Below are 57,671 nucleotides of genomic sequence, written 5' to 3' on the forward strand. Positions count from 1 at the left end.
TATTTTAACCGCTTGAAACAGTATCGCCGGGTAGCAACTCGCTACGAAAAAACAGCCAGCAGCTTCTTGGCGATGGTTCATCTGGCTTCAAGTATGATTTTGTTGCTCTGATTGTCCACACACTCTAGATCACTGGTTTTTAGTGATTTGGGTTAGATATTCCCCGTTTTGCCGCACGGCCTGGCGCATGATTACGTAACCGACATGGATTCATTCGCCTGCTTAGGTTCGGTACGGAGAGTGTGGGTTGCAGTTGCGTATGGTACATCAATCATAACGAGGGTTCCGCCCAAACTGACTTCGCGCCAGAGTTGAGCACCAATGTATTCGGCTCGTAACTGGCTACTGGTGAGGCCCAGGCCGGGCTTATTCCCCTCATTAGCGACGGCCCGGCTCCCCAATCCGTCATCCTCGACCATAATAGTCAGGTGGTCGTTATGATAAAGCAGCTGGACAGCAGTCCGGGCGGCCTGCGCATGCTTGTTTATATTTTGAATTAGCTCTGAGACGATCCGGTAGAGGTTCAGTTCGACATCGGTAGCCAGTCGGTACTCTGATCCGGCTACCACAAACGAAAACCGGGTCGGTTGGCTAGGCTGACTCTGTACGAGTTGCTCCAGGGCGGCCCGTAGGCCAATCCGGGCAAATTCGGGCGGCATCAGGTTATGGGCAATACGCCGGAGGTCGTGACTGCTTTGCCGAATGAGGGGTTCAAGGGCGTCGAGTTCGTGGGCTGCCTGCGGGTCGCGCAGATGCTGGCGGATGTCGGTCAGGCGTCGGCGTATAGTGGCCAGGGTTCCGCCGAGGTCGTCGTGGAGGTCGGCGGCAATGCGCTGGCGTTCGCTTTCCTGAGCCTGAATAATGGCTTCGTTGGTGCGGGTCTGTTCGTGCGCCAGCGAGAGTTGTAAAGTAAAGTACTGTTGGCGGAAGCGATTGTACCGCACCGTAAGGCCAAACGCCAGGATTGTTTCTTCCCACAAAAAACTGGGAATCAGCCAGTCCGTTGTGTAGGATCCGGCGTTGATAACATTCAGCAGGGTTAGCGTGTACACCACCGAACTGATGAGCATGAAGCTAAGGGCGGCCACGTAAATATAAGCGGCCTGGTTTCGCTTGCCTACTTGCTCCACAAACACGCTAACCAGTACAATGGCGTTGGCTATAATCCAGATCAGAAGCAGAGAAAGGCCCAACTTGAGTATATAAGCCGGTACCGATGCGGGCCGGAGCAGCGATAGAGAGCACCCTACGATGGACACAATCAGAATATACCAGGCCAGCCAGTGGACCACCCGGTAGAAACGACTGCTGGTGGCTGTCAGATTGAGGTATTTCTTGATCAAGAACAGGTTGGTACTGGCCCAAATGCCCGATACCATCGTCATAATCAGTGAATTGCTGTAGGTGAAAGTAGGCCAGAGAAACTCAAAACCATACCCTAAATTGATGAGTACGAACGATACAATAGCCACCTGATGAGCCATAAATAACAGATGGACGGAATCGTCGAGTGAGAACCACAGAAAGAAATTAAACAGAAAAATAAAGGCCGCTATACCCAGAAAGAAAGCGACCACAGCTGAATCGGTCCGCACTTTCTGCAAAAATTGACTGGCTGAATACAGGCCAATGTTGCCCGAAATGTATTCGTTCTTTTTCTCCAGTAAGATCAGGATGTCGGCTTCTTCGTGGGCTGCCATTTTGACGGGTATGGCAAAATAATTGAGCCGAACCGGGCGACTGCTAAACGGCAGTGCATCACCGGTCAGCGCGAGGGTGTCGATAGCCCTGCCCCGTTGACGAAACGCCTGAACATAGTGAATGTCGATTCGGTCGAGGGTAAACAAGACCGTTTTAGCGGCTCCCTCGTTGGCTAGCCGGAAGTAAAGCCAGACGTAGCCAGCCTGGAGGCCAAGATTGATGTGTTCCTGTTTGATAGCGGCCAACCGCACCTGCCGGATCGATGCAAACGCTTGTTGGGGCGATAACTTCTGAGGGGTTGTGTACAAATAAGCCGATTGGCTCAATGACCACTCGGTTTGGTTACCGATTCGGATGGGTTGAACCGGGCCGGCCCAGGCCGCGCAGATCACGAAGCAAACCACGCCGAGGGTCAGGGCTATCTTCATAGGGAAGCGTATTTAGCCAAAGGTAGCCGAAGCGTCAGGTACGAAAAATACCCCTTTCGGGGGATTGTCGGAGAGAGTTGGAAACGGGAGTTTTGTTGTTAGGTGTACTGCCTGTTTTTACTCAAAGCCGTTAATATCCATTCCATGCCTACCTCATATATCCCTCAGACGCAAGCGTTGCAGTTGCCTTTTTTCAATTGCAGGCAGTGGGTCTCGTGTTCCGATATTGTCCGTTTCGAAGGAGTAGGGAACTACACGCGGTGCTACTTCCGGGATGGTTCGAAAATTCTGGTGGCTCGCTCGCTCAAGGTATTGTCTGGCCGTTTGCCCGATGGCGCTTTTGTTCGTGTCCATCGGAAACACTTGCTCAATGTGCAGTTTATCCGCAGCCTCTCTGTTGCCTTTTGTCAGGTCATCATGAGCAATGGCGAACAAATTCCGGTAGCCCGCCGTCGGGTGGCCGAGTGCCGGGCGTACTGGGCCAGCCTGAACTGAACCTACTTTCTTGTTCTTAAAACATACATTACAGACTATCGTATGAAGCTGCACAATTACTTTCGCCCAACGGGCAATCTCTCGCTGTTTGGGGCTTTTTTGTTTATGGTTTACGGAGCCTCTTATCGGCCTCAATCTACTGTTGCTGGCATAGTTGATCACTATAAGGTAGGCGATGTGGTTCATTCAATTCTAGCCCCTGCTGATTTTTACAGAATGCACGGAGGTATGGACCCTTATGGAGAACCTAAATGGCGACTGATGACAGGTCAACTACTTTCCGCTAATACCGACCTTCGTAAGCTTTTCTCTTCTCAATTGATTAACGGTACAAACCTGCCTGATGCTCGGGGTGTATTCTTGCGGGGCATGAATGAGGACAGATCCACAGGTTCGGGAGATGCTGCTGGAAACAGAGGTATTGGTACATATCAGTCAGATGAATTCAAAGCCCATAACCACCGCACAGATATTTTAGTGAAGTGGGGAAACTGGTCGTATGGTGGTAATAACTGGGCAACCCAATGGGGAGATGGTCAGGTAACTGGCAATACGGGTGGGGCTGAAACGCCGTAAGCCCCCGGAATGATTGGCGGTTAGCTTCAGTAACTGGCAATACGGGTGGGGCTGAAACCCGTCCACGCAACATTGCGCTGTACGTATACATCAAAGTCAGCGAATAACCCTCCTGCACTCATGAAACAATTTCTACTTTGGGGATTACTGTTGCTGGCAACTTCTGCCTGGGCTCAGTCTTTCTCTGCCGAGTATCAGAATAGCATGCGGACGCAAAAGATGCTCGCAGGGTCGTCTATTGCGTATGGGAATAACCTGCCCGGTGAGTTGGCTATTCTACAGCAGAAACGGGCTAACCTGCCTAAAGATGGCTCTGGCAACGCAAAGTTTAACCAGGAGGTGCAGAACTTCATTGTTCGTATTGAAGATGAGCGTATTCGAACCGACCGGAACCTAACCATCGCCAGTACTCTGGTGGAGGGATCACAGGCTGTCTACAAAGTTGCCAAGTTTGCAGAAAAAATGGGCTTTAAACACCCGTGGGTGGTGGGTATCGCCAAAACAGGCGATGTAATGCAGTCAGGGTATGATGCTATACCAAACCGGTACAAACCAGAAATTACGTTTGGCCCGGCCCGGCTTCAGCAGGAAGCAACAAAGTTCTATGACGGTAAATTACAGGAAGCGTTAGATCTGCTCAAGTTTAAAGGCACGCCAGATCAGAAATCGGCGTTTGTGAGCCGATTACAAAATCCATATTATAAGGATAAGGCTACCAAATACTTCAATGATGGCAAACCAGCTGTTGCAGGATCTACTATGACAGTGGAGGAGGCAACGGCTGCTGGTCTTGATGCAGATACTAAAACAGAGGAGATCATTGACGCTCAAGTTGATTTCATGGCGAAAACCACGGCTATTCTGGAGCGGAGTTACATTACAGCTCTGGAAACCAAGAAGGAAATAGCGAATATTAAGGCTAGTATAAAAGTAATAAATCAGGAGCTAAGGGCCACGAATCTGACTCAGCAGCAAATACTTCAGAAACAACAGCAGCTAACAGAGTTTACCCGACAGTTTGCCGTCAACGTAGATCTAGCCTTTAAAGCTACGAGTCAACGACTTACTAATATTGAAGGGAAGTTAACTGATTTGAGCGATCCAGTTTTACAGTCCATTCTGCGAGAGAATGTCGGAATTGACGATAAGATTAGCCTAATCCAAAAAGCTCAGCAGGCCGCTAATGCAGGCCAAAATACTGTTTTTGGTCCTCCAACGACTGAGATGAAAGGAAAGATCAATGACATGCTAAAGCATTATGAGAATGAAAAAGAACGCCTAAAAATTGAGCAATACACGCAGATTGCCGATAAAGCAGTAGCCTATGGCCAGTTAGGTTTAGCCGCTATGGACCGCTTCAATATCGGGTCTGAGAAAGATCGGAAGTTTATTAAAAATGCAATTTTTGCGGTTCGGGTTGGAGCGGCAGCTGCGAGAGCTTATGGGGGCGACCCCAGTGCATTGATTCAGATTGGTTTTGAATTATTGAGTAAGCCTAAGCCTAGCCCTGAAATGATGATGCTTCAGCGTATTGACCAGCGGTTAGAGCAGTTGGAGCAAACCGTTTTCCAGGGGTTTGAGAGTGTACACCAGCAAATCGAAGCATCTCACCAGGATTTAGCTGATCGCATCAATTTTGTGAATCAGCAAGTGGGTAATCTCCGCCAGCAAATGGCCAATGAACACATTGAAACAATGGTAACGCTGGAAGATATTCAGAATAGGCTGAATTTTGTTGTAATGCAGAATTTTCTGCTGGATGCAAAGCTCACCCAATTGCTCAATACGGACACCGATGCCTGTTTTGAGCCTTATAATACCTATACCAATTTTGTTGAAATAGACCCAGTATTCTTGAAGGCTGACTCTCAGTTAGATTACCTGAATTCATTCATCAGCGGACAGCGCTGTGAATCATGTCTGGACGGTATGCTAAAGTTACTGAATAAGGACTTCTTAGGGACTAACAGCGCGGCATGGGACTATACGGTTGATCAAACGGAATTGAGTCGCTATGTAGACAATACAAATAACTTGTTTATCCAGCCTCAATTGTACGACAAATTGCTGTCTTATTGGAAAGTACGTTTTCTGAACAACCCAGTTGCTGTACAACGTGACTTAGCAACTGTAGCAATGTTGTATCCGGCTATAAATGCTTCAGCGCTCACTGCCCCTATGAACCATTTCATTAGCCAGAACCCTACACCAACCCTACGTTTTACTGAGACGCTCGATAGTCGGAAGTATATCAATTACAAGAAGGTTGTTCAGTTAGCCAACTATGTGTACAAGTTCTATCCAATGCTGGAACTTTACAGTGGTGATGCCAATTCAGGTCGGTTGTTCGCAAACTATACACAGCTTCGGCAAGCAGGCAGTTTCTCAACATTTCGGACTCAATTGTTGCAAACAGGCTTGCAGAAAGTATTAACGCTTATTGAGCGGAGTATGGTCCATGAGTCACTGATGTCCGGAAATCTGGTTTTGGATCAAATGCAAGCGATTCTGCGGACTAAGCACCATCCTGAAACCGCTAACTTGTTTACGATACTTCGGTCGAACCCGATTATAGCCCAGAATTTTGCTTCTTATCTGATGGCTACCACCATCAAAACGAATGAGGTGTTTGATGCTAATTTGAAGCAATTTGACAACCGGCAGAACCAGTACATTGACCTTGAAACATTGATTGAAGATCAGGATGCAGCTTATTTTTTCTTAAAGAATTCGTCAACGGGTCTATCGCTGGGTATTCAAAAACAATACCTTGAGAAAAATAGTCTCGGACAGGATCAGCTTACAGAAGATTGGGTAGAACTGCCACTCATTCAGGATATTCAGAGTACAACTGACCCGGTTTCTGGTACTACCAATGTTAAAGAGCTCTATGTCATTGATCGTTTGACTATGACTAATGCTTTCCATGAACTGCTTGATGCTCGTGAGAAAATCATGTCTCTTATCACCGAGCGCCAGATCATGAGCGGTATTGTAGCAGTTGATGTGCCGGATAAATTAAGTCCCAAAAAGATTGATTATATTCTCTTCAATGAGCAAGTATTAGATGATGTTTATTCAAATATCCGAGTTGCTGCTTGCCAAAGTTTACAATCTGGTCCCTGGAGCACAACAGGTACATGGTCATGTGGGCGTATTCCTACACTCGCAGACATAGTGATGATAAATGCGGGGCACGCAGTAACCATCTCGGATAATACAGCTCAGGCGAAATCACTCTTATATGCAGGGGGGACGTTGACGTACAATTCGGCGGGCCGGCTGCGGTTGGCATTCACGCCCCCGAACTCCCTCAATCTGTCGGGTAATCTGGAGTTTGGTCAGACCGCCGTTGGGCAAACTACGAGCCGGACGCTTGTGATTCAGAATACCGGTGAACCCGTTACGCTCACAGGGCTCACACTACCTGCCGGTTTTTCAGGGGTTATTAGCGGAACATTAGCAACAGGAGCGTCGCGCTCGGTGGTTATCACGTTTACGCCTACCTACGCGGGTGGTTTCAACGGCCCTATCACGATTAATACGAGTCCGTCAGCTACTAATAACAGCACGAATCTATTTGCGTCGGCCAACATCAATACGCTTGTGAACGGACTGGCGATGCACCTGCCTTTTTCCGGCAATGCCAACGACGCGAGCGGCAACGGGAACAATGGAACCGTGAGCGGAGCTACACTCACAACCGACCGTTTTGGGGCGGCTAATCAGGCATACTCATTCGCACGGGCGGGAAGTCAGTTTGTCCGCGTCCCTAACAGCACAAGTATAAATCTGACCAGTACGGCCGTGACTCTCTGTGCCTGGGTACGGCCAGACTGGCAGGGAAGCACCACAAACATGGCTATCCTGTCAAAAGCTCAAAGTCTAAGCAGTTCAGGAAGGCAGTATGGTATAAGCACCAATGGGCCATCATTCTTAAACGTTGATCTGAATACAGGCATAGGCACCCCTGTTCAGAGTTGGAGTTGCTCAAGTTGTACGCTACAGCCAAACGTCTGGCAATTCATCACCATAGTGTACGATGGGACAACCCTAAAATGGTACAAAGATGGCGTTCCTCTGTTCCAGATACCTAAAACAGGCAACATCATCGGTACAACGAGCGACTTGATTATCGGAGCTTTTGCCGACCGGACGCAGTCGTTATTCAACGGAGCCATTGACGATGTGCGGATTTATAACCGAGCGTTGAGTATTACTGAAATTTGGGATTTGGTGCAACTGTAAAATGTCCACCGTGCATGTTGAGTAATAATGATAATTGGCAGTTCAGATAAGCTAATTGTTTCAACGGTTCAGTAGACCTATTCTCAATTCAGCGGGTCTTCTAAAAACGAAGCACTTAACCCTTGCCAAACGGTTGACTTTTTGCTATCTTTGCACCCTCATTTTCAAGTTATACAAATCATGTACGCAATCGTAGAGATCGCAGGACAGCAGTTTAAGATCCAGAAAGGCCGCTCAATCTATACCCATCGGTTGGCGGGCGACGTGGACGCTGTACTTGCATCCGACCAGATCAAAGTTCTGCTCGTTGATAACGAAGGAACCATCTCGGTTGGCGCACCCGTTGTTGAAGGTGCTGCCGTTTCGGCCAAAATCGTTGAACACCTGAAAGGCGAAAAAGTAATCGTCTTCAAGAAGAAACGTCGGAAAGGCTACAAGAAGAAAAACGGTCACCGTCAGTATCTGACCAAAGTACAAATCGAAGACATTACTCTTTAACGTTTACAGTATTCGGTTTACAGTTTGCAGTTCTTATCGGCTGTTTCTTCAACTGAAAACTGAGGACTGAAAACCGAAAACTTTTTAAGAAAATGGCACACAAGAAAGGTGTAGGTAGTTCCAAGAACGGCCGCGACTCGATCAGCAAGCGATTGGGTGTAAAACTCTTCGGCGGCCAGAAGGCCATTGCCGGTAACATCATCGTTCGTCAGCGGGGTACGGTTCACCACCCCGGCAAAAACGTAGGCTTGGGTAAAGACCATACCCTGTTTGCGTTGGTCGACGGTACGGTACAGTTCCGCCCGGGCCGCGCCCGTCGTTCATACGTTGACATCGTTCCGGCTGCGGAAGCGACGGTGGCTTAATTGCCCCATCAACTGTATGGCTCAAAACCCGCTTTGCTTCGGCAGGGCGGGTTTTGTTTGTTGGGCGCAACTAAAAAAAACAGAGCGCTGTTTCTGAGAAGGCTGTACTGGCCTGGGTAAATACTCGGGCGGGTATGCAGTATCAAACAAAAGGTTATTCACAAAGGCGGGTTAAATACCGCCTGTTTCGCAATCATAAAGGTATGAACTCACTCCTTCGTCGTCCGATTTCCATTTTTGCCCAGCAGAACCCCAACCCGAACTCGATGAAGTTCGTGCTCAATGTCGAATTGGCCCCCGATGGTCTTTCGTTCGACTATGCCGAACCCGGCGAAGCCCTGCTCGACGGGAAAGCGTCGCCCCTGGTGGTGGCTCTGTTTGGTTTTGAGTTTGTGACACGGGTGTTTATTGCGAGCAACTTCGTGACCATCACCAAAGACGACGCGACCGACTGGGACGAGGTGATGTTCGAGCTGAAGCAGTTCCTGAAAGAATATTTCGAAGATCAGAAGCCGGTATTTGCCCCTCGTACCATGGAGGCCAATACGGTGCGTGTAGAGGCCGATTCGGAAACGGTGCAGAAGATCAAAGCCGTACTGGAGCAGTACGTGCGGCCAGCCGTTGAATCCGATGGGGGCGCTATTAACTTCCACTCGTTCGATGAGCAGACTGGCACCGTAAAAGTCTTGTTGCAGGGCTCTTGCAGCGGTTGCCCCTCGTCGACGCTGACGCTCAAAGCTGGTATCGAAAACCTGATGACGCGTCTGGTGCCCGACGTGAAACTTGTGGAGGCTGAGGGCGTATAACCGGGTTCCGGTACCTCACTGGTGTTTCCTTTTCCTCGAAAATTTGGGCTTTGTTGGGGCGTGGTGCGTTATTTGAACGATCAATGCCCCTGAACATGATATATACAAAATGGTTAGGGCCGGTCTGCCTGTTGCTGAGCGCAACAGTAAGTCCGGCTCAAAATTTTCTGGGAATCTCAACCAGTCCCAATACCGGTACGCACCGCACGTACCTCAACCCGGCCCTGGCCGCCGAAACGCCCCATCGGCTGTTTCTGCACGCCGGTTCGGCTAACCTGCACGTCAACAATAACTTCGTGCGGTATCAGGCTCCGTTTTCGTTACTGAAACTGTTTACGGGCAATGTCCCCGACGTGTACCGGCAAGCCAACGGCAATGTTCGCTTTGAGTCGGACTATACCACCGAAATTCTCGACGGGAAGCCGAAAAACGCCACCGTTTGGGGCGAATTGCGCGGGCCTGCCATTCAGATGCGCCTGGGTCCAACGGCCGGGGTACTCACCTTCTCGACTCGCTTGCGCGGTATCGGGCAGGTTAATGGGGCTTCAGAACAGCTACTGTCAGCCCTACGGGCCAGCCTGAACACCTCCAGCTTGTACAGTATTCCCAGCAGCGATAACCGATTTGGCGTCAACACGAATGCGTATGCCGAATTGGCCCTTTCGTACGCCAACACGATTGTGGATGCCGACGGGTTCCGGGTGTCGGGTGGTCTTACGGTAAAACGGCTGCGGGGTTACTCGGCCGGTTCGTTTGTCAACCGAGGACTCGATTATCAGCTCGAAGCCGGCACCGGCCCCAATGCCGACCCGGCCCTGGTGGTGTCGCGCGTGAATGCTGATTTGGCTTATACAACCTTTCTGGAAAACCGACGGCTCACCCCGTCGACACTTTTCTCGGCCAATGCACCCGGCCGGGGCTGGGGCTTTGACCTGGGTTTGTCGGTGCTGTTGCAGTCTGACGATGATCGACTGCTGCAACTCGGCCTCGGCCTGACTGATTTGGGCGGTATGAAGTACACGGGCGAGGTGTACGACGTGAATCAGCGGAATGTGCGGTTCGAGGCCGACGATTTCAACTCGACCAACGTGGGAAGTTTTGAGCAGGTAGCTACCGTTATCCGTAACCGATTAGGGATTCTGGAAGATGCCGACCCGTCGCCGTTTCGGGTGGGACTGCCCACGTCGCTGAATTTCACCGCCGACTATCAGCTGTCGGCCCACACGGGTATAAGTGCCGTTTGGCTACAAAATGTGCGGGCAGCCGACGACCCGTCTGTACGGCAGCCGTCGCTGGTGAGCATTGCCCCCCGTTTCGAGACAGGTGTGGTGGGGTTGTCGTTACCGATTACGTACATCAACCGGGGGGTCGCGCTGGGGCTGACGATCAAGGCGGGGCCCGTGCGCGTGGGGTCCGATAATCTGCTGGGTCTTTTAGGTAGTGGGCAGAATGGTCTCCGGCCACGCGGTACCGACATTTACGCCGGGGTTATGCTGGGCATCAAAAGCCGCGACGAGGAGTAGCAGACCTGAGGCTGCTGCTATCTTTGTAGCATGATTCTCGCCCTTATTCTGACCTTTGTGGTTGGGTACACGCTCATTACGCTCGAACATCCGCTTCGAATCAATAAAACGGCTACGGCCCTCATTACAGGCGTGGTATGTTGGGCGGTGTATGCCCTTGCGGCTACCGAAAGTCATGAGGTGGGCGAGCAGTTGACCGAGCACCTGGGGCATACGGCCGAAATCCTGTTTTTTCTGCTGGGGGCCATGACCGTGGTCGAGCTGATTGATGCGCACGATGGTTTTACGCTCATCACCGACCGGATTGCCAGCCGTAATACCCGCACGCTGTTCTGGATCGTGGGCGGGCTGACCTTCTTTCTGTCGGCCCTGCTCGATAACCTCACTACGGCTATTGTGATGGTTTCGGTAGCCCGTAAGCTGGTGCGCGACAACGAACAACGGCGCTTGATGGCCGGGTTGATTATTATTGCGGCTAATGCAGGTGGGGCCTGGTCGCCCATTGGTGATGTGACTACCACCATGCTCTGGATTGGGGGGCAAATCACTACCGTCAACATCATTACGACCGTGTTTTTGCCCAGCCTGGTGGCTCTTCTGGTTCCCTTGTTGGTACTTACGCTCCGAACACCGACGGGAGCCACAGCTTTTGTGGCCTCGCCCGATGAAGCGGGTGTCAGCCGCCCGTACGTAGACGCCACGGCCCGGCGCGACCGGCGACTCATGCTTGCTATCGGGCTGGGTGGTATGTTGTTTGTTCCGATTTTTAAGGCATTCACCGGTCTGCCGCCGTACATGGGTATGATGCTCGTACTGGGTGTTATCTGGGTTGCGTCGGAGTTGATTCACAGCGACAAGGACGACGCCGACAAAGAGCCGTTTACCCCGGCTTACGCGCTGAGCAAGATAGACGCGCCCAGTATTCTGTTTTTTCTGGGTATTCTGCTGGCGGTTGGCTCGCTGGAGGCAACGGGTGTGCTACGGAGTCTGGCCGAGTCGCTCGACGCGGCCGTGGGCAATCTGGACCTGATTGTAGTTCTCATCGGGCTGGTGTCGGCCGTTGTTGATAACGTACCGATTGTGGCTGCGGCTATGGGTATGTACGAGCTGTCGACGTTTCCGGCCGATGCCAAACTGTGGGCATTTCTGGCGTACTGTGCGGGTACAGGGGGGAGTATTCTGGTGATTGGGTCGGCGGCTGGGGTGGCCGTCATGGGCATGGAGAATCTCGATTTCGGCTGGTATTTCCGCAAAATCAGCGGATTAGCCTTGCTTGGCTATCTGGCCGGTGCCCTGACGTATCTGGCCATTTTTGCCTTGCTGCATTAAGCTGTTTTTGCCCGAAATTTTCGTTATTTGAGCCCATTATCAAGACGACCAAAAAACAGAACCATCATGAAAAAAGCATTGGTAGCTTTCCTGTTAGCTCCCTTCCTCTACGGGCAGGCTGTAGCGCAAAACTTACCCTCGGCACAGGAAGTAATGGACAAGTACGTAGCGGCTGTTGGCGGCAAAGCCATGCTGGCTGGTATTCAGGATATGCGGGTCGAAATGTCGACGGAATTCAACGGCAACCCTGTGCTGATCACCCGTAAAATGAAAGCGCCCAACAAATTCGTGCAGATTATCAACGCCAACGGGATGGAGGTAATGCGTATGACGGGCGACGGTAGCAAAGTAAGCATGGGCGGTATGCAGGGCAGCCGCACGATGGAGGGCAAAGATGCACAGGGCATGATTCTGATGAACACGCTCTTTGGTGAACTGCGCTATGCTGAGATGGGCGTGAAAAGCACCGTTGCTGGCGTTGAAGCAGTGAACGGCAAAGATGCCTACAAGGTTGACCATGCCTCGGCCGATGGCGCGGTGACGTGGTCTGATTTTTACGATAAGGAGACGGGCCTGAAAGTGCAAAGCGTGGCTACGCAGAACACCCCCCGTGGTCCTATGACGCAAACTACCACCTTTGCCGACTACAAAGACTTTAAAGGGCTGAAATACCCTACGACGATGGCGCAAACCGGTGGCCGGGCCATGCAGATGAGCGTGGACAAAGTAAAAGTCAACGACGGGGCTAAAGACGCTGATTTTGAAGTGAAATAACTCAACCCTGTATGGGAAATTGAAGCCGCCGGGCCCCGCCCGGCGGCTTTTTGTTTGTGGGTAAGCCCCGTTTGAGAAACGGTTGAAAATGAATCGGTAAGACGGCGGCTTGGTGGTCTTTTTGTTTAAACAACGTGAATTATGCATACTGGCTGACGCAAGGGCCTTCGACAGGCTCAGGCTGACTGGGGGCTCTCAAGACGAATGTCAGCCCGGACCGCGTGCGGTTGAGCCTGTCGAAGGCCTTTGCGTAGCAACTACTTGTAGGACAGGGGTTGTACAGTGCGCATTATTCATAACTCACGTTTAAACGCTATCCGGATGTACGCTTTCCGATTTCTTCCTTTCCTATGGCTGCTGGGGCCGTGGGCCGCTTTAGCCCAGTCGGCCGCATCGACCGCTAACGATGCCATGCGCGAGGCCGCCCGGCAGTTCGCCCAAACATTGTCGGCTGAGCAGAAGCAGCTGGCAATCTTTACCTTCGACCACGACGAACGATTTGTGTGGCATTACACGCCCGTTAGTCGCAAAGGATTGTCGATGAAGGGGATGACGGAGCCGCAACGCCGGGCGGCTTTGGCCCTGTTGCGTACTGGCCTCAGCGACGAAGGCTACCGGAAGGCGCTCGACATTATGGATACCGAAAATGTGTTGCGGGTAGTTGAGAACCGGCCGCCCAATGATACGTACCGCGACCCTGACAACTACTTTCTGACCCTCTTTGGCGATCCCGAAGGCACCCAACCCTGGGGCTGGCGTTTCGAGGGGCACCACTTATCGGTACAGTTTTCGTCGCTCACGGGCCAGATTATGGGGGCTACTCCCTTGTTTTTGGGCAGTAATCCGGGTGAGGTTCGGGCCGAGGTGCCGCAGAAGGGACGGCAGATTCTCCGGCGCGAAACCGAGCTGGCGTTTGCGCTGCTCGAAACCCTCACGCCCGAACAGCGGCAACAGGCGGTGCTGGCCACCCGTGCGTACAACGACCTCGTGACCGGCAACCGTCGCCGTGCGTCGCTCGACCGGATGGATGGGCTTCCGCTGGCTCAAATGACCGATCGCCAACGCACGCTATTTCTTCAATTACTCCAGACCTACCTGGCTAATTATCGGGTTACGCTGGCCAAACAGCAACTGGAAAAACTCGAAAAAGCCAATCTTGATTCGCTCCGGTTTGCCTGGGCGGGTGGGCTACAGCCGCAACTGGGCACCGGCGAAAACGGCTGGTACTACCGTATTCACGGCCCAACCATTCTGATCGAGTACGACAATACCCAAAACAACGCCAACCACATTCATACCGTGGTGCGCGACCTCACCAACGATTTTGGCGAAGACATGCTCCGAACCCACTACGAGCAGAGGAAGCATTGAGGGAATGGAAAATGGTACGTATAGCCTATCCAATCGTGTACTCCGTCCAGAGGGGCCACGCGGCACCGGGGCGGTTGCTGGGGCTATGTCGCAGAGCCTTCAAAAATGCCTGCTGCTCGGTGGCATCGGTTACTGAGGGGTAACGCGGGTCGGGCAGGGGCGGGGTGTGCCCATCGGCCTGAATCACGCGCCCCCGTGTTTTCTCGACCAACCGTTTGTACAGGCCCCCAAAAGGCATATCCCACTTTTTTTTCTGCCGGGCAAACGTTTCATCGACCGGAATCATAGCTACCAGGTCGGGGTGGGTCATGCGTTCGAGGCCCTGCTCGCGGAGGGTAGCGTTGTGGCTGCCGTGATGCCCCACCTTGTAAAATACCGTTTTGGCTAACAGTTGCTGCGTAGTTAGGTTCGGGAAATCCGTCCACTTACAGCTATCCCACGACAGCCAGTTGCCCACCTGTGCATCGCCCGGAAAGAGCAGCACCCGCCCCGAATCGACCAGCTCGATAGCCAGCGCAAGGCTTGTGTTGTTGGTGTCGCCGTCGAGTTGCAGGGCCAGGTCGCCCACGGCGTAGAGCCAATCGTTGTCGATTCGGCGGTATCGTTGGTCCGTGCCGGCCGGGTCGGTATCGTTCCAGTACCGGTTGCAGAAAAACGGGTCGTTCTGGGCATCGGTAATGCTCATCTGGTACGAGGAGTCGAACGGAATGGCGTCTTGTCGGTCGGGGTCGGTGTTGGTTTTGTCGGTGGCCGGAATCAGCAGGGCATAATTGCTCCGTTCCCCACCCGCAAAGTGGTACACCTCGGGTCGGCTGCGCGTAGGGTCGCTTTTGCGGAGTAGTTCAGACCGGGGCGGCCCCAGCACAAAAAAGCGGACGTTGGGCAGAGCGGCCACCGGTGCCATTGACCCCGGTTCCACGTACAAGACCGGCTGCTCAGGGTCGGTGGGGGCCTCTTTCAGAAACCGTAATGCTTTCTGGTTGATGCTCAGCCGGTCGTTGGCGGCTAAGGGTTCACCAAACCCGGCAAACTCCAGCACCGATTCAACGGCCGCGAGGGTATCGGGACTGATGCCCCGCCGAGGGTCGTGCCGGAGTTGGGTCATCGTTTGCTCCAATTGCTCAGCAAACCCGTTCATGGTGGCTTTAAGGGCATTGGCCATCGGGTCGGCGGGGTTTTCGGTCCAGGCAAGCCAAACCTGCCCAATCTGAATTTGCGCCCGAAACGACTCTTGCGCGTACCAAAACCCCGACAGGTGGTCCTGGTGCTCGTGTGTGGCAACGACCACATCGAGCCGACCGTGGGTAGTCTGGGCAATGTCGTCGACAACGGCGTTGAGCGTTTCACGTTCGGCAGGCGACCCTCTGAACAGTCCGCAGTCGATAAGCATAAACCACGGCTTGGCTTTGCCCTCGAACCGGAGCAGAAAGCAGTCGCCAAGACCTACGTTGTACATTCGGATAGTTACCATTATCAGAAAAAGGTCAGGGTTAGCGGTGCAAAAAGGCAAAGGGTTCGCGGTTGGCCAGCCCGAAGTACATGGCCCGGTTACTGGGGGCATTGCGTTGCCCGGTCACGTAGGCAAGCTGTTCGGTCAGTCGGCGTTCATCCCGGAAGTTTTTTCGGATGCAATAGCGCAATTTCAGCCCGGTGAGGTCGAAAATAAGCGTGCATCCGCCCCGAAACCGGATGGTAGAGCCATCGTCGGCCGTCACATCGCGCCGTTGGGTGAGCACCACAATGGCCTGACTGACGGTGTCACCGTCAGGCGTAACCCGCTGGGCCTGCCGTACCGAATGGACCTCAAAAACAGGTTTCTGGTCGTTCCAGACGGGGTCATTCGACAGGCAAAGCCCCGTTAGTTCATCGAACTTTTGGGTATCGGTCATCTTGCTGATTTTATTGTGGATGAGCCCTTTTACGCCCTTGAAAAAGTTGTACGAATCTTCGCGGGTTTTCACATCCGAAACCTTAAAGAGTTTGTCTTTCAGGATTTTGGTAAGCGTTCGGAAAATCTTGCCTTCTTCAAATTCTTTCAGTTTCTCGTCGGTTACGACCTCCCAGCGCAGGCTCTCGGGTGAGAGTGTCTTGATGCCTTTCGGGTAGATGCCGCGCTTCCGAAATGCGCCGATAATAGCCAGCCGGTAGTTGTGGGTATCGTCGGAAACAAGGTCGTAGTCGGCCGTAATCAGGGCGCGGAGGTAATCGCCGAAATTCAGGTCGACGGGCGGGCAGTAGTCGAGCGCCCGGATGCACATACTGAGCAGATGCCGGGCTGTTTTGGCGGCTTCGCCCGCGAGCCGCCTGACCAAATCGGGGTGCAGGTCGCCTTGTGGCAGAATCCCGGTGCCGTTGGTGGCAATTCGGAGCAGGTCTTCGCTCCGGCTTTTGTACAGAATCAGAAAACTCTCGAACAGGGCAGCCAGGAGAATATTACCCCGTGCGTGGGCTTCGGTGGTGGTTTCGTACTCCGACGGTTTAGGCGTTTTTACCTGCCACTGCCCCGTTTCGGGGTTTATTTCGCCGATTGCGTCGCGGAGTGAGTTACGCTTACCCCGCGCCAGCCCAAATTGCTGGCCAAGCTTACTCAAATAGCTTTGCGCCGATAAATCGCCCCGGGTATCGGCAATTTGTTGGTAGAGCACTTCGGGGAAGGTGAAGTGCTGAAAGAGCGCAACGATGTCGGAAAAAGCCTCGTGAAAGGCCAACGCGTCGGGGTTGGTGTTTTCTACGTAACGTCGGTGCATCCCGTCGAGCACGGCATGGGTCATTTCGTGGGCAATAATGTCGTGCGAGAGGCAGGTAAACACCAGCCCGCCCGGTAGTTGGCCGGTGGTGTTATCGTTGAGGGCCGGAAAATAGCCGAACAGAATGGCCTTTTTGTCGGGGCTGTAATACGCGTTGGCCTCGCGCAGGGCGTGTGGGTACAAGCGCAACCGACGCACAAACGCGTGCCGCCCCTGCACTTTGCCGGAATCGTCGGTCGTTTCGTGGTAATCGTTCCAGAATACCCATCGGCCCAGTGCCCGCTCCATATTCTGAATGGTGGTCATGGCCACAGCGTACACCATCTGCTGATGAAACTGCGGGTTCCCTTCCGAGGGGGCAAGGCCGTCCTGAGCCAGCATATAGGGGTCGCTCAGGTCAACGGGGTGGTAAAATACCCCACTTGCGGGGTCGTAATCCACCACTTCGAGGTACTCGCCCACCGGCCCTTTTGAGAGGGTACCACCCGTATCGGTTTCTTCCTCTTCCCAACGCACTTTATAAACTACCTCATTGATGGTAGCCGTGGCTATTTCGAGCGACAGACTGGGGTCGAACGCGTAGCCCCGCAGTTTGCGGTAAGGAGGCACCGGGCAGGTAGTGGGTGGGCTTTTGCGCTCGGTCTGGAGCCGTGATTCCTGGGGCGAATATTCGAGCATGAGCAGCGTAAAAAAGGCTAAAGAGGGTCAGAAATGCCTACTGAGAAGGTTGTATGAGGTCGATTGTCTATACTTAAAGATACGCAAAAATGGGCGTTTTTTCAAGGGGGATTTTCCCGTTTTTAGGCGTTGGTAAGCGGCTGAAGACAGAGGGGCGGGGTTCGCTCAGGAGACTTATTGAGCTTTCGGAAACGGACGGTGCAGTATGGCGGTTGTACAAGAAGAGGATTTCGTTTCTATTGGATAAATCACCATTTCTATGAGCCAAACCAAAGTGTATATCAAAGACACTGTATTAATTATTGCGGGTATTTTCTCGGTAGCCATGGGCCTGAAAGGGTTCCTGCTGTCGAGTCATTTTATTGATGGGGGCGTTACGGGAATCTCGATGCTCATTGCTAACCTGACGGGCTGGTCGCTCTCGGTTATGTTGCCCTTGTTTAACCTGCCGTTTCTCATTTTAGGATACTACCAGATTGGCCGGTCGTTTGCCATTAAAAGCGCCCTGGGGATTACCGGATTAGCCCTTTGTATTGCCGTGGTGCCATTTCCCGATGTGACGCCCGACTTGCTGCTGACCGCCATTTTTGGGGGGGTGTTTATCGGCGCGGGAATCGGGTTGGCCATGCGGGGCGGGGCCGTACTCGATGGCACCGAGGCTGCGGCCCTGTTGTTGAGCCGCCGGTCGAGTCTGTTGCGCGTGGGGGATATTATTCTGGTAATCAACGTATTTATTTTCGGCGCGGCTGCGTTTAGCCTGGGCGTTGATGTGGCCTTATACTCTATGATTACCTATTTCGGGGCTTCTAAAGCGATTGATTTTCTGGTACACGGTATTGAGGAGCACACGGCCGTGCTGATTGTTTCGGATCATGCCGAAACGGTGCGCCTGATGCTAACTGAAGAGCTCGGCAAGGGGGTAACGGTGCTGAAAGGGCAGAAGGGCTACGGTAAGCGCGGCCATCACCGCGAAGCTACCGATGTCCTGTATACGGTGGTGACCCGGCTGGAACTGAGCCGCCTGCGCGACGCCGTCGAACTCATCGACCCCAACGTGTTTATGATTCAGCACGGAATCGACGATGCCCGCGGGGGATTGGTGAAAGGAAGGCCGCTGCATTAATGAGTGATTGAGCGAATGAGTGATTGAGTGAAAAGTACCCTACTTCGCTCAATCACTCATTCGCTCAATCACTCATTACATTTCCTTTACCCGGATGTTACGATACCAAACGGTGTCGCCGTGGCCTTGCAGGGCAATTTTGCCTTTGCCGTGCGGGTTGGCGTAGGGCATCTTGGCAAATTTGCTCTTGGCAACCATACCTTTCCAGGTGTCAGAGCCGTATTCGTACTCCACTACTTTTTTGCCATTGAGCCAGTGCTCTACGTGGTTGTTATTGACCAGAATCCGGCCTTTATTCCACTCGCCCGCGGGTTTCGAAACATTAAGGTCGCCGGGGGGGATCATGTCGTAGTTGGCGGCCGTTAGCTGATTGTTATTCAGCTTCATGAGCTTGCCGTCTTTGTCGCGCCACTCGTAGCCTTTATCGTCGATTACCTGATACTCCGGCCCCGAAACGTAGGTCTGGTTATACTGGGCGTCTTCCAGAACTTTGTAAATAACCCCGCTATTGCCTTTGGGCTGCACTTTAAATTCAAACTCCAGGTCGAAGTTTTCAAACTCTTTGTCCGACACCAGGTCGCCCTGCTTGCCATCGGTGGTGAGGGCACCGCTTTCGACCTTCCAGCCATTGGTGTCGGTTTTGAGGTACCGATGCCAGCCCGTGGTGGTTTTACCGTCGAAGAGCGAGGTCCACTTGGTTTTTTTGGGGGGTGGGGTGGCTGCTGTCAACGTGGCAGCCAACAGACCCAGCATAAAAAGGGAACGTTTCATAGAGTCAGTAAGCTAAGATATCTTCTCTGCAACCGAGGTGGTCGGGGGCAGCTTCTTTTCTTACTAAAAGCCCCGAATCGGCGGAATTACTGCTGTAAAGTTTATACAAGCCCCGATTGTGCGCCAATGTGTCTGAGGATGAATCAGCTCAGCACCTCGCGCAGTACCGGCAGCGACTTGATTTCGCCCAGCGAGTCGACGTGAATTCGGTAGTAGGCCACCACCGCGTCGAGCAGTTCGTTGCGCGCGGTTCGGCTGAGGGGAGCGGGCGTGCCGTAGGGGTACCTAATGAGCCCATTCAGGGCCAATTCGGTCTCACTGTCGGGTAAAAACGGGTACGAATGTTCGCGCAGCTGATTTTCGAACTCGCGGGCTCCCTCGGGGCTGAAACCCAGAAACGACGTGAGTTTCAGCAAAAAGGCAAGGTGAAAGTTCTCGTAATGCGCCTGAGCCTCCTCCAGAAACAGCACCGACTCGACTAGAAATCGAAATAGTACCGGGCTCCCCGTTTCTTCTTTCAGGGTTTTGGTGAGCATCTCGGTCACAAAAAGCCCCATACTTGTTTTGGCCACTTCGAACGGCAGGCTCTGAAAAGGGTAGCTTGTTTTTACCTCCGAAAGCCGGTGTAAATCCCGGTCCTCCTTGTAATACACCACCATGTCGAGCAACGTGAGCGGCTGGAACAAGGCAATTTTGTTGTTCTTATTTTTGGCCGAGCGTACGCCGTTGACTAAGTAGCTTTGCAGCCCAAAATCTTCCGTGTACACTCGGGCAATGATGGAAGTTTCCCGGTATCGAATATAGTTGAGCGCTACTCCTTTGGTCTTCTGTAACATACGGGTAAATCGGCGAGTGAGGGCTTGTGGCTGGCTCTAAAGGTAGAAACAAGCGCTCGATAAGTTTGCTTTTTTAATGCGTGAGTGTACGTAGGAAAAGTGTAGTATTGAAATTATATACATGTCAGGATTTTCATGAAAAGGCTATCCTGAACCCTCTTTATCATTAACACAAATCGGTATGAAAAAATCTACGCGTTTATTTCGTTTTCTTGCCTTACTACTGATGCTCATGGCCCCTCTGTTTGCCGAGGCTCAGGTGCGTACCCGTCGGTTGGCGGCTGGTAGCGATCTGCGTTCGCAGGGGCTCATGGGCAATCGGCAGTTAGTACCTACCCTCAGCTTGCCTGCGGTTGATGCCGCCCCGCTGCTGGCCGAAGACGCCCGCGACGACAAAGCTGGCCGACCGATGCGATTTGGGGTGCCTCGTTTGGTGGATGTAGATATTCTGGGAACGGCATCCAAAGCCAATATGGCCGGTTTTCGGGTGTATCAGTACCGGATTGATGCCGCCGGGGCTTTGTCGATCAATCTTATTTTCAGTCGCTTGCAGTTGAAGCCCGGTGCCCGAATGTACCTCTACAACGGTGACGGTTCCATGCTGATTGGGCCTATTACCGACGCCCAGAACACCGGCAACCGCGAGTACTGGACCGATGTGCTACAAGGCTCCAACCTGACTATTGAGGTGCAGGAACCCCTTGCGGGCGAGGGCGCCAGTCAGGTACACCTACGCTCGGTGGTGCATGGGTACAAAGCCGTTTCGAAACTGTTCGGGCAGGCGGGCAGCTGCCATCCCAACATGGCCTGCTACCCCGACTACCAGCCGCAGGGCGATGGGGTGGCAATGATTCTGTTGGCCGATGGCTCGCGGTTATGCACGGGGTCGATGCTCAATTCGATGCGGCAGTCGTTTCGGTCATTTTTTCAGTCGGCGTTCCATTGTGCCGACCTAGACGATACTGGCGTGCTGGAAGACTACGAACTGAACGACGTGCAGAACTGGCTCGTGCGGTTCAACTACCAAAGCCCCACCTGTTCGCCTTCGCAGGAAGACCTTGACGTGATTACGCTGAACGGCACTACGTTCCGGGCGGGCTACCCGAACAGTGATGTGCTGCTGGTTGAGCTGACGCAGCAGATTCCGGCCGAGGTAAACACAACCTACAACGGTTGGAACCGGGGGGCGGCTACCACGAGCAATAATTTCGGGATTCACCACCCGCGCGGAGACGTCAAGAAAATATCGTTTACCAATGCCGACACACAGGTTAGTGGCTATGGAGGATTCGGTGGAGATACCCACGTAATTGCTTTCTGGGGTGGTTTGGGAACCACCGATCCAGGCTCGTCGGGCTCGCCCCTGTTCGATGGCAACCGGCGCGTTGTGGGCCAGTTGCACGGTGGACCGTCGTTTTGTGGCGCTACCGGATTCAGCCTGCGCGATTACTACGGCCGCTTCTTTACGTCGTGGACGGGGGGCGGTTCGCCCGCAACCCGCCTGAGCGACTGGCTCGACCCTGACAACACAACTAATCTGACTACCGACGGAGTGAAACCGTTGGTCAGCGGCCCGGCGGCTTTGTCGTCAGTGGGGACGTTTGCCCTCAATACCCTCAATGCCTCGGTGGTGTCGTGGTCGGTGACGGGCGCGGCCGGGGCGGTGTCGCCCATGTCGGGCGCAGGCAATAGCGCCAGCCTGACCCCCCTGACCTCGGCTTCGTCGCTGACGCTCACGTTTAGTGTCAGCGATGGGCAGGGATACCCTATCCGGTTTACAAAAGTGTTCGATACGGCCGTGACGCCCCCGCCTGCCAACACGGCGCTCACATTGCTGACGCCCTCGTACGATTGCGCTACGGGGACAATTACCTTCAACACAAGCGGGGGGGATGGCTCGCCCATCACCTACTCGGCCGTGGGGGTGCAACGGGCCTCGGCCAACAGCAACACGGGCACAGTGGAAGCGGGCCTGCGCGCCGACCCTAAGCCGCTCCTGATTACCGCGACCCAAAGCGGAACAACCGTGAGCCTGTCTTTTGATTTTGGGCAGTACTGCACCAGTCCGGGTAGTGTGACTACCACGCCACCGCCATCGGGTTCGGCCCTCGCGTTGCTGCCCCCCACCTACAATTGCGGCACCGGAGCCATTACCTTCAACACGAGCGGGGGCGACGGTTCGCCCATTACCTACTCGGCCGTGGGGGTACAACGGGCCTCGGCCACCAGCAACACGGGCATTGTTGAAGCGGGCCTCCGCGCCGACCCTAAGCCACTGTTCATCACAGCTACCCAAAACGGGGTCACGGTGAGCGTATCTTTTGATTTTGGGCAGTACTGTGCCAGTCCGGGTAGTGTGACTACCACGCCACCACCTTCGGGCTCGGCCCTCGCGTTGCTGCCACCCACCTACAATTGTGGCACGGGAGCCATCACTTTCAACACGGCTGGTGGCGACGGCTCGCCCATTACCTACTCGGCCGTTGGCGTACGGCGAACCTCGCCCACGAGTGCTACCGGCACGGTGGAGGAAGGTCTGCGGGCTGACCCCAAGCCGCTGGTGATCTCAGCTACGCAAAGTGGTGTCACCACCAGCATCACCTTCAACTTCGGTGCGTTCTGCGCGGGTAGCGCCCGCATGGCCTCAACCGAGCTGGCTAACTCCCTAAATGTGGAGGTCTTGGGCAACCCCACACCGAGCGAGTGGGTGAGCCTGCGGGTGAGCGGTCTTGGTAGCGCCAGTTTGCAGGTGCAAACGGTTGATGCGACGGGCCGCCCGGTAGCCGATGGTGCGTGGACGGTGGGAGGCACAACGGCTACGGTGGCAGTTAAGTTGGGCCGCATGCCGGGCGCGTATCTGTTGCGGGTACAATCGGGCAGCGCGGTGAAAACAGTGCGCGTTGTGAAGAATGAATAAGATTTTTCCAAGATAAGACTTGTTGGGGCACTGATAATCTTTATCAATGTCCCAACAAGTCTATATAATCAATACGCTTTTTCAGTACATGAAGTATTGAATTTGTATACACAATAGTGAATATACGTCATAAGTAGATCAAGATTAAAATTAGGTTTAATTATAAAAATAAAAAGAAAGTGTAGTGTAATTCGTATTGATAAATGGGCTTATTTGGGGATTGTTTTTACACCTATTAACAAACACAATTCCTTCTTTATGATGTTAAAACTACGCTCGCTTACCCTATTGCTGTCAGTAGCAATAGGGTTGCTACTTACTCTGAGGGCGCAGGCACAGGTCTTTACCCGAAAACTCGATCCGGCTGATCCAAGTATGTCACGCATTGCCCGGTTGCCGGCCGGTGGTGTACCCTCGTTTGAAGCGGGAGCTGTCGACGTTGCCCGACTCAAGGCAGAGGATGAAATAGATCAGAAAGCCGGTAAACCCTTACGTATTGCCGTGGTTCAGCCTGCTTCGGTTAATGTATTACAGGCGGGGAAAGCCGTTATTGCCGATGGTGAGCGGGTCACCTATTACGAACTCCGCTCGCCCGGTGCCCTCGGTATTGGTGCTGATTTTGATAAGTTGCGGCTGGCTGAAGGAACCCAGATTTATCTGTACAATGCTGCTCGTACCACACTGGTTGGTCCCATTACCCGTACCGAAAATACGACCGATAACCATTACGTGTCGGATCGGCTCATGGGTGATCGGCTCATGATTGAGGTGCGTGAGCCGCTCAAGGCCGGACCGAGCGAAATTAGCCTCGCGGGCATCATTCACGAATACAACATCCCGTTTGGCCCATACGGCAACATCCGGTCGGCATTGGCCTGCCACAACAATATGGCCTGTGCACCTTCTTACCAATATGAAGGGGATGCCGTTGCCCAGATTTTCATGCTCTACAATGGTAGTGGCTTTCTGTGTTCGGGGGCCATGCTCAACGATGCGCAGCAGTCGTTTCGGTCGTATTTCCTGACGGCTTTCCACTGTATCGACTTCACGGGTGATCTACAGTTACAGACTGCCGAAAAAGCATCGACAGCCAACTGGTCTTTCTTCTTCAAGTACCAGAGCGCAACCTGTACCCCCAATATGGACGATAACATTTACGTCACAATTAATGGGGCTACGTTCCGGGCTGGTTCGGCTAATACCGATATGACCCTGCTGGAACTGAACCGGCAACTGCCGCTCAACCAGGAGATTCCGTTTTTGGGTTGGGATCGGCGGACGACCAACTACATTGGCACCTTCGGAATTCATCACCCCAATGGCAGTGTCAAGAAAATTTCGTTTGCTGATGGGGCTACGTTTTATAACGGCTGGAACGGAACCTTCCCGGAGTCACACTACGAAACGGTTTTTACCAACGGTACTATGGAAGGAGGCTCCTCGGGCTCGCCGTTGTTCAACAGCGATCGCCGGGTTATCGGGCAGTTGCATGGCGGGGCCAGCGGTTGTGCACCCATTCGGATGCTGTACGGGCGTTTTGATTTGTCGTGGTTCGGTAATGGTACCGATGATACGCGCCTGAATAACTGGCTCGACCCCACGCGCACAGGAGCTACCGTAACCAATGCGGTTACGCCACGGCTTACCGGCCCCGGTAGCTTTACGGGCTCGGCTACGTATGCTGTCAATGCCAATAGCGCTCTGACCACCTGGACGGTATTGGGTGGTGATGGTATTGTGTCGCCGACGTCAGGCTCAGGCAATCGGGCCGAACTGACCGGCTTGACGAGCGGTTCGTCGTTGACCATCGTATTCAGCGTAAATGCCGGGCAGTCGTACCCAATTACGTTCCGTCAGACGTTCAACGTGGGTAGCCCCACGGCCAACCGGCCACCGGTACCTCCGGCGGGCGGTATCGAAAACCAGCGGATTCCGCTCAACACACGCTATGATTTTGAGTTACCCAAGTTTTCAGACCCTGATGGCGATGCCCTGACTTACTCGGCGGAGGGCTTGCCGGAGGGTATCGTGTTCAATAACGACGAAACCGGTACCTACCTGTTTGGTGCCCCATCGGTGCCGGGAGTGAATACCGTGGTCATTACGGCTACTGATCCCGGTGGCTTGACCGCTTCCACGGCCTTCTCATTGACGATTCTGGCGAACCGGGCCCCCACGCGTGTGGGAGCGGTAGTGAGTGGTACAGCGGCCGTAGGCATTGTGAGCACCTTTGCCCTCACAAGCCTCATCAGCGATCCCGATGGGTTCCCAATGTCGTACACAGTCACGGGAACTTACCCGCCGGGGATGGCTCGGGTAGGCAATAACATTACTGGTCGGCCAACCGCCGTAGGTAGTTATACGCTCTCGGTTGTTGGTGTAGATGAGGGCGGTTTGTCAAACTCAACTACGTTTATTATCAACGTATTGAGTGTGCCTAACCGGCCGCCGGTACCATTAGGGCCGAGCCTTACAGCGTCGCTGATTACGGGGATCAACTATCGCTTAACATTAGGGGGTATCTTCACCGATCCTGAAGGTGCTACGGTAACGTACGGTGCCATCGGCATGCCTGCGGCTTACACGCTTGTCAACACACCAGAGCCAGCTATTTTATGCCGTGCCGATGTGCCGAGTATAGTGTCGTTTACGCTGACGGGCACGGACCCTCAGGGTGGTGTCGGGCGGACTAACCTGTCGATTGTTTTCCAGAACCCGGCAGCCTCATCGGCCTTGCAGGTACTGCAACCAACATACGACTGCAATACCGGAGCCATCGTGTTCAGAACATCGGGTGGCAATGGTACGCCGATCACGTTCTCGGCTGTTGGTGTACAGCGGGCTTCGGCTACCAGTACGTCGGGTACGGTAGAGGCAGGCTTGCGTGCCGATCCTAAACCGATTGTGATTACGGCTACGCAGAGTGGTTCTATAACCGCCACCTACACCTTCGATTTCGGAGCGTATTGTCAGGGTATTGCCCCAATTTTACCCCCCGACCCCACACCGCCTGCCCCAACGGGAGCCTTGACCATGCAGCAGCCTACGTACAACTGTAACACGGGCGTGATTGTATTCAACACCAGCGGTGGCGACGGGTCGCCGATTACGTTCCAGGCAATCGGGGTACAGCGTACGTCACCCACAAGCACAACGGGTACGCTGGAGCCCGGTCTCCGCGCCGACCCCAAACCGATTGTGATTACGGCTACGCAGAGTGGAGTTTCGGTAAGTGTAACCTTTAATTTGGTGGGTTATTGCAACGGTACGGTTCCGCCATCGGTACCACCGGCAACGCCCCCCACCTCGCCAACTACCAGCCCTGGCAGTGCCTTGTCGCTCACCACCCCGACCTACAACTGTGCAACGGGTGTGATTGTGTTCAACACGGCTGGTGGCGACGGTACACCGATCACGTATTCGGCCGTGGGCGTACGGCGAACCTCGCCCACGAGTGCTACCGGCACGGTGGAGGAGGGTCTGCGGGCTGATCCCAAGCCGCTGGTGATCTCAGCTACGCAAAGTGGCGTCACCACCAGCATCACCTTCAACTTCGGTGCGTTCTGCGCGGGTAGCGCCCGCATGGCCTCAACCGAGCTGGCTAACTCCCTAAATGTGGAGGTCTTGGGCAACCCCACACCGAGCGAGTGGGTGAGCCTGCGGGTGAGCGGTCTTGGTAGCGCCAGCTTACAGGTGCAAACGGTTGATGCGACAGGCCGCCCGATAGCCGATGGTGCTTGGACGGTGGGAGGCACAACGGCTACGGTGGCAGTTAAGTTGGGCCGCATGCCGGGTGCGTATCTGCTGCGGGTACAATCGGGCAGCGCGGTGAAAACGGTACGCGTTGTGAAGAGTGAATAAAAACGAGTTTAGGGTTTTTAGTTTCTGAAAGCACTGAGCTGAAACCATAAATTCAAAAAGGGGCACCCGGCCGGGTGCCCCTTTTTGGTTAGAAACGGCCCGGCGAATGGATTTTGTCTGCTGACTGTCATTAGATTCGGCAGGATTTCGGATTATATCAATACCAGTTTTATGCCTTTATCATCCCATTATGCGCCTGTACAAAACCCGCTCCGGCCTCGTTGTTCAACACGAAAATCAGTTTTACCGCGCCCCCACCGACGATTGGGACTACCTCGTTAACGAAGACAATCTCCACGAGTATCTGACACAGACTATTGCTACGGCAAGCCCGTCGGATGAGTGTCGTGCCTGGGTTGAAACCGGTTTATTGGCCCCCATCGGTCAACAGGAGGTCTGGGCGGCCGGTGTTACGTACCTACGTAGCCGCGACGCCCGCATGGAGGAGTCGAAAAAATCGGGGGGCGATAATTTTTACGACCGGGTGTACGATGCCGAGCGCCCCGAACTGTTTTTTAAATCGACGGCGTTGCGCGTGGTTGGCCCCGGTGGGTCGGTGCGGATTCGGCGTGATTCGAGCTGGAATGTGCCTGAGCCTGAGCTTACCCTGATGATTACCTCATCGGGCAAGATTGTGGGTTACACGTGCGGTAACGATATGAGTTCGCGCAGTATTGAGGGCGAGAATCCTCTTTATCTGCCTCAGGCCAAAACCTACGACGGTGCGGCTGCATTGGGCCCCTGCGTGTATATTCCGGCCGCCCCAATTGACCCCGAAACCACCATCGGTCTGGTGATTCGGCGGGGGGGCGAGGTGGCTTTTGAGGGCCAGATTCAGATCAACCAGATGAAGCGGCAACATACCGAGCTGGTTTCGTTCCTGTTCCGCGAATGCTCGTTTCCGCACGGTTGCTTCCTCATGACGGGTACCGGGCTTGTTCCCCCCGACGATTTTACCCTGTTGCCGGGCGACGTGGTGCAGATCACCATTGCTGGTATCGGGACGCTCGAAAACCCGGTAGCCGAATAGGCAGGGGTTTCAAGCGAAAATGAATGTATAATGTATAATGGATAATGGACCTCAGTACTGGACATTAGATGTTGGACATTAGACACTAGACCTCCCTCTATAAAGGTAGTAAGTCTAACGTCCAGTGTCTGAAGTCCGCATGTCCATTATCCATTTACTTTTGCTTTAGGACCTATTCCGAAACCACCCGAATGGCCCCTTGTACGGCGGCTACTTTTTGCCGGAGGGTATCGAGGTCGGGGTCCATTACGGTGATGTGGCCCATTTTTCGGAAGGGCTTCGTGATCGCTTTCCCGTACAAAAACGGAAACACGCCGGGCATAGCCAACACGGTGTCGAGGCCCTCATAACGGGCCGGACCGGTATGCCCATCCTCGCCGAGCAGGTTGAGCATAGCCGCAGGCTGATAGCCGGTGGTGTCGCCCAGCGGCAGGTTCAGAATCGCGCGCCAGTGTTGCTCAAACTGCGAGGTAACATTGGCCCGGATGGTGTGGTGACCGCTGTTGTGGGGCCGGGGCGCTACTTCGTTGAGGAGCACCTCGCCCTCTTTGGTCAGAAACAATTCCACCGCCAGTAACCCCACAATCCCGAAGGCTTCGGCAGTTTGGCGGGCAATGGTCTGTGCCTGTTGGTCGATAGATTCCGAGATCGAAGCCGGGGCAAACAGATAATCGACCAGATTAAGCTCCGGGTGAAACACCATCTCGACCGTCGGGAAGGTTTGCACCTCACCGCGCTCATTGCGGGCCACAATTACCGCCAGTTCTTTTTCAAAATCAACCGCTTTTTCGAGCACACCGGGCGCATCAAACGCCTTGTGCAGATCGGCGGTGGTGGCAACACGTTGCACACCCCGGCCATCGTATCCGTCGCGGCCGAGCTTATGAAACGCAGGCAGCAGGTCGGGGTTTTGCGCCACCTGTCGGCTCACATCGGCGCGGTCGTCGGTAAGCACAAAGTCGGCTGTAGGGAGGTTATGATCCCGGAAAAACTGTTTCTGAAGCCGTTTGTCCTGAATGGTACGAATCACGGCCGGTTGCGGAAACACCTGCTTGCCTTCGCGTTGGAGGGCTTCGAGGGCCTCAACGTTTACTTTTTCGATCTCGATGGTGATCACATCGACACCCTGCCCGAATTGGTACACCGTGTCGTAGTCAGTCAGGGAGCCTTGCTGAAAATGAGTGCAGAGGTGTCGGCACGAAGCCTGCGCGTCGGGGTCGAGCACATGGATACGGAGATTCCAGTCAATGCTGGCTTGCAGGAGCATCAGGCCAAGCTGACCCCCACCGAGGATACCGATAGTAGGATTCAAAACAAAAAACCGGGACGCCGGTGCGAAAGAATACCGTTGAACAAGAATACAGGGCAAAATTAACCCACTTTCACGGATTTTGATGGGCAAGCCCGTTTACTCACCCGGATCAACCCGGCGCCGGTTGGTTTTCAGGGTACTCCGCAGCCGTTTGTCGGTGCGTCGTTCTTCTACGGCCGCCCGGCTGGGGCGCGTTGGTCGGCGGGGCTTCGGTGTTTCAAACGCCTTCTCGATCAACCGCAAAAACTTACGCGTCACTTTTTCGCGGTTGCCCAGCTGCGTCCGTTCAGTTTGGTGAGTAAGTACCAGCTCGCCCTCGCCCGTGAGTTTAGAGGCCAGTTTTTCGAACAGAATGGCCCGTTCGGCATCGGTGAGCAGGGCTGAGTCGCGCACCGAAAAACGCAGCTCGGCCTTGGTGGCCACTTTGTTCACGTTCTGGCCACCCGCGCCACCGCTACGGGCAAATTGGTACGTCAGTTCGGGCAACAGTCGGATGGCATCCATGCGGGTGAGGGGAGGGAAAAAGCCCCCGTTTGAGGGCGTTCGGGCGCGAAATAAAGGAACAGGAACCTCACGTCCAATTTTCCGTCAAAATATAAACATTGTAGAGTCGGTAGAGTTTTGAGTCGTAGATAGTACAGCAACCACGGTGGTGTATGGTATTCATACCCCCGAACACTCAACGATTATGACTTCGCAAAATGAACAAATCACGGCTCTGATTGAGCAGACTGCCGATTCATTCGACGGCAGTATCCAGTCGACCACGGCTATCGACGGCATGTCGGTCATTGACCGGTGGATCGATGCCCTCGACGAAAACGGCGACGACCAAACCGACACCATCGCCGATATTCTGGAAGACCTCAAGGCCGAACTGAGTGTAGCCCGCCAGAACGAAACGCCCGACGTAGAATCTATTCAGGAGCTTTTGCAGGAGCTGATTGGTGAAACCCAGTCGTACATGCAAATGCCCGAAGCGAGTGCCCAGCAAACCGAACTGCAACGGCTCGTATCGACCCTCCAGAACATTCATACACAAATCAGCGCCTAAACTCAACGACCATGCAACCGAACCAACAAACCACGCAACTCCTGAACCAGACCATCGACACGTTTAACGGCGATGTGCAGGCCATTTCGCCCACAGATGGGGTGTCTCTGATCGATAACTGGATTAGTGCCCTGCACAGTGGCGACGCGTCGACCAACCCAATTGCGAGTACCCTGAGCGAACTTAAAGTAGAGCTTCAGCGGGGCAATCCGGATTCTGAAACGATTCAGGCGTTGCTCGAGCAACTGGCCAGCCAGGCAGGTGAGGCCGGAAAAACCGCCGATGGTGCCGCCCAGTCGGCCCTGACCGAATTGTCGTTGGCGTTGCAGAGCTTTAGTCAGCAGCTTGGCGGTGAAAGCGGCCCGGCCAAAACCGGCGGCCAAGCGCCCATGACCAGCACCACCACCAATCAAAGTACACAGGGAACATACTCAACCGATATTGACATGGACGATCAGGCAGGCAGCAACGCGGGAGCCACGGGTGAATCGGGTAGTGAAAACTACGCTCGCCAATCGCCCGACGCGGGCAACACACAAGGGGGCGGTTCGTACGGCTCTGGGTACGGCACCGGCTCGTCGGGCGAAGACGAAACCCAGAACTCAGGTACCGAGCGGTCGATGAGTGCGGATATGGACGATAACGCCAGCCGTGCCCGGCTCGAAGGCGACTCTACCAGCAGTGGTTCCGATGATACCGACACGGGCGCGTCGAGCCCCGGTGCTGGTGGCCGGATGCCAGTTATGTAGGCCCATCATCCAAATCACAGTCCGTATGGATACGAAACAAACATCACCCCACGAGTCGCCGGCGCTGTCGCTCATCGATACCACGATTGAAGCGTTCGATCAGGGACAGGCCGCATCGCCCCAGGAGGGCATGTCGCTGCTGGGCGACTGGTTTTCGTCGGTAGAGAACAACGAACAGGCGGCCGACCTGATGCAACCCATGCAGGCGCTGCGCGACGAACTGCAACAGGGATCGCCCCGTAACACCCGCCTGGTGGACTTGCTGGAGCAACTGGCCGAGCTGACCGAGACGAAAGCAACGCAGGTAGACGCCGACCTGGCGTCGCGACTAACTACCCTGTCGACAGCCCTGCGCAACTTTGCCGGGCAGCTTTCGACAACCGTGTAAATCAACCCAATCAGAAACAAGGCGACAGGGTAGGCCCCTGTGCTTCCGGTTGCCTTGTTTTTCTTTTATTCCTTTTATCATGGGTACAAACATTTTGGAACAACGGATGATCGAGGATACCCTCGATTTTTTTCAGGGCAATGATGGGCTGGAGGTAAGCCCGGCTCAGGGCGTCATGCTGATCGACGGCTGGTTGCAGGCGTTGGAGCGCGACGCCAATGTCGAGGGCATTCGTAACGGCCTACACCAGCTACGCGAAGAACTAAATCATCCCACACCCGACCCGGTTACGGTGAAAACGTTGCTGGACCAGCTGGCCGATGCGGCCGAAGATATGGCTCAGGGGCCCAGCGCCGAAGGCATGTGGACCGGCCGACTACAAAGTATGAGCGAACTGTTACGTAACTTCAGTAATCAGCTATGAACCCCGAAAAAGATATACACGCCAAAACAACCGATCTTCTCGACCAGACAATGGATTTGCTGGAAGGGAACGTGGCCGAGATGACCCCGCAAAACGGCAAGGGTATCATTGACCAATGGATTGAGCAATTACGGCACAGCGAAAACACCACCGGTTTGGCGGGCTCGCTGGAACAACTGAAAAACGGACTCGAAGGTACCGGCCCCGATCCAGCCGAGCTGTCACAATTATTGCAGACCATGTCGGAGCAGGCTCGTCAGCTTGGCGTCACGCTGGGCCCGGAAGGAGACCTGTCGGTACGGATTGAGGGATTAGCCGCGGCTCTGCGTACAGCGGCCGGGCAATTTGGGCAAGCCTGATTGGCTACCGACCTGTTGAATAAAAAAAACGCTGCCCGACCGGGCAGCGTTTTTTGTGGATGACTTATACCGTGAGTCGCTCGCCCAGCCGGAGTACCCGGTAGGGGGTTTGGTGGGTATGGCAAGCCTGGATAAACTCGGCCGGGTTGGCGGTGTTGAACGCAAACAGGTCGTAGTGGTGGGGGATTACCTGCCCCGCGCCAATGGCTTTGCCCAGCCGGGCGGCCTCGTCGGGGTTCAGATTACCCGCTACCCGGCGTTCGGGTTTGTTGCCATTGATGGGCAGAAACGCCACATCGACCCCAAACGGTTGCAACAGGGTTTCGAGCCCGTCGAACCAGAGCGTATCGCCCGAGTGGTAAAGCGTGTATGGCCCTACACGGGCGATAAACCCCATAAATCGGGGCCATCCCTGCGCGTCGCGTTCGAGTTCGTTGTGGGCAGCCGGTACGCCATACAACCGAAATGGGCCTAACTGGACCGTCTGCCCATCGGTAAGCCCCACGAGGGTGGGCGTGTTGGCTGCAAGACTGAGCCGGTCGGCCACAAAGGCCCGGTTAGCTTCGGGAAACACCAGCCGGGCGTCGGGGCTGTGGGCCAGAATGGGGCCGAGGGTTTCGGCGTCGAGGTGGTCGGTATGGTTGTGGCTCGACGTGAGTACGTCGATGCGGGGGAGCCGGGCCGGATCAATTACCCGTTCCGAAATGCGGTCGTGCGGCTTGTCGGTGTGGGCGTACTTTCGGGTGAGCGAGTCCGACAGGTACGGGTCGAAAAGCAGGTGCTGCCCGGCATACTGAATCAGAAAGCCACTCTGCCCCAGCCACCAGATATGCAGTTGGTCGGGCTGTTGCCGGGCGGTCTCGATGTCGGTAAGGAGGGCGTCGTCCTGAAGAAAAGGCGTAATCATGGCGGAGGGTATGTTGCAGGGTAAAGTAAGCAAAAGTAGGCTATCTCCCCGACAAGGCTCCCGGTATTACTCCAGCACGGGCCAGCCATTGCGGAATTTAAGCCGCCGGATGGCTATTTTCGACCGTCCCTTGTCGTCGGCATCGTAGTAATGAATGGAGGCCAGCGTTTGCTTACCCTCCCGCAAGACACCCACGTGTCCCGGCCCAATGTACGGCCCGGTTGTGCGCAGAACAAGGGTGCCGCCCCCGGCCGTCAGGTCGCGGCCTTCCCTATCCACAAACGGCCCGAGTGGGCTTGTGGACCGGCCCACCACAATGTAATACGTGCTGTTGAGTCCTTTGCAGCAAAACCCGTTGTTGACAAACAGGTAGTAGTAATTGCCCTCGCGGTGTAGGGCGGGCGCTTCCCAGTCGGATTGCCGCCCACCGGCTACCCGCCCAACGGTGGTGCCCGCTTTGACCTTCCCCGTGAGCGTATCCAGTTCGGCGGCTCCAATACCGCCGTGAAAGGAGCCATAGACCAGATACACCCGCCCGTCGGTATCGCGCATGAGGCCGGGGTCAATCGCGTTGAAGTCGTCGCGTGTTTTGGACCTCACCACCATGCCTGCATCGGTCCATCGGTAGTCGGGCGATTGTGGGTCGAGGGTAGGAGAGGTAGCTACGCCGATGGCCGATACGGGCGAGCCGAACGTAGAACAGGAATAGTAGAGGTAGTATTTTCCGTTCATGCGGATGCAGTCGGGCGCCCAGAAATGCCCTTTAAACCCCCGCACAGTGCTGTCAATCCAGTTGGGCCATGTTCCCCGTTCAAACACCGGTTTTTCGAGTTTCCACGTCTGAAGGTCGGTTGAGCTGACAGCCTGAATGCCGTGCCCGGTGGAGAAATACCAGTACCGGCCGGCCTCTTTCTGAAGGGTACTTGGGTCGTGTGTGGTAATGCCCGACGTAGAGACCGGTGTTTGGGCTACGGCCGTCAGGTGCGTCAGTAGAGCGAGCGACAGGATAAGTCGGGAAAGCATGGGATGAAACCTGTTTTAACCTGTAACGATTCCGTTGAGTAGTCAGACAGAGTTAAATGTATAATGAACAATGTGAAATGCACAATGAAATGACTGATTGTCAGCAGGTAATACGATTTTTGTTATGCATTTTACATTGTTCATTCACTTACAAGAGATGTCATCTTTCCGAACAAGATGACATCTCTTCACAAAAAACCTTTACAACGTAATCTTCTGCACGGGGCTGTAGAGCATCTCGGCCACCCCTACGGTTTTGACCCCAAGCCGGGCGTAGCAGTAGCCTTTACCCGTAACGGCGGCCGGTACAGCAGCCGAAAACGCCAGCGATTTGGTCAGGTCCGACAAGGCGGCCCCGGTCAGGCTGTTGGAGCCCGCGTTGTTGTTGATATCGACAAACTGCGTAGCGCCTACGTACAGCGTAACCCGCTCGATGGCCCGGCCCGTTGCCACCTGCCCAATGGTGCAGTTGGCCGTAATGTTGGTGCCGGTTTTCTGGAATGCCGGATTCCGAATCACGAAATAAGGCTGCACCGGTACGTCGACCTGCGCGCCCCCCCGCACCTGCACATTGATGGTATCGCTATTGTCGACCCACGGCCCATTGCCCCGTAACCGTACGAGCTTATAGTCGCCATCGAACACCACGGCCGAGAACGTACCCTCCTGCGACACATAGACCGGAATTTTGGTGAAAAGCTGGAAGCCCCGCTGCCATAGTTCGAGCTGTACGCCGTTGGTACGCACACCCACGGGCTGATTGTCGTAGATAACCCGGCCCGTAATGGTTGAGCTTGGCGGATCGAAATTGTCTTTCTGACAGCCGCTGAGGAGAAGAACCCCCGCCAACAGGCTAAAATAGATGGATTTCATAGTCAGGTCTTAGTGGAATGGGTTACGAACGATCTTCGGGTTGTTGTTGATTACGTTCTGATCGATTGACGAGTAGTAATTGCCCATCTGGAACAGACGCGGAGCCCGGAACCGGGGAGCCAGCAGCTTCACAAACACGTATTTGCCATCGCGTGGGTCGCCGGGGCGCACAATCCGGTAGGGGTACAGGGCGTACATCATGGCGTCGGGGTTGGTCACGTTGCCATTCCAGATTTCGTGGGCAATGCGCCAGCGTTTGAGGTCCCACACGCGGTGGTCTTCGAAAGCCAGCTCCACCCGGCGCTCGTTCTGCAAACGGGCCAGTGTGAGGCTTGTGAGGCTGTTGGCCGGGAAGCCCGCCCGTTCGCGTACGCGGTTCACGTAGGTGAGGGCTTCGGCGGTTTGTCCCAGCTCGAAGGCGGCTTCGGCCGCGTTGAGCAGCACCTCACCCAGCCGGAAACGGACCCACCACATATCGCTTCGGATACCGCGTGTGCTCGACAGCGGAGCCGGGTCAATGTACTTCCGCAGGTAAAAACCCGTGTTCGATACCTCCGTTTGCGATCGTTGCGGACCCGAGCTGCCCGTGAGGAGCCGCCCGTCGGTATGGTTTGCCCCGAGGGTGTTGCCCTCAATGGTCTGGTACGAATTGCTGGCGGCATTCCAGACCATCACACCGGCCTGAATCTGCACATCTTGCCCTTTGAAGCTCGTACCCGGATAAATCACGGTGCCGTACAGGCGGGCGTCTTTGTTGGCAAAGGGGCCGCTCAGGTTGTCGTAGTAAATAAAGTCCTTATCGTCGGCGGTGCGGGTTTTCAGCGTGCCGGGGGTGCCGTCGAGATACTCGTAAGCCTCCACCAGATTCAGTACCGGCGTCACGTTCGACGACGACAGGTTGTCTTCGCGAATGTTGCGGGCAATGTTGTCGTAGCTAAACGAGTGCCGCTTGTCTTTGGCCGTCAGGAAATCCTTGGCCAGAATCACCTCCGAGTTATTCAGCTTTTTGGTGATAGCCTCAAAGAAATTCTCGCCCAGATTGGGGTTGGCCCGGTAGAGCTGATACGGCCCGGCAATCACTTCTTTACTCGCTTCGAGGGCTTTGGTGTAGTACTCCTGCGCTCGGGCCGCCGGAATACCTACTTCGCCACCGGGCGTGCTGATGGGGGCACCCATGCGGTTGTTGTATTTCGCAATGGAGCCCGCGTAAAGCATAGCCCGGCTTTTGAGTGCCATAGCCGTAAACTTGTTGGCGCGGGTGTTGCTGCCCGTATTACCCAGGTCGTTCTTGATGGCGTCTAGTTCCGTGGCAATGAAGTCATACACTTCCGATTCCTTGTTCCGCGGAAACTGGAGCGACGAGGGGTTGCCGCTAAAGTCGTAAATAAGCTGCTTGGTGATGATAGGCACCCCGCCCATCCGCTTCACCAACTCGAAGTACATAAACGCCCGCAGAAACCGGAACTCGGCCGAAAACTGGCTTTTCTGAGCCGCCGAGAGGGCTGTACTCTTGGTTTCGATGCTTTCCAGGGCTAGGTTGATGTCGCGGATCAGGCCGTAATCCCACAGCCGCCACCGCTCAAAACCGTACGACACAATGTTGTTGGGACCATCGTTATTACCCGACCACATGGCCTCGTCGTAGGCCGCAAACTGATCCCAGCCGTTGTCGATTTGGGTGTGGGCTGGTAGCCGGTCGTAGTAGTTAGCCAGCAGGCTCGTAATCATTTTGGCATCGTTCCAGACCTGCTCTTCCAGAATGATGTTGGGTGGCTGGCGCTCCAGAAAATCGTCTTTGCAGGCCGTCAGGCTCAGGGTGAGCAGGCCAATCGACAGGTATTTATGAAAACGGTTCATTGGTAAGGTCGTTTGGGGAATTAGAAACTCAGCGCAAAACCGGCGTTGTACAGGCGCTGGGGTGGGTACACCAGAGCGCCGTTTGACGAGATTTCGGGATCGACCTGAATCGCTTTCAGGTTATCGAACGAAATCAGGTTGGTGCCGTTGACGTACACCTTCATGGCCGACATGCCCAACTTGCTCAGGAATGCCTTCGGAATGTTGTAGCCGATTTCGAGGTTGCGCAGGCGCAGGTAGCGCACGTTGGTCACCCAGAAATCGCTCCGGCGGCTGTAGTTCACGTGGCTGGGGCTATCTTTCCGAACGGCCGGATAGGTGCCCGGAATCCAGGGGCTGTCGGCGTTGAACGGGTCGGCCCGGTGCCAGCGGTCTTCAAAAATGTAGCCCGGCGAGGTACCGTTGTTCTGGAACGGAATTTTCTGCTCCACCTCGCGCCGGAACGTTTGCAGACCCGCGCCCACTACGTCGACCTGCAACGTAAAGCCCCGGTAGCCCAGCGTGCCGTTGAATGCGTAGTTGAAATACGGGGTGGCCCCTTCGGCGTACCCAATGGGCCGCTCGTCGAGGTTGTTGATGACCCCGTCGCCGTTCACGTCTTTGTAGATAAAATCGCCGGGGAGCTGGGTACGGTTGCCCTGCCCGTCGTTGTCTACGTTGTAAGCGTCAATTTCCTGCTGCGACCCAAACCGGCCCACCACCTGGTAGCCCCAGTTGATGCTCGACCACCGGTCTACGGCCGAGTTGCGGTACTGATCCCACGAGTTGCCGAAGCGCGGCTTGTAGATGTCGAGGCTCCGCTGCCGGGCCAGCGTAGCGTTGGCCCCCACGGTGTAGGTGAGCCCACCCACTTTACCGTTGTACGACAAGGCCCCTTCGATACCCCGGATGGCGTCGGAGTTGAGGTTGGCGTTGGGCAGGGTGTAGCCCACTTCGCTCGGCAACAGCACGTCATACTGCGCGGCTGGCAACCCTTTGCGCTTGCGCTCAAACACATCGAACTGACCCGATATTTTGCCGCCGAGCAAACCGAAGTCCAGACCTAAGTTGGTCGATACGTTGGTTACCCACGACAGCGTGGTGATGGGTAGTCCGCGCGGCTGCACCCCAATGGTGTAGTTGCCGTTGAAAATGGCGCTGCCTTGCAGGAAGTTGTAGCCCGGCAGGTAGCTGAACGGAGCCACAATGAAGTTATCGTTGATCAGGTCGCTACCTGTACGGCCGTAGCTGGCCCGGAGTTTCAGCTCGCTGATGGCACTGCCTACTTTGTCTTTGAAGAACGATTCCTCGCTCACCCGCCAGCCTACCGACGCGCCGGGGAAGAACCCGTACCGCCGACCGGGCGCAAACAGGAACGAGCCATCGTACCGCCCGAGCAGTTCGAGCAGGTACCGCTGCTTGTAGTTGTAGTTGACCCGGCCAATGTAGCCCGCCCGCGCCGTTACGTTCCACTCGTCGATGAGCAGATCCTGATTGGCAAACGACATCAGCGGGATGTAGTTGTTAGGCGGAACCGTGTGCACCACCAGGTATTTGTTGTCGGTGTCGTACCGTTCGTAGGCGGCTACCGTGGCCAGGCCATGATCGCCAAACTGCTTGTTGTAGGTAGCCTGCAACTGCATGAACCGGTCGGTGATGTTCCGCTTCCGGCGTTCGCGCCAGGGGTTCTGGTTGCCCCCGCCCGGTACTACGTTGTACGTGTCGGTTTTGGGGTCGTAGGTGTAGGCATCGTAGGTGTACTCAAACCCATCAAAATCGAAGTTAGAGAAGTTGTACGAGTACGTTCCTTTCACGCTCAGGCCAAAATCGAAGTCGTACTGGGCCGTAAAGTTGGCTTTGGCCGCCCGCCAGAGTTCGTCAATGGTACCGGTAATTTCTTTGCGGTACGTAGCCGGGTTTACGTTTACGTTATGCGTCTGGTTGATGTACTTCGGGTTATCGTTGGCGTAGGGCCGCTCGGTGGGCCACATTGAAAAGATACTCAGAAACGGGTTGAAGTAATCATCAAGGCCCGGTACGCCAATCTGAAACCGGTCTTCGATCCGGCCACTGATCTGGGTGCCAATCCGGAGTTTTTTGCTCAACCCGGCTTCTACGTTGGCCTGAAAATTACTCCGCTTGAAGCTGTAATCCCGAATGAGGGCATCTTGCGAGAGGTGGCTGGCCGATACGTAATACGTTACGTTTTCAGACCCGCCCGATACGCTCCCGTTGAGGTACGACTGTGGCACGTTGGGGCGCATCACCATGTCGTAGTAATCGAAACTCTGGTAGCCCTTTTCGGTGCCGACGCGCCATTTTTCGAGTTCGGGTGCGGTGATGGTGCTCGGGATGCCCCGGTTCTGGTCCGACTCGGCCAGGGCCCGTACGTGCTGGTAGGCATTGGCCGGGCGCGGGTACCGCGTGAAGTTCTGAAGCCCGTAATACCCCGACAGGCTGATTACGGGCTTCTGGCCCGCTTTGCCCCGCTTGGTGGTTACCAGTACAACCCCGTTGGCGGCCCGGAGCCCGTAAATGGCAGCCGAGCCATCTTTTAGGATCGAGATACTTTCAATATCGTTGATGCCGAGGTTATTGAACTGACCGGCATCGGCCACAATCCCGTCGATAACGTACAGGGGCGAGCCCATGTTCCGAATCTGAATGTTGGTGCCGCCACCGGGCCGGGCGTCGGTTTGGCGGGCCGTAATGCCCGGCACCCGGCCCACCAGTGCACTTGAGGTAGCTACGGCGGGTGTGCGGATAATCTCGTCGGCTTTCACGGCGGCTACGGAGCCGGTTACCGTACCCCGCGACTGCGTACCGTAGCCTACCACCACTACCTCGTCGAGCGACTGATCGTCGGCCGCCAGTTGAATGCTGAGCCGGGTCGAGTTGCCCACCGTGATCTCCTGCGAGCGGTAGCCCACAAACGAGAACACCAGTACGGTGTTGGGGTTGGGCACCGTGATCGAAAACTGCCCTTGAGCGTCTGTCGTACTGCCTCGTGTGGTCCCTTTTACAACCACGTTGACCCCCGGAAGGGCCTCGCCTTTGTCATCCGTTACTTTGCCCGACACCACCACGTCGGCGGGTTGTTCCATCACGTGTTCGTAGGCCAATCGTAGTTCGGCCCCTTCGTTTGTTGCCCAGGCATCGCCAAACACCAGACCCAGGGTCAGGGGTACAAGTGCGCATCGGATTGCCAGACTTGCCGGATAGCGTTGTAATGCTCGTCTCATGATGCTGACTGGTTTAGATTTCTTTTAAAAGGGAAGTAGGTGAACACATAGCTAAACAGGTTTACTACTGATTAAAATGTTAGGAGAAAAAGTACAATTAATCAAAGCTAAAGTCCTGTTAAAGCAAAGTCAAATAAATGTCAAAATGCAGTCAGTATTAGGCAAGATGGTGGGTATACACAAAATAATTTTAATGAAAATTGTGAAAAAACAGTCAGTTATAGCTAATATTTAACATATAGCTGGTTTGGGTTTGCTGTATAGTAGTGATAACAAAATGGTAAGTATTCGTTCCTGTATAAGCGAGGGAGAAACAGAATCGCAGTGACTTTGGGAGCGGGTATTCAAACGGGAAAGGCAATAAAAAAACCGCTGACTCCTCGGGTGGGAGTCAGCGGCAGGTATAGGTTTCGCGTCGGTTAGACTACCGGTACGCTTTCGATTTTACCAGATCTTCGAGCAGGTCAATCCAGATGGGGCTATCGTTCAGGCTTTCGACCAGTTGCCAGTGTTCACCGCCTTCTTCTTCAAAAACCTCTTTATATTCTTCGCCAACCTCGATGGTTGTTTCGAGACAATCGGCCACGAAAGCGGGCGAGAACGCCAGCACACTCTTAATGCCTTTCTTGGGGAGTTCCTTGATGACGTCTTCGGTGTAGGGCTTGATCCAGGGGTCGTTGCCCAGCCGCGACTGAAAACAGGTTGTGTATTTACCCTCTGGAATACCCAGCGCTTTGACCAGCAGGCGCGTGGTTTCGAAACACTGCGCCCGGTAGCAATGCTGGTTCATGGCCGTGAGCGAGTCGCAGCAGGAGCCCAGCTTGCACACCTGCTTGGTCACGTCGCCCTTGCGGATCTGACGTTCGGGCAGGCCGTGGTAGCTAAACAGGTAGTGGTCGTAGGCGCGCTCGGCCATGTATTTGCGGCCCAGCTGCGCGAAACCCTCCACAAACTTGGGGTGGTCGAGAAAGCTGTTGACGAACCGAATTTCGGGGATAATCTGCCACCGCGACACAATGTCCATCACCTTCTCGTACACAGAACCCGTTGTGGCCGAAGCATACTGCGGGAAGAACGGGATCACGATGATCTCGGTAAGGCCGAGCCGTTGAAAATGCGCCAGCCCGTCGGGAATACTGGGGCTTTGGTAGCGCATAGCCAGCTTAACCTCGTACTCGTCTGTGCCGAGCCGCTGTTGGAGCTCGCGCTCGGCTACTTCGCCGTAGTATTTGAGCGGAGAGCCATTGTCGGTCCAGACTTCGCGGTAGGTCTTGGCCGATTTGGGCGCACGAAATGGCGCAATAATTCCATTAACCAGCAAGAACCGGGGCAGGGCCGGAATATCAATAACGCGACCATCCATGAGAAACTCACGCAGGTACTTACGCACATCGGGCACGGCCGGGCTGTCGGGGGTGCCCAGATTAACCAGCAGAACGCCGGTTTTGCCCCGTGGTTTTGATTTGTTGACGGATGGGTATAATACAGGTGATTCCATGTTCGGGTAACACGAAAAAGGAGTTTACAGTTTTCGGTTTACAGTTTTCAGTTGTTCTTACATTTCGCAACCTAACTGAAAACCGTAAACCGAAAACTGTAAACTTCAAGAGGTTAGTATCGATTCAGGTCCGGGCGTTCAAACGAGGTGAACACCTCGCCGGGCAGGCCACTGAACACCCGAATGTCGGACAGTTCGCGGGGGCCACGCTTACCCGATAGCTTGATGCCGCCGTAGGTCTGGTAGTCGGTCCAGGGCAGAATAAAACCCGGTTTTTCGTCGGTGAATTTGGGGTAGTACGCCCACTGCGATACTAGCCGGGTAGTTTTATCAACCCACACTTTGTACTTGTTGTCGGGGGTGTTGCCCACGCCCTTAAAGGTCAGTTGCAGCACATCGGCTGGCTGTTTGGCCTCGGTCGAGTCGGTGCCGATGTATTTGAGCGTCACGCCCGAATCTTTCAGTTTGAAGGGCATCACGAGCCAGTATGAATCGTTAATCCAGGCCCCTTTGGCCGCTTTTACGTACTTGGCCACCGAGTCGGTATTCGTTTCTTCTTTGCCATTACGGTACACCCGTCCCTGATCGTTGTTGATATTGAGCACAACCGTCTGGTCGTTTTTGAGGTTATCAACCCGTACGTTACCGGTCCATTTGTCCCAAACCAGTCGTCGGTTTCCGAAAAAGGTCCAGGCAATAAAATGGGTCTGATCCCAGGCTTTGCGTCCGCCCATTGCCCGCATCACCTCGTCGGCAATTTGTACGGCACGGGGATCAGAACCGGCCACGTCGAAGCCCGGTGCGGCCGGATTGTCGGATTTCGACCGTTGGGCCAGCAGAGGTGAAACGCTCATCAGAAGAGCGACTATGAGTAAAAAACGGTTGCGCATGAGCAAAGGAGAATCGAGTTTAAGGGCAAAAGTAATTTGGAAGGCAATTTGTTTGGTGTTCAGACCCGTAGATTTACAATCAATATGACGTTAACGCAACTCGAATACATCATCGCGGTCGATACATTCCGGCATTTTGCCACGGCGGCCCAGCATTGTCATGTGACCCAGCCGACGCTCAGTATGCAGATTCAGAAGCTGGAAGACGAGCTGGGGGTGCAGTTGTTCGACCGTTCGCGTCAGCCCGTAGTGCCAACCGAGGTGGGGCAGGTAATTCTGTTGCAGGCGCGGGAGGTGGTGCAGGCGGCCCGCCGTATTCCCGAGATTGTGAAAGAGTCGAGCGACGAAATTAGCGGGGAACTCCGCCTGGGCATTATCCCGACGCTCGCGCCGTATCTGCTGCCCTTGTTTATTGGGTCGTTTATGCACCGATTTGCGGGCGTCTCGGTGCAGATTCAGGAACTCACCACCGAACACATTGTGGAACAGCTGCGGAAGGGGCTGCTCGATGTGGGCCTGGCCGTAACGCCCCTGCACGAGATGGGCCTTACCGAGAAGCCATTGTTCGAGGAGCCGTTTGTGGGCTACGTGGCCGATTCGCACCCTCTGGCGGGTCAACAGGAGCTGTCGGCAGCCGATTTACAGGCCGAAGGGCTTTGGCTCCTGACCGAAGGACACTGTTTCCGCGATCAGGTAGTGAACCTTTGTGGGGCCGATTTACGAAACCGGTCGGCCCTGCGGTACGAAACCGGCTCGCTCGAAACCCTCATCAAACTCATCGACCGGCAGGAGGGCTTCACCTTACTGCCGTATCTGGCCACGCTCGACATGGAGGAGCCGCGCCGGGCGCGACTGCGGCCGTTGGGCGAGCCGCAGCCGGTTCGTCAGGTGAGTTTGCTTCTGCACCGAAATGGGCTTAAGCGCCGACTCATCGACGCGCTGCGCCGGGAAATATTGGCGCATTTGCCGCCCGAAGTGGCACAAACAACCGAACATCGTAAGCTGGTGGGGTTACGCTAACACTCAGGCCAACACCTGCCCAATCCCGAACAGCAGTACAAACACGAGTGTCGAAAGGGCCAGTTGACCCAGCCGTGGGTTCAGCTCGCCCGGCTGCCGGTGGGTGGCCACCGCCCGACCGTTGAGCACAAACAGCGGAAACGAGAGCAGGTAGAGATACGTGACCGACGGTGCCGAGGTCATGACCGAATACAGCAGGGCGCAGATCATGCCAGCCAGCAGTAACGCCCAGTGATACTGAATAGCGCCCGCTCGCCCAAGCCGGACCGGAATGGAGTTTTTGCCCGTTTTGGCGTCGGTTTCAATGTCACGAATGTTGTTAATGTTCAGCACGCCCGTAGCAAACAGCCCCACGCTGGTAGCGGGCAGCAGCAGCAGCGAATCGAACGTGAGCGCGTGCAGGTAGTAGGTGCCTAACACGCCTACCCAGCCGAAGAAAATAAGCACGGCAATATCGCCCAGGCCGGCGTACCCGTAGGGCCGCTTGCCGTTGGTGTACCCAATAGCGGCTGCAATACAACCGAGGCCCAGAATAAAAAACGACCAGAACACCACTTGGCCGCCCACGCGGGTGGCCTCGATCAGGAGCCAGATACCCGCTACCAGCGAGAGTACGGCCGTGACCACAATGCCCCGGAGCATGGCTTCTTTGGTAATATCGCCCGTAGCAACGGCCCGGCGCGGGCCTACCCGTTCGGCGGTGTCTTTGCCCGACACGGCATCGCCATAATCGTTGGCGAAGTTTGAGAGTACTTGCAGAAAAACCGTTGTGAGGCAGGCAAGTGCGGCAATGATTGGGCTAAAATGGCCGGTAGCATAGGCCAGAAAACTCCCCAGAATAATACTGGCCAGGGCTAATGGTAAGGTACGGGGGCGCGCAGCGGCAATCCAAGATTTCATAGTAATGCGTAATGTATAATGTGTAATGCGTAATGACAAATAGCGGCCGGTAGCCAACCCATTCATCATTACGCATTACACATTATGCATTGGATCAGATGCCGACTGCTTTTTTGAACTCCGCGTCGTCGGGCTTCACGCCCGATGCGAAGAAGTTGGTTAGCTGACCTTGTTCGTTAATTACGTACTTGCAGAAGTTCCAGGTAGGTGCTTTGTCGTTCCAGCCGTTCAGCTCCTTTTTAGAGAGCCACTTATACAACGGGTGCTGATTGTCGCCTACCACTTCGACTTTATCAAACATGGGGAACGTGACGCCGTAGTTTTTCTGGCAAAACGAGGCAATTTCGTCGTTGCTGCCCGGTTCCTGCCCGGCAAAGTTGTTGGCCGGGAAACCCAGCACCACAATTTTGTTGCCGTACGCTTTATAGAATTTCTCCCAGTCGGCGTATTGGGGCGTGTAGCCGCATTTTGAGGCCGTATTCAGAATCACTACTTTTTTACCCTTGTATTTGCCAAGGTCAACGGTTTTACCGTCGAGCGATTTCACCGTGAAATCGAACAGTGTTTTTGCGGGGGCTTCCATATTTGCAGGGGCAGCGGCAGCAGCTTTCTTGTCGCTGAAAATGCCTTTGACCAGTGTTGAGAGTGACATAGCATTAGCGGTCACCAGTGCGAGGATGACCAGAGAAAATACAGTGAGTGTACGTTTCACGGAGGTAAGCAAAAAATGGGTTGTTGGCAGACATCGTTATCGATGCAACTAAACAACCCATTGTTAAAACGAAAGGTTTTGACCGTCTATGGCTTACATTTTCTCAGGTACCTCAATGCCCAGCAGCCCCATCGCTTTCTTGATGGTCTGCCCCACCAGGTCGGTGAGGGCCAGCCGCACGGTCAGCATACGGGCGTCGGGTTCGTTCAGAATCGATACGTCGGCGTAGAACTGATTGAACGTCTTGGCCAGTTCGTACGCGTATTGGGCGATGTACGAGGGCGCGTAATCGTCGCCGGCTTCGGCAACGCGCTGTGTGTACTGACTCAACAAAAACAACAGTTGCTGCTCCGACGGGTGGAACGACACGGCGGGCAGCTCGGCCGGAATAGCCAGCCCCTGCTCGGCCGCCTTGCGCATGATGGAGCGCGTACGGGCGTAGGTGTACTGAATAAACGGCCCCGTATGTCCGTGCACATCGACCGACTCGGCCGGGTTGAACAGCATCCGTTTTTGGGCGTCGACTTTGAGCAGAAAGTACTTGAGTGCCCCCAGCCCGACCATCTGAAACAGAATGTCCTGTTCATCAGCCGTAAACTCATCGACCTTGCCTTTGGTGGCTTCGTCGGCTGCGGTGCGGGCGGCTTCGGTCACGGTCGATACCAGATCGTCGGCATCGACCACGGTACCCTCGCGCGACTTCATCTTGCCCGACGGTAGGTCGACCATGCCGTACGACAGGTGGTAGCAACCCTCGGCATAGGGACGGCCCAACCGGCGCATAATCGAGAACAGAACCTGAAAATGGTAGTCCTGCTCGTTGCCCACCACCCAGATCGAGCGGTCGTTTTTAAAGTCGTTGAACTTCAGATCGGTGGTGCCCAGGTCCTGCGTGATATACACCGAAGTACCGTCGGAGCGGAGCACGAGTTTCTGATCGAGCCCCTCGGCGGTGAGGTCAATCCAGACCGAATTATCGTCTTTGCGGTAAAAAACGCCTTTCTGGAGACCTTCTTCTACCACTTCCTTACCCAGTAAATAGGTTTGTGATTCGTAATACGTTTTGTCGAAATGGGTACCGATTTTGCGGTAGGTGGCGTCGAAGCCGGCATACACCCACTCGTTCATTTGCTTCCACAGGGCCACCGTTTCGGCATCGCCCTGTTCCCACCGGCGGAGCATGGCCTGCGCTTCCAGAATCAGCGGAGCCTGCTTTTCGGCTTTCTCTTTGTCTACGCCCTCAGTTACCAACTGCTCAATTTCGGCTTTGTAGGCCTTGTCGAACAGTACGTAGTATTTACCAATCAGGTGGTCGCCTTTCAGACCGGCCGATTCGGGCGTCTCCCAGGTGCCGTCGGGTAGTTGCCCAAACTTCTGGTAGGCCAGCATCGACTTACAAATGTGGATGCCCCGGTCGTTGACAATACAGGCCCGCACTACGTCGAAACCGTTGGCTTCGAGAATTCGGCTAACCGATTCGCCCAGAAAATTGTTACGTAAGTGACCCAGGTGCAACGGCTTGTTGGTGTTGGGCGACGAAAACTCGACCATCACCGAGCCACGATGTGCCGGAGCAGGGGTCTCGGTACGCAGAGCCGTGAGCAGATCGGTCCAGACCGAATCGGCAACGCTCAGGTTCAGGAAGCCCTGCACCACGTTGAATCGGCTGACCACATCGGTGTTTTCCTGCAACCATTGCCCGATGGTCTGCCCAATTTCGACGGGCGACTTGCGGAGGGCTTTGGTGAGCGGAAAGGTAACGAACGTGTAAAGGCCCTCGAACTCTTTTTTGGTAGGCTGGAGGGTGATATCAGTAACGGTTTCGCCGTAAATCGTGGTAATCGCCTGCCCGATGGCGGCCTTTAGTTGCGCTTGTAAATCCATTCGATGCGGTCGGTTCAGTGGCCCGACGGGAGTTTTCGGGTGCAAAAGTACAACGCGGATGTTTGATACAGGATATGCAGCGTTAAACGTTTAACTTTACCTCACTACGGACAAGCTGAAATTCATGCGGGTACAACTACTTCTTATCTGGATTGGGTGGCTGGGAGCGATGGTCGGCGCACAGGCGCAGCTGGAGCAGGCCCGCCGACTCGAATTTGCCGTTGACCCCAACGTGCAGGAGTCATTCGACGTTACGACGCTCGGCCTCAAAGGCGTTTTGGTAACGGTTCGGAAAGGGGGCTATTACCCCAACGACCCGGCTCAGTTTCGGTTTCAGGCCTACAGCACCGACCTCAAAGAGCTTTGGAGTGCTCAGTTTAAAGCCGATGGCCGGTTTGAGCCCCGGCTTTCGTACCACGACCAAAACTTCCTGTACTGGCTTTTTCAGGAAGATAATACCGATAATATTCAGGTGCTGCGGGTGGGCCTCAACGACGGCTTAGTCGAAACCTTCGAGGGCGATTTACTCAACGGTATGGACATCCATCATTTTAAAGTGGTGGAGAATCTGGCGTATATCGGCGGGAGTCACAGCACCCGGCCGGTGGTCATGGCTTTTTCGTTTTTCGACCGCACGGCCAAAGTATTGCCGGGTCTGTACGTCAACCATATCGAAATCAGCAGTATCGAGGTCGACCCGATTCGTCGCGAAGTACACGTACTGGTACATAGCCAGAAACGCGGCTGTCAGTTTTCGGTACGCTCGTACGGGTATGATACCAAGCCGATTCGGACGCTGGAGTTTGGTGGTGACGAGCATAACCTTATTTCGGGTAAGCTTCTGACCGTCAATGATGATGAGCTGCTGCTTATTGGCAATTACTCGGCCGACTGTACGCCCTACTCGCAGGGTATTTACGTGACCCGCATCCGACACGATGAGAATGGCCCCGCCGATGCCGACCGGATTCAGTACATTGAGTTTTCGGCCCTGCAAAACTTTTTCAAGTACCTGAAGCCGAAGCAGCAGCAGAAAATGCAGGCCCGTATCGACAAGCGCAAGCAGGAGAACCGGGAAACCAAATTTCGCTACCGGCTGCTCGTACACGACCCTATTCTGACCCACGATGGGCTGTTGCTGGTGGCCGAGGTGTTTTTTCCGCAGTACCGGGGTAATGCCCTGCCGTACGCCATCAGTACTCCGCGCGTAGGGCCCTCGGCCGTCGACCGGTACTTTGATAGTTACCGCTACACCCACGCCATTGTGTGTGGCTTCGACCGGCAGGGTAATCTCCTCTGGGACAATTGCCTGCCTATTCCAGACATGGAAAGCAACGAGCTGGTGGAGCGGGTGCAGGTATCGCAGGTAGAGGACAAGCTGGTGCTGGCGTACCCCTACAAAGGCGAAATCAACCTGGAGGTGATGCAGGGTAACCGGACGATTCGGGAGCGTGAGAATTTCTCGCTCAAGGTGGGTGCCAACGAACGGCAGAAAATCACCGATAGCGAACACGAAAACCTGGCGGCCTGGTACGGGCATTATTTTCTGGCCTGCGGGTTTCAGAAAATCATTGACGACCCCCGGCAGGGCTTCAACGCCCGCGAGGTGTTTTACCTGAACAAGCTCACCTATTCGCTCGACGAAAAACCGGCCGACGATAAAGCAAGCCGTTCGGGGAAGTAGGTGGTCTTTGAGGGACCACCGACACTGACCCGTTTTTACCACCGGCCCCTCCTGAAAAACAAGAGGGGGAGACTTGCCAGACAATCTGAGGAACCGGATAAAATTTTTCTGTTATTCGGGGTGGAAGGTGTTGTCTTCGCCTTCTGATCGTCAATGTGGTAAGCCATAGAAGGCAAAACGTATTTCAAGCTTCTGTAATTAGTCAAGTTGAAAGCTCGCACTTCCCCCTCCTGTTTTTCAGGAGGGGGCTAGGGGGTGGTTGTAAAATCTCAATCCCGATGAACTCCGTAACTTGCAGCCCAAATAGGCGCCCCGTGGGCGAATGTCAAACGTTTTACAATGAATCGATGGTTTAACCGGCGCTCGGCCGGGTGGTGGTTGGGTATTTTACTCGTAGTTGGACTGGTGGTTTGGGTCGTGACCGATTTAGCGATTCCCCGACCGCACAGCATCCGACAATTCGATCCTAATAGTGTGGCTCGCATCGAAACGGCCATTTGGCGGTCGTACGTCAACAACGGCCGCGTTTCGCTTTACCGGCAGTTGGCGGGTGGGCTTCGGAATCAATTCAACACACCGTATTGGCGGTCGTACGGACTGGCGTTTCAGGCGAGTCGAGCCGCTTTTGTGCTCAAAGAAGGGAGTACCTCTGCCGATTACGAAGCTGCTGTGCCGTTGCTGGTTGATTATTACACGGCCGTCAAACGGCTGTCGGGCGAGTCGTTCGACCCGCAGGCTATGGCCCGGCTCGATGTGGAAGCCTGGGCGATGCACCGCAACCCGAGCCGCTCCTCGTACGACGACCTGGCGCGGGCGTTGGCCCAAAGTGCCGGTACGCTCTACGGATTACCCCCGGCCCGGTTTGCCGATTATGGCGTGTTGCGGGCGCAGGCTATCCGGCAGTACGACGAGGCCCGTCGCCGGAATCCGGTGCCTCGAGAAGCCGACTGGCAACGAATGGAGCAGCAACTGCATTGGGCCTGGCAGAGCCTCAGTCGCGTGCTTGCGCTCGACCGCCTGGAGCGTGCCGGGCGTGGGGGTAAATAGTCAGGAAACAGATTTTTCCGGCCTATTACCGGGGTTTTGGTGTTTATGTAATTCAGTGGTTTGGGTTAGTTCATTTCTGGTTTACCCGTCTGACGGCAGGGTACTCGTTTGGTGGTTGTACACCTGCCCGAAAGCCAGTTTGCGCAAACCATAAACAAAAAACCATAAACCCAAAACTACACTAACCTCCCCATGCAGCTATCTATTTCTCCCGACAACCCCCTCGAATGGCTCGCCCTGCGGGCCGACATCGTGCCCTGGCCACTCGCCCACGTGCAGATTATGCCCGTAGTGGCCAAAGCCGTGCTCGAAGCCGCCGACAAAGGGGTGTTTGAGGCCGTGGCTGCCGGGGCCGATACCGTAGCCGCCGTTGCCCAAACCTGCAACCTGCACCCCAAAGCCACCCGCGAGCTGATGGGGCTGCTCACGGCCCTGCGCTATTTTAAGTACCAAAACGAGCGGTTTACCCTGACCAAATCGGCCCGGAAATGGGTGCTCAAAGACAACCCTGAGTCGGTGTACGGTATGATGCTGTTCAACAACCGAGTAATGTGGCCCTGGCTCGATAAAATGGGCGAGTACCTGCAAACCGGCAAAGGGATTCATTACCACGACCACCTGACGGCCGAACAGTGGCAGTACTACCAGAACGCTATGCTGGCGGCTACCGGCACCGAAGCAAAAGAGTTTGGGCGCAAAGCGCCCGTTGCCAAAACGGCTACCGATATGCTCGACATTGGCGGTTCGCACGGGCAGCATTCGGTGGCGCTTTGCCGCCGGATTCCGGCTCTCCGCTCCACCATTCTGGACCTCCCCGAGGCCATTGAGCAGGCGGCCCCGTTGCTGGCCCGGCTGGGGTTGGGCGAGCGCGTACAGCACCGGCCGGGCAACGCCCTCACCGACGATTTTGGCCACGAACAGTATGATGTGATTCTAATGTCGAGCCTGGCGCACCATTTCAACGACGAACAAAACCGGGCTGTGGCGCAAAAAGTAGCGCGGGCTCTGCGGCCGGGTGGGGTCTACATCATCAATGAGTTTATCCGGCCCGAAACCGGTGCTAAACCCGAACTGGTGGGCGGCTCCACCGATTTGTTCTATGGCCTCACAAGTACGGCCGGTAACTACTCCATTGCCGAGATAAAAGACTGGCAAGCCGGGGCCGGGCTCAAACCGCACCGGGTTATCAACTACCTGACCATACCGGGCCGGGCTATGGTAGTGGCAAAAAAATAGTCGATAACAATTTTTAACAGTCAGAAAGCACGAACTTCGCGGTTCTTTGTGTTTTACCAACAACGAGCCTCCCCCCTCGTTTTTATCGCCGTGAGAGAATGCCTGGTGGTCATCCCGACCTACAACGAGATTGAGAATATTGAAGCCATTATCCGCAAAGTGTTTTCGCTGCGCGACCCGAATGGCCGAGCTGACGAATGCCCGTTTGATCTGTTGATTGTCGACGACGGATCGCCCGATGGCACGGCGCAGGTCGTGCGCGACATTCAGGCCGAAATGGCGGGTATGGCCACAGCCGCCCGCTTGCACCTGCTCGAACGGAAGGGTAAACTCGGTTTAGGAACGGCGTATCTGGACGGTTTCCGGTGGGGGATGGCGCAGGGGTACAACTACTTTTTCGAGATGGATGCCGACTTCTCGCATAACCCCGATGACCTGATTCGGTTGTACCACGCCTGCGCCCGCGAGGGAGCCGATGTGGCCGTGGGGTCACGCTATATCAAAGGTGTCAACGTGGTGAACTGGCCCATGGGCCGGGTGCTGATGTCGTACTTTGCCGGGGTGTATGTGCGGTTTGTGACGGGTATGCCCATCATGGACCCGACGGCGGGCTTTATCTGCTACACGCGCCGGGTGCTCGACACAATTCTGCAAAACCGGATTCGGTTTGTGGGGTACGCTTTCCAGATCGAGATGAAATTTACCTGCTGGAAATACGGTTTCCGGCTCGTTGAGGTGCCCATTATCTTCACTGACCGCACTAAAGGCACCTCCAAAATGTCGACCAAGATTTTCAAAGAAGCCGTTTTTGGGGTTCTCCAAATGAAGATCGGCTCGTTTTTTCGGCATTATATCCCCGGCAAGCCTGCTTTAGTAGCTGAAAGCGAGAAGATGTCGGTATAACGCTATATCAGCCTGGCAGACGCTACTCCAGCGTCTGCCAGGCTGATATAGACAAACTACACGCGCTGCCCAATCTGCTCGGCCAGAATGGCAATGCCCTCCGAGAAGCTGCGCGGGTTGTAGCCAAGCACCGTTTGGGCCTTGGTGATATCGAAACCCGTGCGGGGCGGACGCCGGGCAATCTGCTTGAACGTAGAGCCATCGGCCTGCGCAATCAACGATTTGTCGAGACCGAAGAAGTCGGCCGTTTGAATCGCCATTTCGTAGGGCGTGAGCACTTCTTTGCCCGAGATGTTAAAGATACCTTCTGCCTGTTGGGTGGCAATGAGAGCGCAACCAGCCGCCAGGTCTTCGGCCAGCGTTGGGCTCCGAAACTGATCGGTTACGACCTGAATGTTCTTGCCGTCTTCGAGCGACTTCTTCACCCACAAGATAATGTTGCTGCGGCTCATATCGTGGGCAATGCCGTACACCAGCACCGTCCGGGCAATGGCCCAGCGAATAGGTTTACCCACCTGTCCGGCGTTTATCACCACCTTTTCGGCTGCGTACTTGCTCCAGCCGTAGAAACTAATGGGGTTGCCCAGAGCCTGCTCATCGTACGGCCCGGCAGCCCCGTCGAAAATAAAGTCGGTGGAGACATGGCACAGAAACGCGTCGGTTTGCCGGCAAGCCTCCACAATGTATTCCACGGCGGTCACATTCTGCGCCCAGCAAGCGTCTTTTTCGCGTTCGCACTTGTCAACATCGGTCATGGCGGCCCCGTGAATCACGGCATCGGGCCGTACGTCGCCTATCACCGCAAGCACTTCCTGCTCGTTCGTGATGTCCATGCTCCGGTACGTGTAACCTTCGGTGTAGGGCAGTCGGTTAGCCCCGCGGGCGGTTGCAATAAGGTCCACCTCGGGGTTATTCGACAACAAGTCCACTAATTTCTGGCCCAACAGTCCGTTGGCACCCGTAATGAGTATACGCATGATTTTCAGGTAGAGACGCAAGATGTTGCGTCTGGCAGACACGCAGAATCTTGCATCTGGTAGAGACGCAAGGTTCTGCGTCTCTACAGGTTATATAATTTCGCTAACTTCTTCTTTTTGACCCATTTCCCCGAAACGGTCATTCGTACGTCTTTGAGAGGGCGGTCTTGTGCCGAGCGGGGTTGTTTGGCAATACTATCGACTACCGCCAACCCCTCAACTACCTGCCCGAATACGGTGTAATTGCCGTCGAGGTGGGGGCTGCCACCCAGCGTTTGGTACACCTTCTGCTGTTCGGGAGTGGGTACATGGCCATTCATATTCCGAATCCGGCTGATCTGCTGCTGCATACCAGCCTCGTCCCACACACGTCCCTGCACAATGTAAAACTGGCAACCGCTCGAGGCCTTTTCGGGGTTTCCGTCGCGGGCTGCGGCCAAAGCTCCTTTTTTGTGGAATAGAGCCGGGACAAACTCGGCCGGGATCTTGTAGCCCACATCGCCACTGCCGAGAGGGCGGTCGGCTTCGGCCGTTTTGGAGTTGGGGTCGCCCCCCTGAATCATAAACCGCTCAATGATGCGGTGAAACAGAAGCCCGTCGTAAAACTTATCGTTGACGAGTTTAATGAAGTTGTCTTTGTGTTTTGGGGTTTGGTCGTGCAGCAGAAGCCGCATGGTGCCAAAGTCCGTTGTCATCGTGACCAGAAAGTCTTTTTTCCGGCGGTTCTGTGCCTGAGCCAGCACAGGTAGTAAAAGGAGTAGGAGTAGGGTAGTTTTCACAAGTTGACTCGATTCGCAAAGGCGTCTTTCAGGCGTTGATCATGGGTAACAACTACCAAACTGGCCCCAATCTGCTCCGATTGCTGGCGTAGCAGATCAATTACCCGGTCGGTATTGGTGTCGTCGAGGCTGGAGGTCGGTTCGTCGGCCAGAATAACACTCGGCCCGTTCATCACCGCCCGGGCAATGCTTACCCGTTGCTGTTCGCCCTGACTCAGCTGGTTGGGTTTCTTGTCGAGCCGGTCGGTAAAACCCAACTGGGCGGCCAATTGGCGGGCGCGGTCTTTATGTTGCGGTTGCCCGGCCAGATAATTGGCCAGTACGAGGTTGTCGAGTACCGACAGCGACCCCACGAAGTGCGGTTTCTGGTACACAATACCCACGTGCTTAGCCCGAAAGGCGGCAGTCTCGGCCGCGCTAAGTTGCGTCAGGTCGGTATTGTGAATCACAACTGACCCCTTGTGCGGCTTCAGCAGCAGGGCCAACAGGTGGAGCAGGGTAGTTTTGCCAGTGCCCGAACGACCCAGGATCAGCAGAGCCTCGCGGTCGGCACAGTGAAGGTCTGGAAAAACAAATTGTTTGTCGGAGCCGTAAGCAAACGTTAGTGATTGGGTTGTTAACATACCTTAACGCAGAAGGAGCATTCCGACAAAGTTACAAAAACCTCGTAATTTCGGCCCGTAAGTTAAGTGATGAGTGATGAACGATGAGTGATGAGTTTTTATCATCGTGTGCTTATTGAGCTTACTCATCGTTCATCACTCATCGTTCATCGCTGAATAGTACACATTTTGAAAAAAATAGCCCTTTTCGCATCAGGATCCGGTAGTAATGCCGAAAAAATAGCCGACTATTTCGCCGATCAGGAGGGCGTATCGGTAAGCCTTGTTTTGACTAATAACCCCAAAGCCGGGGTAATCGACCGCGCTCGCCGGGGCTTCGGTACGGGGCGGGTACATGCGCCGGTGGTCGTGTTTGACCGCCCGACGTTTTACCAGACTAATCAGATCACCGAATTGCTACAGAATCAGGCCGTCGACCTGATTGTGCTGGCTGGTTTTATGTGGCTCGTACCCGGCTCGCTGGTGCAGGCTTTCCCGAACCGGATTGTCAATATTCACCCGGCTCTGTTGCCCAAATTTGGCGGTAAGGGTATGTACGGCCATTTTGTGCACGAGGCTGTGGTGGCCGCCGGTGAGCCCGAATCCGGCATTACGATTCACTTCGTCAACGAACACTACGACGAGGGGGCGGTTATTTATCAGGCAAGCTGTCCCGTAGCGCCGACCGATACCCCCGACGAGGTAGCCCGCAAAGTGCAGGTGCTCGAACACGCGCATTACCCACGGGTGGTGGCCGAGGTACTGGCTTCGCTCTAACGGATTAGTAAACCACTACACTTCATAAGCGAATGGGTAATGTAAAATGCATAATGGGGAATTGACTTACCTATTGATAATCAGCTTTTTCATTGTAACGATTTACACTATCCATTATACATTTAATTCTGTCTAAGTACGTATGCTACGCTGGATATTCCTTCTGGGAGGATTATTGTTTTCACTGACCGGTTGTTTCCGGCCCGCTATTCCGATCTCGACGGGCCCGAAATACCCCATTGATGTTTTTTACGAGAACGAACGCCCGTACCGGCCTTATGATGTGGTGCAGGAGATGGAGAGTCGACAGGAGTTACCGCTCGACCGGCGTCAAAATCAGGATGGTCGTATGTTGAGCCGGGGCAATACCATGCAGGATAAAGAGTTACTGCTGGCTAAAATGACGCTCGAAGCCCAGCGCGCCGGGGCCGATGCACTCATCAATGTGAAATACACGTATTACACAACCGCCACGGTAAATGGCTATCTGCTCAGTGGGCAGGCCGTAAAATACCGACCTGAAAACTAAAGGCGAGTTTACAGTCTTCTGTTTACAGTTGGCTGGTTATCCAAAACTTATTTAACCTCTTCGTAATCCACGTATTCGCCACCTTTGTAAGGAGAGTCGGGCCGGGGTGGCACGTAATCGACTTTGGTGTCGCCTTCCCGACGACGCGGAGGAGTCTGGCGACGTTGCTCTTTCACCAATTGACGGCCAACCAGCAGGTAAAAGACAAACCGGCGGACAGGGGGCACAAAAGCGATGAGCAGAGCAATGATGAACAGAATCTTAAGTAACATGTGCGTCGCGTTTACGAATCAATAACGTTTGTGACCTACGTTTAGTTTGGTGTGGCGAGGTGTACAAAGGTAGCAATTAATTCAGGCGGCAGGCACACCCGACAGGCGGTGTTGTTACTCTTTATTCGGTATGACAGGAGGAGCGTTTTTTGGGTATGCAGCTGCTTTGCTCGTTGGTCTGGTAATCGGGCTGGCGGGCGGGGGCGGGTCTATTCTGACTGTGCCAATTTTTGTGTATGGGTTCGGAATTTCGCCCTTGCTGGCTACTACCTACTCGTTGTTCGTAGTTGGGGTTACGTCGATGGTGGGCTCTGTTAATCACCTTTGGCAGGGTCGGGTCGACTTGCGCACAACGCTGGCCTTTGCTTTGCCTTCGTTTTTGTCGGTGTACCTGTCGCGCCGGTTTCTGGTGCCTGCTTTGCCCGACCCGATCTTCCGTTTTGGCGATACTTACCTGGCTAAAGAAGACGCCATTTTGTTTTTTTTCGCCTTCGTGATGGTGATGGCCGCCCGCGCCATGATCCGCAACCAGAAACCCGAACAGGGCGAGGCCCGCGACGGTCGGCCGCGCTACGGTACCCTGGCCCTCGACGGGCTGGCGGTTGGCCTGCTTACCGGAACCATAGGGGCTGGGGGTGGGTTTCTGATCGTACCGATGCTGGTGCTACTGGCGGGGTTGCCCATTCACCGAGCCGTGGCCACATCCGTGCTGATTATCGCTGTCAACTCGTTTGTCGGGTTACTGGGCGACCTTCAGCACACGCGGCTCAACTGGGATTTTCTCTTGCCATTTACCGGGTTATCCATCGTCGGTATTTTTCTGGGTATGTACCTGGCCCGTTTTGTAGCCCCCGACCAGCTTAAGAAAGGGTTCGGCTGGTTTGTGTTGGCCGTAGCGGGATACATTATTTTGAAGGAATTGATTTAGAGCTAGTTAAAGGTTGATCTCATGTGTTCTAATTAACTTTGACTCAACCCCAACTGAAAACTCTAAACCGAAGACTGTAAACTGAAGACGGACTATGATTGTCGAACAACTATACACGGGTTGCCTGGCGCAGGGAGCTTATTACATTGAAAGCGAAGGTGAGGCTGCGGTGATTGACCCGTTGCGCGAAACCGGGCCGTACATGCGTAAGGCCGAACAGGCCGGTGCACAGATTCGGTATGTGTTTGAAACTCATTTTCACGCCGATTTTGTATCGGGCCATATCGACCTGGCCCGCAAAACCGGTGCGACTATTGTGTACGGCCCGAACGCTAAAACCGGTTATGAGGCTTACGTAGCCCGCGATGGCGAAGAGTTCAACGTGGGTAAGCTCCGAATTCGGGTGTTGCACACGCCCGGCCACACGCTGGAATCGACAACCTACCTGCTGCTCGACGAAACCGGCCGCCCTCATGCCATTTTTACCGGCGATACCCTGTTTATTGGCGATGTGGGCCGACCTGATCTGGCCATCAAAGGCGACCTGACCGAACAGGATTTGGCCGGTATGCTTTACGATAGCCTGCAAACCAAGATTATTCCCCTGCCCGACGACCTGATTGTGTACCCGGCACACGGGGCGGGGTCGGCTTGTGGCAAGAATATGAGCAAGGAAACCACCGATACGCTGGGCAATCAGAAACGGTTCAACTACGCTTTGCAGGCCCGCTCGAAAGAGGAGTTTGTGACGCAGGTGCTCGACGGGCTCACGCAGGCTCCGCTGTACTT

At 54.7% G+C, this 57,671-nt stretch carries 49 protein-coding genes and 1 pseudogene (1 of these 50 running past the window's edge); 29 read left to right on the forward strand and 21 right to left on the reverse strand.

Going from position 1 to position 57,671, the window contains the following annotated elements; translation table 11 throughout:
- Positions 1-111: pseudogene (locus F5984_RS26760) on the forward strand (IS5-like element ISMra2 family transposase); the annotation flags it as partial.
- Between the two features lie 80 nt (positions 112-191).
- On the opposite strand, the gene F5984_RS17410 reads toward F5984_RS26760, so the two are convergent.
- Positions 192-2,129 (reverse strand): sensor histidine kinase, encoded by a 1,938-nt coding sequence (locus tag F5984_RS17410; RefSeq protein WP_152125514.1) that lies wholly within the window; start codon positions 2,127-2,129, stop codon positions 192-194.
- A 144-nt stretch (positions 2,130-2,273) separates the two neighbouring features.
- Here F5984_RS17410 and F5984_RS17415 point away from each other — a divergent pair, with 144 nt between their 5' ends.
- The 10 genes from F5984_RS17415 to F5984_RS17460 all read left to right on the forward strand — a co-directional run bounded on the left by F5984_RS17415 (position 2,274) and on the right by F5984_RS17460 (position 14,114).
- Entirely contained in the window at positions 2,274-2,624 is a 351-nt protein-coding gene (locus F5984_RS17415; protein ID WP_152125515.1) for a LytR/AlgR family response regulator transcription factor, read from the forward strand.
- Positions 2,625-2,666: 42 nt separating this feature from the next.
- The gene (locus F5984_RS17420) at positions 2,667-3,200 is read left to right on the forward strand and encodes a hypothetical protein (RefSeq protein WP_152125516.1); all 534 of its coding nucleotides are present in this window, start codon (positions 2,667-2,669) and stop codon (positions 3,198-3,200) included.
- Between the two features lie 120 nt (positions 3,201-3,320).
- A complete protein-coding gene (locus F5984_RS17425; RefSeq protein WP_152125517.1) occupies positions 3,321-7,448 on the forward strand; it encodes a LamG-like jellyroll fold domain-containing protein in 4,128 nt (1,375 codons plus the stop codon).
- Positions 7,449-7,628: 180 nt separating this feature from the next.
- On the forward strand, positions 7,629-7,946 hold the full coding sequence (gene rplU / locus F5984_RS17430; RefSeq protein WP_019989726.1) for a 50S ribosomal protein L21: 318 nt from the start codon (positions 7,629-7,631) through the stop codon (positions 7,944-7,946).
- Positions 7,947-8,038: 92 nt separating this feature from the next.
- On the forward strand, positions 8,039-8,311 hold the full coding sequence (rpmA, locus tag F5984_RS17435; protein WP_027303170.1) for a 50S ribosomal protein L27: 273 nt from the start codon (positions 8,039-8,041) through the stop codon (positions 8,309-8,311).
- Between the two features lie 203 nt (positions 8,312-8,514).
- Positions 8,515-9,117: a NifU family protein gene (locus F5984_RS17440; protein WP_152125518.1), complete on the forward strand. Its 603-nt coding sequence runs from the start codon at positions 8,515-8,517 to the stop codon at positions 9,115-9,117.
- Positions 9,118-9,212: 95 nt separating this feature from the next.
- A complete protein-coding gene (locus F5984_RS17445) occupies positions 9,213-10,640 on the forward strand; it encodes a DUF5723 family protein (RefSeq protein WP_152125519.1) in 1,428 nt (475 codons plus the stop codon).
- A gap of 30 nt (positions 10,641-10,670) precedes the next feature.
- Positions 10,671-11,969 carry a sodium:proton antiporter NhaD gene (nhaD, locus tag F5984_RS17450; RefSeq protein ID WP_152125520.1) on the forward strand — a complete coding sequence of 433 codons (1,299 nt, stop codon included), beginning with the start codon at positions 10,671-10,673 and terminating at the stop codon, positions 11,967-11,969.
- Positions 11,970-12,035: 66 nt separating this feature from the next.
- Positions 12,036-12,743, forward strand: coding sequence for a LolA-like protein (locus tag F5984_RS17455; protein WP_152125521.1), 708 nt, complete (start codon positions 12,036-12,038; stop codon positions 12,741-12,743).
- 321 nt (positions 12,744-13,064) lie between these two features.
- Positions 13,065-14,114, forward strand: coding sequence for a DUF3500 domain-containing protein (locus tag F5984_RS17460; protein WP_152125522.1), 1,050 nt, complete (start codon positions 13,065-13,067; stop codon positions 14,112-14,114).
- 25 nt (positions 14,115-14,139) lie between these two features.
- Here F5984_RS17460 and F5984_RS17465 read toward each other — a convergent pair whose 3' ends face one another.
- Entirely contained in the window at positions 14,140-15,585 is a 1,446-nt protein-coding gene (locus F5984_RS17465; RefSeq protein ID WP_152125523.1) for an MBL fold metallo-hydrolase, read from the reverse strand.
- Positions 15,586-15,604: 19 nt separating this feature from the next.
- The gene (locus tag F5984_RS17470; protein WP_152125524.1) at positions 15,605-17,539 is read right to left on the reverse strand and encodes a gluzincin family metallopeptidase; all 1,935 of its coding nucleotides are present in this window, start codon (positions 17,537-17,539) and stop codon (positions 15,605-15,607) included.
- A gap of 259 nt (positions 17,540-17,798) precedes the next feature.
- Between F5984_RS17470 and F5984_RS17475 the strand changes: the two genes are divergently transcribed.
- Positions 17,799-18,662, forward strand: a complete 864-nt coding sequence (locus F5984_RS17475) for a YitT family protein (RefSeq protein ID WP_152125525.1) — start codon at positions 17,799-17,801, stop codon at positions 18,660-18,662.
- A gap of 75 nt (positions 18,663-18,737) precedes the next feature.
- On the opposite strand, the gene F5984_RS17480 is transcribed toward F5984_RS17475, so the two are convergent.
- Positions 18,738-19,433 carry a 3-keto-disaccharide hydrolase gene (locus tag F5984_RS17480; RefSeq protein WP_246169091.1) on the reverse strand — a complete coding sequence of 232 codons (696 nt, stop codon included), beginning with the start codon at positions 19,431-19,433 and terminating at the stop codon, positions 18,738-18,740.
- A 143-nt stretch (positions 19,434-19,576) separates the two neighbouring features.
- Positions 19,577-20,269, reverse strand: coding sequence for a DNA repair protein RecO (gene recO, locus F5984_RS17485; RefSeq protein WP_152125526.1), 693 nt, complete (start codon positions 20,267-20,269; stop codon positions 19,577-19,579).
- A gap of 181 nt (positions 20,270-20,450) precedes the next feature.
- Between recO and F5984_RS17490 the strand changes: the two genes are divergently transcribed.
- The 3 genes from F5984_RS17490 (at position 20,451) to F5984_RS17500 (ending at position 28,077) form a co-directional block, all read left to right on the forward strand.
- Positions 20,451-23,186 (forward strand): T9SS type A sorting domain-containing protein, encoded by a 2,736-nt coding sequence (locus F5984_RS17490; protein WP_152125527.1) that lies wholly within the window; start codon positions 20,451-20,453, stop codon positions 23,184-23,186.
- Between the two features lie 258 nt (positions 23,187-23,444).
- Complete coding sequence (locus F5984_RS17495; RefSeq protein WP_152125528.1) at positions 23,445-27,047, forward strand: putative Ig domain-containing protein; 3,603 nt, start codon at positions 23,445-23,447, stop codon at positions 27,045-27,047.
- Between the two features lie 190 nt (positions 27,048-27,237).
- Positions 27,238-28,077: a fumarylacetoacetate hydrolase family protein gene (locus F5984_RS17500; protein ID WP_152125529.1), complete on the forward strand. Its 840-nt coding sequence runs from the start codon at positions 27,238-27,240 to the stop codon at positions 28,075-28,077.
- A 172-nt stretch (positions 28,078-28,249) separates the two neighbouring features.
- Here the strand turns inward: F5984_RS17500 and F5984_RS17505 are convergent, their stop codons facing one another.
- The gene (locus F5984_RS17505; RefSeq protein ID WP_152125530.1) at positions 28,250-29,389 is read right to left on the reverse strand and encodes a 5-(carboxyamino)imidazole ribonucleotide synthase; all 1,140 of its coding nucleotides are present in this window, start codon (positions 29,387-29,389) and stop codon (positions 28,250-28,252) included.
- Positions 29,390-29,485: 96 nt separating this feature from the next.
- Positions 29,486-29,893, reverse strand: a complete 408-nt coding sequence (gene arfB / locus F5984_RS17510; RefSeq protein ID WP_152125531.1) for an alternative ribosome rescue aminoacyl-tRNA hydrolase ArfB — start codon at positions 29,891-29,893, stop codon at positions 29,486-29,488.
- Positions 29,894-30,077: 184 nt separating this feature from the next.
- Here arfB and F5984_RS17515 point away from each other — a divergent pair, with 184 nt between their 5' ends.
- The 5 genes from F5984_RS17515 to F5984_RS17535 all read left to right on the forward strand — a co-directional run bounded on the left by F5984_RS17515 (position 30,078) and on the right by F5984_RS17535 (position 32,363).
- Positions 30,078-30,443, forward strand: coding sequence for a hypothetical protein (locus tag F5984_RS17515; RefSeq protein WP_152125532.1), 366 nt, complete (start codon positions 30,078-30,080; stop codon positions 30,441-30,443).
- A gap of 11 nt (positions 30,444-30,454) precedes the next feature.
- On the forward strand, positions 30,455-31,192 hold the full coding sequence (locus F5984_RS17520; protein WP_152125533.1) for a hypothetical protein: 738 nt from the start codon (positions 30,455-30,457) through the stop codon (positions 31,190-31,192).
- A gap of 25 nt (positions 31,193-31,217) precedes the next feature.
- Positions 31,218-31,580 carry a hypothetical protein gene (locus tag F5984_RS17525; RefSeq protein WP_152125534.1) on the forward strand — a complete coding sequence of 121 codons (363 nt, stop codon included), beginning with the start codon at positions 31,218-31,220 and terminating at the stop codon, positions 31,578-31,580.
- A 79-nt stretch (positions 31,581-31,659) separates the two neighbouring features.
- Positions 31,660-32,004 carry a hypothetical protein gene (locus F5984_RS17530; protein ID WP_246169095.1) on the forward strand — a complete coding sequence of 115 codons (345 nt, stop codon included), beginning with the start codon at positions 31,660-31,662 and terminating at the stop codon, positions 32,002-32,004.
- Positions 32,001-32,363, forward strand: coding sequence for a hypothetical protein (locus tag F5984_RS17535; RefSeq protein ID WP_152125535.1), 363 nt, complete (start codon positions 32,001-32,003; stop codon positions 32,361-32,363). The genes F5984_RS17530 and F5984_RS17535 overlap by 4 nt, the downstream gene beginning before the upstream one ends.
- Positions 32,364-32,427: 64 nt before the next feature.
- On the opposite strand, the gene F5984_RS17540 is transcribed toward F5984_RS17535, so the two are convergent.
- From F5984_RS17540 to F5984_RS17570, 7 genes are all read right to left on the reverse strand, one after another.
- On the reverse strand, positions 32,428-33,270 hold the full coding sequence (locus F5984_RS17540) for an MBL fold metallo-hydrolase (RefSeq protein ID WP_152125536.1): 843 nt from the start codon (positions 33,268-33,270) through the stop codon (positions 32,428-32,430).
- A gap of 66 nt (positions 33,271-33,336) precedes the next feature.
- On the reverse strand, positions 33,337-34,293 hold the full coding sequence (locus tag F5984_RS17545) for an arabinan endo-1,5-alpha-L-arabinosidase (RefSeq protein WP_152125537.1): 957 nt from the start codon (positions 34,291-34,293) through the stop codon (positions 33,337-33,339).
- Between the two features lie 201 nt (positions 34,294-34,494).
- Positions 34,495-35,166 (reverse strand): DUF3823 domain-containing protein, encoded by a 672-nt coding sequence (locus F5984_RS17550; RefSeq protein WP_152125538.1) that lies wholly within the window; start codon positions 35,164-35,166, stop codon positions 34,495-34,497.
- Between the two features lie 9 nt (positions 35,167-35,175).
- A complete protein-coding gene (locus tag F5984_RS17555) occupies positions 35,176-37,023 on the reverse strand; it encodes a RagB/SusD family nutrient uptake outer membrane protein (RefSeq protein WP_152125539.1) in 1,848 nt (615 codons plus the stop codon).
- A 20-nt stretch (positions 37,024-37,043) separates the two neighbouring features.
- On the reverse strand, positions 37,044-40,244 hold the full coding sequence (locus F5984_RS17560) for a SusC/RagA family TonB-linked outer membrane protein (protein WP_246169097.1): 3,201 nt from the start codon (positions 40,242-40,244) through the stop codon (positions 37,044-37,046).
- Positions 40,245-40,668: 424 nt separating this feature from the next.
- Positions 40,669-41,742: a ferrochelatase gene (hemH, locus tag F5984_RS17565; RefSeq protein WP_019989753.1), complete on the reverse strand. Its 1,074-nt coding sequence runs from the start codon at positions 41,740-41,742 to the stop codon at positions 40,669-40,671.
- A gap of 113 nt (positions 41,743-41,855) precedes the next feature.
- Positions 41,856-42,632, reverse strand: a complete 777-nt coding sequence (locus tag F5984_RS17570) for a hypothetical protein (RefSeq protein ID WP_152125540.1) — start codon at positions 42,630-42,632, stop codon at positions 41,856-41,858.
- An 84-nt stretch (positions 42,633-42,716) separates the two neighbouring features.
- Between F5984_RS17570 and F5984_RS17575 the strand changes: the two genes are divergently transcribed.
- Positions 42,717-43,652, forward strand: a complete 936-nt coding sequence (locus F5984_RS17575; RefSeq protein ID WP_152125541.1) for a hydrogen peroxide-inducible genes activator — start codon at positions 42,717-42,719, stop codon at positions 43,650-43,652.
- A gap of 3 nt (positions 43,653-43,655) precedes the next feature.
- Here the strand turns inward: F5984_RS17575 and F5984_RS17580 are convergent, their stop codons facing one another.
- From F5984_RS17580 to argS, 3 genes are all read right to left on the reverse strand, one after another.
- Positions 43,656-44,552 carry a 1,4-dihydroxy-2-naphthoate polyprenyltransferase gene (locus F5984_RS17580; RefSeq protein ID WP_152125542.1) on the reverse strand — a complete coding sequence of 299 codons (897 nt, stop codon included), beginning with the start codon at positions 44,550-44,552 and terminating at the stop codon, positions 43,656-43,658.
- Positions 44,553-44,646: 94 nt separating this feature from the next.
- The gene (locus tag F5984_RS17585) at positions 44,647-45,264 is read right to left on the reverse strand and encodes a glutathione peroxidase (RefSeq protein ID WP_152125543.1); all 618 of its coding nucleotides are present in this window, start codon (positions 45,262-45,264) and stop codon (positions 44,647-44,649) included.
- A 93-nt stretch (positions 45,265-45,357) separates the two neighbouring features.
- Positions 45,358-47,148 (reverse strand): arginine--tRNA ligase, encoded by a 1,791-nt coding sequence (argS, locus tag F5984_RS17590; protein ID WP_152125544.1) that lies wholly within the window; start codon positions 47,146-47,148, stop codon positions 45,358-45,360.
- 124 nt (positions 47,149-47,272) lie between these two features.
- Here argS and F5984_RS17595 point away from each other — a divergent pair, with 124 nt between their 5' ends.
- The 4 genes from F5984_RS17595 (at position 47,273) to F5984_RS17610 (ending at position 52,018) form a co-directional block, all read left to right on the forward strand.
- A complete protein-coding gene (locus tag F5984_RS17595) occupies positions 47,273-48,832 on the forward strand; it encodes a hypothetical protein (RefSeq protein ID WP_246169099.1) in 1,560 nt (519 codons plus the stop codon).
- Between the two features lie 339 nt (positions 48,833-49,171).
- Entirely contained in the window at positions 49,172-49,879 is a 708-nt protein-coding gene (locus F5984_RS17600; protein WP_152125545.1) for a hypothetical protein, read from the forward strand.
- A gap of 192 nt (positions 49,880-50,071) precedes the next feature.
- Positions 50,072-51,115 (forward strand): class I SAM-dependent methyltransferase, encoded by a 1,044-nt coding sequence (locus F5984_RS17605; protein WP_152125546.1) that lies wholly within the window; start codon positions 50,072-50,074, stop codon positions 51,113-51,115.
- Positions 51,116-51,205: 90 nt separating this feature from the next.
- Positions 51,206-52,018, forward strand: a complete 813-nt coding sequence (locus tag F5984_RS17610; protein WP_152125547.1) for a polyprenol monophosphomannose synthase — start codon at positions 51,206-51,208, stop codon at positions 52,016-52,018.
- A 56-nt stretch (positions 52,019-52,074) separates the two neighbouring features.
- Here the strand turns inward: F5984_RS17610 and F5984_RS17615 are convergent, their stop codons facing one another.
- The 3 genes from F5984_RS17615 to F5984_RS17625 form a co-directional block, all read right to left on the reverse strand.
- Positions 52,075-52,998, reverse strand: a complete 924-nt coding sequence (locus F5984_RS17615) for an SDR family oxidoreductase (protein ID WP_185155557.1) — start codon at positions 52,996-52,998, stop codon at positions 52,075-52,077.
- Positions 52,999-53,078: 80 nt separating this feature from the next.
- On the reverse strand, positions 53,079-53,774 hold the full coding sequence (locus F5984_RS17620) for a peptidylprolyl isomerase (protein WP_246169101.1): 696 nt from the start codon (positions 53,772-53,774) through the stop codon (positions 53,079-53,081).
- Positions 53,771-54,397: an ABC transporter ATP-binding protein gene (locus tag F5984_RS17625; RefSeq protein WP_152125549.1), complete on the reverse strand. Its 627-nt coding sequence runs from the start codon at positions 54,395-54,397 to the stop codon at positions 53,771-53,773. The genes F5984_RS17620 and F5984_RS17625 overlap by 4 nt, the downstream gene beginning before the upstream one ends.
- A 168-nt stretch (positions 54,398-54,565) precedes the next feature.
- On the opposite strand from F5984_RS17625, the gene purN reads away from it, so the two are divergent.
- Positions 54,566-55,153 carry a phosphoribosylglycinamide formyltransferase gene (gene purN / locus F5984_RS17630; protein ID WP_152125550.1) on the forward strand — a complete coding sequence of 196 codons (588 nt, stop codon included), beginning with the start codon at positions 54,566-54,568 and terminating at the stop codon, positions 55,151-55,153.
- A 142-nt stretch (positions 55,154-55,295) separates the two neighbouring features.
- Entirely contained in the window at positions 55,296-55,682 is a 387-nt protein-coding gene (locus F5984_RS17635) for a hypothetical protein (protein WP_152125551.1), read from the forward strand.
- Between the two features lie 47 nt (positions 55,683-55,729).
- Here the strand turns inward: F5984_RS17635 and F5984_RS17640 are convergent, their stop codons facing one another.
- Positions 55,730-55,954, reverse strand: a complete 225-nt coding sequence (locus F5984_RS17640; RefSeq protein WP_152125552.1) for a DUF4834 domain-containing protein — start codon at positions 55,952-55,954, stop codon at positions 55,730-55,732.
- Positions 55,955-56,084: 130 nt separating this feature from the next.
- Here F5984_RS17640 and F5984_RS17645 point away from each other — a divergent pair, with 130 nt between their 5' ends.
- Both F5984_RS17645 and F5984_RS17650 read left to right on the forward strand, forming a co-directional pair.
- Positions 56,085-56,882 carry a sulfite exporter TauE/SafE family protein gene (locus F5984_RS17645; RefSeq protein WP_152125553.1) on the forward strand — a complete coding sequence of 266 codons (798 nt, stop codon included), beginning with the start codon at positions 56,085-56,087 and terminating at the stop codon, positions 56,880-56,882.
- A gap of 94 nt (positions 56,883-56,976) precedes the next feature.
- Positions 56,977-57,671, forward strand: partial view of an MBL fold metallo-hydrolase gene (locus tag F5984_RS17650; protein ID WP_152125554.1) — the start only. Its footprint extends 709 nt past the window's final position; the window shows 695 of its 1,404 coding nt (coding positions 1-695); it begins with the start codon at positions 56,977-56,979; its stop codon lies beyond the right edge, outside the window.

Origin of the sequence: Rudanella paleaurantiibacter (assembly GCF_009184635.1) — a bacterium.
In the GTDB taxonomy this organism is placed as follows: Bacteria; Bacteroidota; Bacteroidia; order Cytophagales; family Spirosomataceae; genus Rudanella; species Rudanella paleaurantiibacter.

Coding starts and splice junctions, on each gene's coding strand:
- F5984_RS17525 (WP_152125534.1), top strand. CDS start 31,218: ATGGATACGAAACAAACATCACCCCACGAGTCGCCGGCGCTGTCGCTC.
- F5984_RS17515 (WP_152125532.1), top strand. CDS start 30,078: ATGACTTCGCAAAATGAACAAATCACGGCTCTGATTGAGCAGACTGCC.
- F5984_RS17530 (WP_246169095.1), top strand. CDS start 31,660: ATGGGTACAAACATTTTGGAACAACGGATGATCGAGGATACCCTCGAT.
- F5984_RS17550 (WP_152125538.1), bottom strand. CDS start 35,166: ATGAAATCCATCTATTTTAGCCTGTTGGCGGGGGTTCTTCTCCTCAGC.
- F5984_RS17440 (WP_152125518.1), top strand. CDS start 8,515: ATGAACTCACTCCTTCGTCGTCCGATTTCCATTTTTGCCCAGCAGAAC.
- F5984_RS17520 (WP_152125533.1), top strand. CDS start 30,455: ATGCAACCGAACCAACAAACCACGCAACTCCTGAACCAGACCATCGAC.
- nhaD (WP_152125520.1), top strand. CDS start 10,671: ATGATTCTCGCCCTTATTCTGACCTTTGTGGTTGGGTACACGCTCATT.
- hemH (WP_019989753.1), bottom strand. CDS start 41,742: ATGGAATCACCTGTATTATACCCATCCGTCAACAAATCAAAACCACGG.
- F5984_RS17645 (WP_152125553.1), top strand. CDS start 56,085: ATGACAGGAGGAGCGTTTTTTGGGTATGCAGCTGCTTTGCTCGTTGGT.
- F5984_RS17490 (WP_152125527.1), top strand. CDS start 20,451: ATGAAAAAATCTACGCGTTTATTTCGTTTTCTTGCCTTACTACTGATG.
- F5984_RS17605 (WP_152125546.1), top strand. CDS start 50,072: ATGCAGCTATCTATTTCTCCCGACAACCCCCTCGAATGGCTCGCCCTG.
- F5984_RS17470 (WP_152125524.1), bottom strand. CDS start 17,539: ATGCTCGAATATTCGCCCCAGGAATCACGGCTCCAGACCGAGCGCAAA.
- F5984_RS17635 (WP_152125551.1), top strand. CDS start 55,296: ATGCTACGCTGGATATTCCTTCTGGGAGGATTATTGTTTTCACTGACC.
- F5984_RS17480 (WP_246169091.1), bottom strand. CDS start 19,433: ATGAAACGTTCCCTTTTTATGCTGGGTCTGTTGGCTGCCACGTTGACA.
- arfB (WP_152125531.1), bottom strand. CDS start 29,893: ATGGATGCCATCCGACTGTTGCCCGAACTGACGTACCAATTTGCCCGT.
- F5984_RS17410 (WP_152125514.1), bottom strand. CDS start 2,129: ATGAAGATAGCCCTGACCCTCGGCGTGGTTTGCTTCGTGATCTGCGCG.
- F5984_RS17445 (WP_152125519.1), top strand. CDS start 9,213: ATGATATATACAAAATGGTTAGGGCCGGTCTGCCTGTTGCTGAGCGCA.
- F5984_RS17500 (WP_152125529.1), top strand. CDS start 27,238: ATGCGCCTGTACAAAACCCGCTCCGGCCTCGTTGTTCAACACGAAAAT.
- F5984_RS17415 (WP_152125515.1), top strand. CDS start 2,274: ATGCCTACCTCATATATCCCTCAGACGCAAGCGTTGCAGTTGCCTTTT.
- F5984_RS17580 (WP_152125542.1), bottom strand. CDS start 44,552: ATGAAATCTTGGATTGCCGCTGCGCGCCCCCGTACCTTACCATTAGCC.
- F5984_RS17545 (WP_152125537.1), bottom strand. CDS start 34,293: ATGCTTTCCCGACTTATCCTGTCGCTCGCTCTACTGACGCACCTGACG.
- F5984_RS17640 (WP_152125552.1), bottom strand. CDS start 55,954: ATGTTACTTAAGATTCTGTTCATCATTGCTCTGCTCATCGCTTTTGTG.
- F5984_RS17595 (WP_246169099.1), top strand. CDS start 47,273: ATGCGGGTACAACTACTTCTTATCTGGATTGGGTGGCTGGGAGCGATG.
- F5984_RS17495 (WP_152125528.1), top strand. CDS start 23,445: ATGATGTTAAAACTACGCTCGCTTACCCTATTGCTGTCAGTAGCAATA.
- F5984_RS17600 (WP_152125545.1), top strand. CDS start 49,172: ATGAATCGATGGTTTAACCGGCGCTCGGCCGGGTGGTGGTTGGGTATT.
- rpmA (WP_027303170.1), top strand. CDS start 8,039: ATGGCACACAAGAAAGGTGTAGGTAGTTCCAAGAACGGCCGCGACTCG.
- F5984_RS17475 (WP_152125525.1), top strand. CDS start 17,799: ATGAGCCAAACCAAAGTGTATATCAAAGACACTGTATTAATTATTGCG.
- F5984_RS17535 (WP_152125535.1), top strand. CDS start 32,001: ATGAACCCCGAAAAAGATATACACGCCAAAACAACCGATCTTCTCGAC.
- F5984_RS17425 (WP_152125517.1), top strand. CDS start 3,321: ATGAAACAATTTCTACTTTGGGGATTACTGTTGCTGGCAACTTCTGCC.
- recO (WP_152125526.1), bottom strand. CDS start 20,269: ATGTTACAGAAGACCAAAGGAGTAGCGCTCAACTATATTCGATACCGG.
- rplU (WP_019989726.1), top strand. CDS start 7,629: ATGTACGCAATCGTAGAGATCGCAGGACAGCAGTTTAAGATCCAGAAA.
- F5984_RS17570 (WP_152125540.1), bottom strand. CDS start 42,632: ATGCGCAACCGTTTTTTACTCATAGTCGCTCTTCTGATGAGCGTTTCA.
- F5984_RS17625 (WP_152125549.1), bottom strand. CDS start 54,397: ATGTTAACAACCCAATCACTAACGTTTGCTTACGGCTCCGACAAACAA.
- argS (WP_152125544.1), bottom strand. CDS start 47,148: ATGGATTTACAAGCGCAACTAAAGGCCGCCATCGGGCAGGCGATTACC.
- F5984_RS17575 (WP_152125541.1), top strand. CDS start 42,717: ATGACGTTAACGCAACTCGAATACATCATCGCGGTCGATACATTCCGG.
- F5984_RS17460 (WP_152125522.1), top strand. CDS start 13,065: ATGTACGCTTTCCGATTTCTTCCTTTCCTATGGCTGCTGGGGCCGTGG.
- F5984_RS17455 (WP_152125521.1), top strand. CDS start 12,036: ATGAAAAAAGCATTGGTAGCTTTCCTGTTAGCTCCCTTCCTCTACGGG.
- F5984_RS17420 (WP_152125516.1), top strand. CDS start 2,667: ATGAAGCTGCACAATTACTTTCGCCCAACGGGCAATCTCTCGCTGTTT.
- F5984_RS17540 (WP_152125536.1), bottom strand. CDS start 33,270: ATGATTACGCCTTTTCTTCAGGACGACGCCCTCCTTACCGACATCGAG.
- F5984_RS17555 (WP_152125539.1), bottom strand. CDS start 37,023: ATGAACCGTTTTCATAAATACCTGTCGATTGGCCTGCTCACCCTGAGC.
- F5984_RS17465 (WP_152125523.1), bottom strand. CDS start 15,585: ATGGTAACTATCCGAATGTACAACGTAGGTCTTGGCGACTGCTTTCTG.
- F5984_RS17560 (WP_246169097.1), bottom strand. CDS start 40,244: ATGAGACGAGCATTACAACGCTATCCGGCAAGTCTGGCAATCCGATGC.